Raw genomic sequence first — 57,671 nt, forward strand, 5'->3', positions numbered from 1 at the left:
CGACGAGCCGGCGCACGAGCTCGTCCCAGCTGGGCGGTGCGAGGAAGACGAAGAGCGCGTCGGGCCAGGTCTCGCGCACCTGTCGTGCGCCCTGCAGGTCGATCTCGAGGAGGGCGTCGCGGCCCTCCCGGATGACGCGCTCGACGGGTCCGCGCGGCGTGCCGTACTTGGCGGCCCCGTGCACGACGGCGTGCTCGAGGAACTGACCCGCCTCGACGAGTCGGTCGAACTCGTGGTCGTCGACGAAGTGGTAGTGCACGCCGTCGACCTCACCGGGGCGCGGGCGGCGGGTCGTCATGGACACCGAGAAGGCGACACCCGGGAAGTGGGTGCGCACGTACTCGGCGATGGTGCCCTTGCCGACGGCGGTCGGACCGGCCAGCACCGTGAGACGCCCGAGCGGGCGCTCGGGCTGCCCCGGCCTCTCGGTCTGCTCCGGCCGCTCGGCCGCGTCGTGGCGTGTGGTCCCCGGGGGCGTCGGCTCAGTCGACATCACGGCTTCTCGAAGCGGCGCAGCAGCGCAGCGACCTGGTTGGCGCCGAGGCCACGCACCCGGCGGGACTCGGCGATGCCCACCTCGGCCATGATCGCCCTCGCGCGCACCCGCCCGACGCCGGGCATGGACCCGAGCAGCTCGGTGACCTTCATCTTGCCGATGACCGCGTCGGCCTTGCCGTCCTCGAGCACCTCGGCGAGCGAGCCGCTGGAGTACTTGAGCCGGTTCTTGACCGCGGCCCGCTCCCGTCGTGCGGCGGCAGCCTTCTCGAGTGCTGCGGCCCGTTGCTCGGGGGTGAGCGGTGGTAGCGCCACGGTCTTCGGTCTCCTCGCTGCCTGCGGGGATGCCCTTGCGCCCCCGCCGTTCCTCACGTCTCGCGTGTTGTCTCCGCCCGAACCTAGCGATCTGCCGGTGCGGGCCGCAACGCGGGGGCGGGGCGACCCGCCGGGCTAGCTCCCGAGATCGACGCCGCACGTCTCGCGGGCGTGCGTCTCGATGCGTTTGGCGGAGCTCTCGAACCCCTCCAGCTGCTGGGTCAGCGCACCGAGGTCGGGGTTGGCGACGGTGAACTTCGCGAACAGGGTGTGCAGTGCCTGCCAGTCCTGGCGCACCTCGTCGGGCGCCTCCTGCTCGATGCTCGTCACGGTGCGCAGGAACCTCGTGGCGGCCGCGGGGTCGGCGAGCGAGGTGCCGGCGTCCTTCCACTCCACCTGGGCCGAGGCCAGCGCGTCGCAGTAGCGCCCGGTCGACGACGGCGAGCACGCCGCGAGCCCGGTCGACGCCACCAGCAGGGCAGCCACGAGCGGCCGTGCGGATCTGCTGCCGGTCGTTCGCATGGGCACCCCTGGGTTGTCTGGGCCTGACGAAGCGTGTCAGGGCCGCCGATCAGGACAGATCGATGTTGCAGGTCGACCTGGCGTGCGTCGCGATCTTCGTGCTCGCGGCCTGCATCTTCGCCATCGCTCCTGCTATCGCGCTCGTGTTGCCGGCGGCCGCCGTCTTCACGAACTCGACGAAGTCGCCCCAGGACGACTTCACCTCGGCGGGCGCTGCAGCCTGGAGCTTCTCGAGGACGCCGAGTCCCTGCTCGAGGGCCGCCTTGTCGGTGATCTTGGCCGACATGGACTCGAGCTCCTTCTGACCTCTCTTGAGGGCGTCGCAGTAGGACGCTGCCTCCGCCGGTGCTGCCGAGGCCGACGTGGCCGGTGGTGCCGACGTCGTGCTGGACGACGAACCACCGGTGGTGGCCGGCGGGGCGGTGCCGGAGCCGCAGGCGCCGACGAGCGCGGCCACCGCCGCCACGGCCGAGATGGCGACGGTTCGGCGAAGGGACGTCCTGGGGGTCATGCCCGTTTCCATACCCGAGCAGAGCGAGGCGGAGTCGTGGGGCGAGCCGACGTGGGTCACTCCCGCAACGTGTCGGCCACCCGGTTGGTCTGCGCCACGAGGTGACGTGGCTCCGGGCCGGCGCCGAGGATCTCCCGGCTCGAGGCCGCGAGCACCTGCCCGCGGGCAGCGCCGAAGGTCGAGCCGAGTGAGGCGACGGTGCCGCCCTGGGCACCGAAACCCGGGGCCAGCACGGGTGTGGCGGCACCGACGAGGTCGAGACCGAGGTCCTGCACCGCGGTGCCGACAGTGGCCCCGATGACGAGGCCGACGCTCCCGAGCTCGCCCCGGGCGCGGGCAGTGGCGTTGTCACCGGCGGCTCCACGCACGATCGATGCCGCGACGGACTCCCCGTCGCGCACGGCGTGCTGCACGCTCGCCCCCTCCGGGTTCGAGGTGAGCGCGAGCACGAAGAGGCCGCGGCCGGTCTCGGCGGCGAGGTCGAACGCGGGGCGCAGGGACTCGTAGCCGAGGTAGGGGCTGACCGTCAGGGCGTCGGGGGGCGCGACGGCGTGGGCGCCCAGGAAGGCCTCCGCGTATGCCGTCATCGTCGACCCGATGTCGCCGCGCTTCGCGTCGAGGATCGTGAGCGTGTCGGCCTCGCGCAGCTCGGTGAGCACGCGCTCGAGCACGGCCACCCCCCGGCTCCCGAACACCTCGAAGAACGCGGACTGGGGCTTGACCGCCGCGACACGGCCGGCAAAGGCCTCGACGCAGGTCAGGGAGAACCGCTCGAGCCCCGGCACGTCGTAGGTCAGCCCCCACGACTCCACGAGCCCGCGGTGCGGGTCGATGCCCGCACAGAGGGGCCCGTGGGCTCGCATGGCGTCGTGCAGGCGCGCTCCGAAGGGCTGCGTCATGGGTCGGTCTCCGCTCGGCGGTGGTGGAGGTGCAGGTGGGCAGCCGTCAGCGGTCGTGGGCGACGGCGACGGCGTCGGTGAACCGGTCGAAGCCCTTGGCCTCGAGCAGCTCGCACAGCTCGCGCAGCACCCGGACCGGCGCGGACGGGTCGTTGAAGACAACGGTGCCGACCTGGATCGCGCTCGCGCCGGCGGCCACGAGCTCGAGGGCGTCGCGGCCGGTGCGCACTCCCCCGACGCCGATGATCGGCACGGTGGGGATGCGGCCCTCGAACATCGCCTGGCGCACCTGCCAGATCGCGCGGACGGCGACCGGCCTGATGCCGGGTCCCGACAGGCCGCCGGTGACGCCACCGAGCTGAGGACGCATGCGGTCGGTGTCGATCACCATGCCCAGCAGGGTGTTGATCATCGTCAGGCCGTCGGCACCGGCCTTGACGCAGGCCGCGGCGATGGACGTGATGTCGGTGACGTCGGGGCTGAGCTTGGCGAAGACCGGGATGTCTCGCGGGAGCTGCTCGCGCACCAGGGCGATGACCTTGGCCGAGGCCATCGGGTCGCAGGCGAAGACGAGGCCGCGGTTGGCGACGTTGGGGCACGAGATGTTGACCTCGACGCCGACGACGGCGTCGAAGGCCCGACTCGCCCGCAGGGTCGCCGCCACGTGGGCGTACTCGGTGCTCGAGCTGCCCGCGATGGACGGCAGCACCCGGGCGCCGACGGACTGCAGCCAGGGCAGGTCCTCGTCGACGAAGGCCTCGATGCCAGGGCCCTGCAGGCCGATGGAGTTGAGCATGCCCGACGGGGTCTCGGCCATGCGCGGGGTGCCGCGCCCCGAGCGCGGGTCGGCCATCACCGACTTCGTGACGAACGCACCGAGGTCCGAGACGTCGAAGAACCGGTGCAGCTCCTTGCCGTTCGCAGCGCAGCCCGACGCGGTCATGACGGGGTTCGGAAGGCGGTGGCCGCCGCCGAGGTCCACGGAGAGGTCGACCATCAGTGGGCACTCACCTTCGGGGCGCCGACGGCATCGTCGGGGACTCGTGCGTGGCCGCCGTCGAAGGCGTCCCACCTGACGCGGTCACCCCGGAAGACCGGGCCCTCGACGCACGAGCGCACCATGCGCGTACGCCCGTCGGCGCCCACCACCGGCATGACGCACGTCATGCAGACACCGATGCCGCAGGCCATCGACTCCTCGACGGCCACCTGGGCCACGGCGTCGTGGGCCTCGGCGACCCGCGTGATCGACTCGAGCATCCCCATGGGGCCGCAGCCGTAGACGACGCCGGCCTTGGTGCGTTCGATGATCTCGGGCAGCACGTCGCTGACCCAGCCCTGCTGGCCGGCCGACCCGTCGTCGGTCGTCACGGTGACGCCGTCACAGCTGCGGCGGGCCTCGACCACACCGAAGAGGCGGTCCTCGCTCGCAGCGCCCAGCACCATCTCGACGTGGCAGCCGCGCTCGCGCAGCTCGCCGGCGAGCCAGAAGAGCGGGGCGCTGCCGTAGCCGCCTCCCACGAGCACGCAGGCGACCGGCGCGGTGGGCAGCGGGAACGGCTTGCCGAGGGGCCCGACCACGTCGATCGTGTCGTGCGGGGCCCGCTCGACGATCCACCTGGTGCCTGCGCCGACGGCGGAGACGACGATCTCGACGGTGCCCCCGTAGGTGCCGCTCGGGCTCACCTTGTGGATCGAGAACGAGCGGCGCAGCAGGGTGCCGGAGGACTCACCGCCGACGGCGAGCGCGACGAACTGTCCGGGACGGCCCAGCTCGGCGACGCCCGGGGCGACGAGCGTGATGTGCTGGTAGGCGCCCACCCGACGGGTCGCGATGACCTCCGCGACCTCTTGGGTCACGCGGGCGCGCAGCGTGCGGTCCGTCACGGGCTTGGTCACGGGGCCGGTCACGCGGTCGCCCCCGTCCCGACGAGTGCCTCGCGTCGTCCGTAGAGGTCGAGGTCACGGGCGTGGTCCTGCAGGGACTTGACCCGGATCTCCTCGGTCAGGCCGGCCTCGATGCCGAGCACGGCCGCAGCCAGGGTGGCGATCGTGGTGATGATCGGCTTGTCGGCGCTCGTGGTCGCGGCACGGATCGCGTAGCCGTCGGCGCGGGCGTCCTGCCCCGAGGGCGTGTTGACGACCATCTGCACGGTGCCGTCGAGGATGAGGTCGACGATCGACTTCTCCGCCGGGGCGTCGTGGTCACGCTCGGTGATCTTGCGGACCACCGTCGCCTCGATGCCGTTGCGCTTCAGCACCGCCGCGGTTCCGCGCGTGGCGAGGATGGTGAAGCCGAGGTCGACGAGCCGCTTCACCGGGAAGAGCATGGCCCGCTTGTCGCGGTTGGCCACCGACACGAAGATCGCGCCCGATCGGGGCAGGGCGGAGCCGCCGCCCTGCTGCGCCTTGGAGAAGGCCGAGCCGAAGTCGACGTCGATGCCCATGACCTCGCCGGTCGACCGCATCTCCGGGCCGAGGAGCGAGTCGACCGCGACGCCCTCCTTGGTGCGGAAGCGCTTGAACGGCAGGACGGCCTCCTTGCAGGACACGGGCGCGTGGTCGGGCATCCGTCCACCGTCACCGGTGGGGGGCAGCATCCCCTCCTCGCGCAGCTCCTTCACGGTCGCGCCGAGCATCACCCGGGCCGCCGCGCTCGCGAGCGGCACCCCGGTCGCCTTCGCGACGAATGGCACCGTGCGCGAGGCACGCGGGTTGGCTTCGATGACGTAGAGGATGTCCTGGGCCAGGGCGAACTGGACGTTCATCAGGCCGCGTACGCCGATGCCCTCGGCGAGCTTGCGCGTCGCGACTCGCACCCGCTCGAGCTCACCGTCGCCCAGGGTCGCCGGCGGCAGCGTGCAGGAGCTGTCGCCCGAGTGGATGCCGGCCTCCTCGACGTGCTCCATGATGCCGCCGAGGTACATGTCGTCGCCGTCGAAGAGCGCGTCGACGTCGATCTCGATCGCGTCGTCGAGGAACCGGTCGATGAGGATCGGGTGGTCCGGGCTCGCCTCGGTGGCCTTCTCGACGTAGGTGACGAGCGAGTCGTCGTCGTAGACGATGACCATGCCGCGGCCACCGAGCACGTAGGAGGGGCGCACGAGCACCGGGTAGCCGATCTCACGGGCGACCACGAGGGCCTCGTCGGAGCTGTACGCGGTGCCGTGCTTGGGGGCGATCAGGCCCGCCCTGGCGAGCACCTGCCCGAAGGCGCCGCGGTCCTCCGCGAGGTGGATGGCGGCCGGCGAGGTGCCGACGATGGGCACGCCCTCGTCCTCGAGCGCCTGCGCGAGGCCGAGGGGCGTCTGGCCGCCGAGCTGCACGATGACTCCCGCGATGGGACCCGCCTGGCTCTCGGCGTGGATGACCTCGAGCACGTCCTCGAGTGTCAGCGGCTCGAAGTAGAGCCGGCTGCTCGTGTCGTAGTCGGTGGAGACCGTCTCGGGGTTGCAGTTGACCATCACTGTGTCGAATCCCTTGTCGCGCAAGGAGAAAGACGCGTGCACGCAGGAGTAGTCGAACTCGACTCCCTGCCCGATGCGGTTGGGGCCCGACCCGAGGATGATGACCGCAGGCCGTTCGCGCGGCGCCACCTCGGTCTCCTCGTCGTACGAGCTGTAGTGGTAGGGGGTCGTCGCCGCGAACTCGGCCGCGCACGTGTCGACGGTCTTGTACACCGGGCGCACCCCGAGGGCGTGGCGGACACCGCGCACGACCGCCTGCGGCATACGCCGTACGCTCGCAATCTGGGCGTCGCTGAAGCCGTGCCGCTTCACGAGGCGCAACAGCTCTGGTGTCAGCTGGTCGGCGTCGGCCAGCATCGCCGCGACGTCGTTGATGAGCGCGATCTGGTCGAGGAACCACGGGTCGATCCCGGTGGCCTCGTGGACCTCCTCGACGGAGCAGCCGCCGCGAAGTGCCTGCTGCACCAGCACGATCCGGCCGTCGGTGGGCACCTTGGCCTCCTCGAGCGCGCGCTCGGCCGCGACCTTCGTGAGCTCGCCGTCCCAGTGGAAGCTCGCGCCCTTCTTCTCGAGCGAGCGCAGCGCCTTCTGGAGCGCCTCGGTGAAGTTGCGACCGATCGCCATCGCCTCACCGACCGACTTCATCGTCGTCGTCAGGGTCGGGTCGGCAGCCGGGAACTTCTCGAACGCGAACCGCGGCACCTTGACGACGACGTAGTCGAGCGACGGCTCGAAGCTCGCCGGCGTCTCGCGGGTGATGTCGTTGGGCACCTCGTCGAGGGTGTAGCCGATGGCCATCTTCGCCGCGATCTTGGCGATCGGGAAGCCGGTCGCCTTGGAGGCGAGGGCGCTCGAGCGCGAGACGCGGGGGTTCATCTCGATGACGATGATGCGGCCGTCGACCGGGTTGACGGCGAACTGGATGTTGCAGCCGCCGGTGTCGACGCCGACCTCGCGGATGACGGCGATGCCGATGTCGCGCAGCCGCTGGTACTCACGGTCGGTCAGCGTCAGGGCTGGTGCCACGGTGATCGAGTCGCCGGTGTGCACGCCCATCGGGTCGAGGTTCTCGATCGAGCACACGACCACGACGTTGTCGGCGTGGTCGCGCATCACCTCGAGCTCGTACTCCTTCCAACCGAGGATCGACTCCTCGAGGAGCACCTCGGTCGTCGGGGAGTACTGCAGACCCTGACCGCCGATGCGGCGGAGGTCGGCCTCGTCGTAGGCGAAGCCCGACCCGAGCCCACCCATCGTGAACGACGGGCGCACGACGACGGGGTACTTGAGGTCCTCGGCGCCGGCGAGCAGCTCGTCCATCGTGTGGCAGATGATCGACCGGGCCGACTCCGCGCCACAGCGCTCCACGACCCCCTTGAACTTCTCGCGGTCCTCACCGAGCTCGATGGCGTCGACGTTGGCGCCGATCAGCGGGCAGCCGTACTTCTCGAGGACTCCGCCGTAGTGCAGGGAGATGGCGCAGTTCAGGGCCGTCTGGCCACCGAGCGTCGCGAGCACGGCGTCGGGACGCTCCTTGGCGATGATCGCCTCGACGACCTCCGGGGTGATCGGCTCGACGTAGGTGGCGTCGGCGAACTCGGGGTCGGTCATGATCGTCGCCGGGTTGCTGTTGACGAGGATGACGCGGATGCCCTCCTCGCGCAGCACCCGGCAGGCCTGGGTGCCGGAGTAGTCGAACTCGCAGGCCTGGCCGATCACGATCGGCCCCGACCCGATGACCAGGACGCTCTTGATGTCATTGCGCTTGGGCATGTCAGTTGCTCCCGCCCTGCTCGTGGCTCGCTTCGCTCGCGTGTTCGGCGCTCTCGTGCGTCACGCCTTCCCTCCTCGGCTCGCTCGCTGCGCTCGCCTCGCTCGTCAGTCCAGGCGCGACGCGCGCCGAACCTGCTTGATGAGTGGTGTGTCGATTGGTCATGAGCTCCACGAAGCGGTCGAAGAGGTAGGCGGCGTCGTGGGGGCCGGCCGCGGCCTCCGGGTGGTACTGCACCGAGTAGGCAGGCAGGTCAAGGCATTCCAGCCCCTCGACGACGTCGTCGTTGAGGCACACGTGGGAGACGCGGACGCGGCCGTATGCCGTGTCGCTCTCCTTGTCGAGGGGGGCGTCCACCGCGAAGCCGTGGTTGTGCGCGGTGACCTCGACCTTGCCCGTCGTGCGGTCCATGACCGGCTGGTTGATGCCGCGGTGGCCGTACTTCAGCTTGTAGGTGCCGAACCCGAGCGCCCGGCCGAGCAGCTGGTTGCCGAAGCAGATGCCGAAGAACGGCAGCCCGCGGTCGAGCACCTCCCGCAGCAGCGCCACCTCGTGCTCGGCGCTGGCGGGGTCGCCCGGGCCGTTCGAGAAGAAGACGCCGTCCGGCCCCGAGTCCCCCACCGCGAGGACGTCGTCGATCGTCGCGGTCGCAGGCAGCACGTGCACCTCGATGCCGCGCTGGGCCATGAGCTGCGGCGTCATCGCCTTGATGCCGAGGTCGACGGCCGCGACCGTGAAGCGCCTCTCGCCGACGGCTGGGACGGCATACGGCTCGGCGGTGGTGACCTCGGCCGCCAGAGCGGCTCCGGACATCTGCGGGCTCGTGCGAACGGACTCGAGCAGCTCGTCCCCTGGCCGGTCTGCAGCCTCGCCGCTGAAGATGCCGACCCGCATGGCACCGCGCTCGCGCAGGTGGCGGGTCAGCGCGCGGGTGTCGATGTCGCAGATCCCGACGACTCCCTGGTCGACGAGCTCGTCCTCGAGGTCGCGGGTGGAGCGCCAGTTCGACGCCCGGATGGCAGGGTCACGCACGACGTAGCCGGCGACCCAGATGCGGGTGCTCTCGTCGTCCTCGGTGTTGACGCCGGTGTTGCCGACGTGCGGCGACGTCATGACGATGACCTGGCGGTGGTAGCTCGGGTCGGTGAGGGTCTCCTGGTAGCCGGTCATGCCGGTGGAGAAGACCGCCTCGCCGACGGTCTCGCCGAGGGCGCCGTAGGACGCGCCCCGGAAGGTGCGACCGTCCTCGAGGACGAGGGTCGCCCCCACTCGCGCACGCCGGGGCCGGCTGTCGCGGCTCGGCACGGTCAGGGGTGTCTGGGTGGTCACAGGTCAGCTCCCGTGGTCGTTGCGTTCGTCAGTTCTCGTCGGGTGCCCGCTGCGTTGCGGGTGGCGTGGGTCAGGCGCCCCGCGAAGACCGTCGCTTCGACGGCCCCGCGCAGCGTGCGCCCGTGCCACGGGTTGTTGCGCGAGCGGCTGCGGCTCGCGGCGGCGTCGACCGTCACCTCGCGGTCGGGGTCGACGAGGGTGATGTGGGCGGGGCTGCCGACGGCGAGTTCCCCTCCCTGGTGGGCGAGCCCACCGATTCGGGCCGGAGCCGTCGACATGACGCGGGCCACGTCGGCCCAGTCGAGCAACCCGCCGTGCACCATGACGTCGCTGACGACGGAGAGCGCCGTCTCGAGGCCCAGCATGCCGAACGCGGCGTCGACGAACGCGTGCTCCTTGTCGTGCCGGGCGTGCGGCGCGTGGTCGGTGGCGACCGCGTCGATCGTGCCGTCGGCCAGGGCCGCCCGGAGCGCCTCGACGTCCTCGGCGGGGCGCAGGGGCGGGTTCACCTTGTAGACCGGGTCGTAGCCGAGCAGCAGGTCGGTGGTGAGGGCCAGGTGGTGGGGCGTCACCTCGGCCGTGACGTCGATGCCCTGCGCCTTGGCCCAGCGGATCACCTCGACGGTGCCGGCCGTCGAGACGTGCGCGACGTGGACACGCGAGCCGGTGTGACGGGCCAGCATGACGTCGCGGGCGACGACCGACTCCTCGGCGATGCCGGGCCAGCCGGGCAGCCCGAGCCGGCCGGAGACCTCACCCTCGTGGCAGCACGCCTCGCCGTCGGCGAGGCGTGGGTCCTGCGCGTGCTGGCTGATGACACCCCCGAACGGCTTGATGTACTCGAGCGCACGTCGGATGATCCGCGCGTCGTGGACGCAGTGGCCGTCATCGCTGAAGACGCGGACCTTCGCGCGTGACCGAGCCATCAGGCCGAGCTCGGCCAGTTCGGCGCCCTCGAGGCCCTTCGTCACGGCGCCGACCGGCACCACCTCGGTGAGCCCGCAGGCGCGACCGAGGTCGAGCACGCGTTCGGCCGCTTCGGCGGTGTCGGTGACCGGGCTCGTGTTGGCCATGGCGAAGATCGCCGTGAACCCGCCCGCCGCAGCGGCCGCCGAGCCGGTGGCGATGGTCTCGGCGTCCTCGCGACCGGGTTCGCGCAGGTGCACGTGCAGGTCGACGAGACCGGGTAGTGCGACGAGGCCGTCGGCGTCGAGGATCTCGGCGTCGGACGGGACCGACACGGAGCCGACCTCGGTGATGACGCCGTCCTCGACCAGAAGGTCTGCGGCGTCGGCACCCAGCAGGCGCGCGCCGCGGATCACCAGGCGGGTCATCGGGCGGCTCCTTCGGTGGCAGGTGCGGTCACAGGTCGGGCGGTGGGTGCCGGCGCGGGTGTGTCGTCGCCGGCGAGAAGGTGGTAGAGCACGGCCATCCGGACCGCGACGCCGGCCGAGACCTGGTCGAGCACGACGGACTGCGGCGCGTCGGCCGCCTCGGGCGCGATCTCGAGCCCGCGGTTCATCGGTCCGGGGTGGAGCACGAGCACGTCGTCGTTGCGGGCGACGAGGCGGTCGAGGCGGTCACGCGTGAGGCCGTAGCCGACGGTGTACTCGCGCGGCGTCGGGAAGAAGCCGCCGCTCATCCGCTCGCGCTGGACCCGGAGCATCATGACGGCGTCGACCGGGCCGTGCTCGCTCTCACCGTCGAGCACCGCGTCGAGGTCCCAGCTCGTCGCGAAGCCGTCGGCCGCGCTCCAGGCCGCGATGCCGCTCGGCATGAGCGTCGGCGGCGCGACGACCGTGACCTTGGCACCGAGCGTCTTCAGCGTGATGACGTTGCTGCGGAAGACGCGTGAGTGGGTGAGGTCGCCGACGATGACGACGTGCTTGCCGTCGAGGTCACCCAACCGCGTACGCAGGGTGTACGCGTCGAGCAGCGCCTGCGTGGGGTGCTCGTGGGTGCCGTCGCCCGCGTTGATGACGCTGCAGCGCACCCACTGGGCCACCTGCTGGCAGGCGCCCGAGGCGTTGTGCCGGATGACGAGGGCGTCGACGGCCATCGCGTCGACCGTCATCGCGGTGTCGCGCAGGCTCTCGCCCTTGCTCGTCGACGAGCCCTTGGCCGAGAGGTTGATGGTGTCGGCCGACATCCACTTGCCCGCGATCTCGAACGAGCTGCGGGTGCGCGTCGAGTCCTCGAAGAAGAAGTTGATGACGGTGCGTCCGCGGAGCGTCGGCACCTTCTTGACCTCGCGACGCTGCAGGTCGTGCATCGACGCGGCGGTCTCGAGGATGTCCTCGACCTCCGGCCGGGTGAGGTCGGCCGAGGAGATGAGGTGCTTGGTCACCGGGCCTCCCCTCCGCTGATGCGCACGACGTCGAGCCCGTCCACCTCGGCGACCCGGACGTGCACCCGCTCCTCGCGCGACGTGGGGAGGTTCTTGCCGACGTGATCGGCGCGGATCGGCAGCTCACGGTGCCCGCGGTCGACGAGCACCGCGAGGCGCACGGCGCGGGGCCGTCCGAGCTCGGACAGCGCGTCGAGGGCGGCACGGATGGTGCGGCCGGAGTACAGCACGTCGTCGACGAGGACGACGACCTTGTCGTCGATGCCGCCGTCGGGGATGCGCGACCGGTGCGCGGTGCGCACCGGGTTGCGGCGCAGGTCGTCGCGGTGGAGCGTGATGTCGAGCTCACCGACGGGCACCGGGCGGCCCTCGACCTGCTCGATGCCGGCCGCGAGGCGACGGGCGAGCGGGACGCCGCGCGACGGGATGCCGAGGAGCACCAGGCCCTCGCTGCCCTTGTTGCGCTCGAGGATCTCGTGTCCGATGCGCCGCAGCGCCCGGGAGACGTCCCCTTCGGTCATCACGTCGCGAGCGTCGTCGGGGATGCTCGAGCGGTCGGTCGATGACTTTGCAGATGCACTCAGGTCAGGGCAGGCCATCGCCGCTGGACCTCCTTCCCCGCCTCACAGGACGGTGGTTAAAGGATGTCTTCGGGCAGCGAGTCTAGCCTGCCGCGGCACCGGTCCCGACACCGCGCCACTCCGTGAGAACGGAGGCAACGGCACGCGCCGTCGCTGCGGCGCACAGCGTCCACGTGCCGCAGAGCGCGACGAGCACGACGCCGCCCGCGACGACGACGGACGCGTGCCCGCTCGCGCCCCCGAGGTGGTGCAGCCCGAGCGACACGGTGCCGACCGGGAAGGTCAGGGCCCACCAGCCGGGGCCGAACGGCATCCGGCGGGCGAAGCCTCGGGTCGTCACGACGACGGCCCACGCCGCAGCTGGTACGCCGCAGGCGAGGACGACGAGGCCGTACCCGACGGCCAGCGCGCGAACGTGCGACGCGGCCGCGGGCGTGAGCCACGGCGCTGCCGCAGTCGCGAGCGACTGGGCCGCCGCGAGCGACTGTCCGACGATGCCGAGCGGGATCCACGCCGAGGCCGAGGCCGCGACCGGCACCGCGGCGACGCGCCAGTGGTGGTGGTAGCCGACCGCGAAGACGACGAGCCCGAGCCCGAGCGCCACGGGGAAGCACGCGGTCGACGCCGCGAGCAACGCGACGGCGGCGCCCGGGTGGCCGGGCAGCTGTGGCACGAGCGCGGCACCGGCCGTCGCGGAGACCATCGGCGGCACGACCGGCAGGCCCCACAGGAACGACGGCTCGCCCGCGACGCCCCGGACGAGCCCGGCCGTGAACCCGAGGGCCGTGACGAGCCCGAGCGCGGTGCCCAGCGACCACAGCACGAGCGCCAAGACGACGGAGCCGCGCCCGGGCAGGACCGCGAGCGTCGCCGACCCGACGGACAGGACGCCCATGGCCACGGTCCCCCACATCGCCCGATCGGACGAGGTCGCCACCGAGGCGCGCAGCCGCTCGGGACGGTTGACGGCCCGAGCTGCGAAGCCGCCGCCGAGACCGAGCAGGAGCAGCCAGGCCACGACGAGCAGCGACACAGCCGCCACGCGGAGAGCACCGGCACTGCTGTACGTCGCGAGCAGCGTCGAGAGGATGCCGGTACCCATGACCGACGGGAACCACACCGGGCCCACCGGGGGCAACGGTGCAGAGCCGACGCGCGGGTCGGGGGTCGTGGCTCCTCGGGTGGGGCGCGCGAGCAGAGGTGTCGTCACGGCTCCACCCTCGTGGAGGGCCGGCGTCGCTCGGAAGCGCCGTCGGCGCGTGTGGCCACAACGCTGACGTTGTGGCTGCGTACGCTGGTGGCGTGCACTCCGACCTGAGCCACGTGCCCGAGAACGGCCGGCTGCTCGCCCTGCTCGCCGTGGCGCGCTGCGGCAGCATCTCCGCCGCGGCCGACGAGCTCGGCGTCAGCCAGCAGGCGATGAGCACGCGGGTCCGCGCGGCCGAGCGGACGCTCGGCGTGGCCGTGTTCACCCGCACCTCGCGTGGTGTCGAGCTCACGGCCGCAGGGCAGCTCGTCGTCACGTGGGCCGGCGACGTCGTCGACTCGGCCCGTGCACTCGAGCACGGTGTCACCGGTCTGCGCAGCGCCGGCGAGAGCGTCCTACGGGTCGCCGCGAGCAACACCGTGTCCGAGTGCCTCCTGCCCGGCTGGGCCAGCGCGCTGCGCGCCGCCACGACCGGAGTGCGCGTCCAGGTGCTCCCGGGAAACTCCGAGCAGGTCGTCGCGGCGGTGACGGCCGGCGAAGCCGACCTCGGGTTCGTCGAGGGGCCGACCGTGCCGCGTGGCCTGGCCCGGCGCACCGTCGCCTCCGACGCGCTCGTCGTCGTCGTGCCGCGCGACCACCCGTGGGCGAGGCGCCGGCGAGGCATCACCGTCGCCGAGCTCGCCGCGACGCCGCTCGTCGTCCGGGAGGCGGGCTCCGGCACCCGGCGCACCTGGGAGCGTGCCGTGCCCAGCCACGCAGCGCCGGCGCTCGAGCTGTCCTCCACCGGGGCGGTCCGCGACGCGGTGGTCACCACCGGCACCCCGGCAGTGCTGTCGGCGCTCGCGGTGCGCGGCGACCTGCGCTCCGGACGGCTCGTCGCCGTCCCCGTCGTCGACCTGACGATGCCGCGCTCGATCCGGGCCGTGTGGAACCCGAGCCAGCGACCGAGCGAGGCGGCCACCGAGCTGCTCGCCATCGCCGCCGCCACCCGCGGGGCCTGAACGCTGGTCCCGACCCGAGGCGTCGACGGGCAGTGGCGTCAGCTGGTCCGGAGGGCCACGAGGGTGGCCATCCACTGGCCGCCACCGCTGCCGCTCGCGGCGTACGGCCCCGACGTCGAGGCGACACGGTAGGCCGTCGCGAGGTGGTCGGTGGACAGGCTGAGCCTGGGCAACGCCGTCCAGCCGGTCGCCCAGGCCGGCGCCGTCCCGCTCGACTCAAGGCCGGCCACCCCGAAGAGCACGTCGTTCGGCGCGGTCGTCGTGGCACTCCCCGAGCTGAAGGTCGCACCGGTGCCCGTCGCGAAGGCGCTGCCGTCGACGCTCGTCACCCCGGCCAGCTCGTCAACGGCCAGATGCGTCTCCGCGGCCGAGCCGTACGTCACCGTCACCGTCGCCCCGGCGGGCATCGCTCGCACCCCGACCGCCACCGCCGTCACGACCCGGTCCCCCGCGGAGCCGTCGTTGCCGTCGCGCCCCACGACGTACGCGTTGCCCACCGTGTCCTTGACGGACACGGCAGCGGTCAGGCTCGTCGTCGACAGCAGCACCGACACCACCACCGTGTGTCCGGCCTGGACCCCCGCCGGGCCGACCGTCACCGTGCTCGTCGTGCGGGCCGTCGAGGCCGTCAGCGAGCCGATCCGCCCCACGTAGCCGGCAGCCACCGGCGCCTGCGGCGTCGCCGACACCTCGGTGGACGGCGCCGACGTGCCGACTCCGTTGACCGCCGCGACACGGTAGAAGTAGGTCGTCCCGTTGACCAGACCCGTGTCGGTGAAGCTCGTCGCGGCCACGTTCGCCGCCACCGGCGTCGCGGCCTCACCTCCCGCGCTCGTCCCCCGGTACACGGCGTAGCCCGTCACCGCGGACCCGCCGTCGGACGCCGGCGCCGACCACGCCAGGCCCACTGTCGTGTTGCCGCCTGAAGCGACCAGCCCGGTCGGGGCCGTGGGCAGCGTGGCCTGCGGCCTCGCCGAGGCCTCGATCGAGGGGGTGGACGTACCGACTGCGTTGACGGCTGCGACCCGGTAGAAGTACGTCGTCCCGTTGACCAGACCCGTGTCGGTGAAGCTCGTCCCGGCCACGTTGGCCGCGATCGGCGTCGCCGCCTCAGCGCCTGCGCTCGTGCCCCGGTACACGGAGTAGCCGGTGACCGCGGACCCGCCGTCCGACGCCGGCCTCGACCACGTCAGGGCGACCGTCGTGTTGCTGCCGACCGCGGCCAGGGACTGCGGCGCCGAGGGCACGGTCGCGGCCGCCTGCGGCGTCGCCGACGCCTCGCCCGAGAGCGCCGACGCGCCGACCGCGTTCACCGCGGCCACCCGGTAGAAGTACGTCGTCCCGTCGACCAGCCCGGAGTCGGTGAAGGTCGTGATTGCGACGTTGGACGCGATCGGGGCGCTGCCCTCCGCGCCGGCGCTGGTGCCCCGGTACACGTTGTAGCCCGTGATGCCGGAGCCACCGTCGGAGGTCGGCATCTGCCACGACAGGGCCACCGTGCGGTCGCCCGCGGAGGCGATGAGCCCACCCGGCGCGGACGGCGCCGTGGCGCGCGGGGTCGCCGAGGCCTCGTTCGACTGTGGCGAGGTCCCCACGGCGTTGGTGGCGGCGACCTTGTAGTAGTAGGCCGTTCCGTTGACCTCGCCGGTGTCGGTGAACCGCGTGCCGGTGACGTTCGTCGCGATCGGCGTCGGGCTCTCTCCGCCCGGCGTCGACCCGCGGTACACGGCGTACCCCGTCAGGGCGGATCCGCCGTTGGACGCGGGCGCCGTCCAGGCCAGGGCCACGGACGCGTTGCCGGCCGTCGCGCTCAGCCCGGTCGGTGCGCCCGGTGCCGTCGGCTGGGTGGTCTGCGGGGTCGCGGACGCCTCGTTCGAGCGGGCCGACACGCCGACGGCGTTCACGGCGGAGACGGTGTAGTAGTACGTCGTCCCGTTGACGCGCCCGGCGTCGGTGAAGGTGGTCGTCGAGACGTTGGTGGCGACCGGGCTCGTCCCCTCGCCGCCTGGGGTCGTGCCGCGGTACACGTTGTAGCCGGTGACGGCCGAGCCGCCGTCGCTCGCGGGTGCCCGCCACGAGAGGTTCACCGACGCGTCACCGGCCACTGCGGCCAGGCTCTGCGGGGCCGACGGCGTGTTCGAGGCGGCCACGCCGATCTGGGCCCAGGGGTGCGACTCGTCGATGCGGCCCGACACGAAGGTGCCGTTGACGCAGTGCCCGCTGTCGACGCCGGCCCCGTTGAGCACCTGGCCGGAATCGAGGTAGCTCGTCGTCGTCGTGCCGACGGTGACCCGGACGTCCGGGACGGCGCCGGAGTTGACGCAGGAGGCGGTGTTGCCGCCGTTGTAGGAGTTCGGGGAGAAGTCGGAGCCGTCGAAGTTCGTCGAGTTCTGGGCGCCGGTCTCGGTGAGCACCAGCGTGCCGCCGGCCTTGACGGTCATCGACGCACCCCAGAGGTTGTACGTCTTGGACCCGATGGCCACGACCACGTGCACGCCGGTGACGTCGACGCTGCCCGGGTTGTCCAGGCGCAGGGCGGCCGCGTCCCAGCACGTCGTGCTCGTCGGGTAGCTGGGGCACGGCGAGCCGACGTAGCTCGTCGGGTCGGTGTAGGGCCAGGGCTTGGGCTGCTTGGAACTCGACGCCGCCGAGTGGGTGTCCATGTATCCCACGAAGACGTTGAGCGGTGTCGCGGCCAGCGCCGGCACGAGACCCGCGAGCGCCCACTGCAGTGCGAGGGCCGCGGCGGCGAGCACCGCCCCCAGTCCGCCCCGAAGACGCCAGCGGCGCCCGCAGGGAGCATCGGTCGGACGGCCGAGACGTGCAGTCCCGGTGGAGCGACGGTAGAAGCGCGCGAGCCGCATCGCGATCACCTTCTGCGAGATCCCCAAGCACCTGCTCGGAGGATCCCACCGATGCCGTAGCTGAAGCCTCGTGCAGATGCAGTAGGCGCGGTGCCGGTCAGTCTGCGAGACCGAGCATCCCGACGATCCGCGCATACGGCGAAGGGCACCCACCGGGTTGGTGGGTGTCCCTCGTGCAGGCGGTGACGGCGACGCGTCAGACGATCGTCGCCTTGACCTCGGCGAGACGGGCGAGAAGCCCGTTGACGAAGGCCGGCGACTCGTCGGTCGACAGCTCGGTCGCGAGCGCCACGGCCTCGGAGATCGCGACGGCATCGGGGATCTCGTCGTTCCACAGCACCTCCCACGCGCCCAGCCGCAGGATCGCGCGGTCGACGGCGGGCATGCGTTCGAGGGTCCAGCCCTGGCTGTAGTCCGTCAGGGCGCCGTTGATGTCGTTCCAGCGGCCCACCACACCTCGCACGAGGTCGGCGGTGTAGGGGTTGTTGGCCGCCCGCGACTCACGGTCGCCCAGGCGCTCGTCGAGGAGCGTCTCGGCGTTCATCCCGCGCTGGTCCGCCTCGAAGAGGATGTCGAGGGCCCGGGTGCGGGCCTTGCTGCGTGCTGCCAAGGGAGTTCGCGTCCGCTCAGTCGTTGACGCGGCCGAGGTACGACCCGTCGCGGGTGTCGACCTTGACCTTGGTGCCGCTCTCGAGGAAGAGGGGCACGTTGATCTGGGCGCCGGTCTCGAGCGTGGCGGGCTTGGTGCCGCCCGTCGAGCGGTCGCCCTGCAGGCCCGGCTCGGTGTGCGTGATCTCGAGGACGACCGACGCGGGCAGCTCGACGTAGAGCGGCAGGCCCTCGTTGGTGGCGACGATGGCGTTCTGGTTCTCGAGGAGGTAGTTCGCGGAGTCACCGACGACCGTCTCGGACACGTGCAGCTGGTCGTAGGTGTCGACGTCCATGAAGACGAAGTCGGTGCCGTCCTTGTAGAGGTACTGCATCGTGCGCTTGTCGACGTTGCTCGTCTCGACCTTGGTGCCGGCGTTGAACGTCTTGTCGACGACCTTGCCGGAGAGAACGGCCTTGAGCTTGGTGCGCACGAAGGCCGGGCCCTTGCCGGGCTTGACGTGCTGGAACTCGACGACGGACCAGAGCTGTCCCTCGATGTTGAGCACCATGCCGTTCTTCAGGTCGTTGGTCGTAGCCATCGTTGTGTGTCCACCTTCGTATGCCGGCCGGCTCGGCGCGCGCCGATGGCACACCGCAGCCCCGGGCGTTCTTGACTTGGGGAGTTGCCGCACGAGTCTAGCGGCGCGCCCGCCCGATCGCGGAATCGTCACGGCCGTCCCGTCGCGCCCGGGTGTAGGCTCGCTCGTCCCCCTCGAACCCCAGCCCACGAAAGGCGGCTTCGTCATGCCCCCGTCCCCGAGCGTCGAGCCGAGCACGGAGACCACGGAGACAACGGAGGCGCTGACCGGTGAGCTCGCGAGGGAGCAGGCCTACCTCGACGCTGCGAGGGCCCAGCTGACCCGGATGCGCGAGCTGGCCGAGTCGCTCGATGCCTCGAAGGCGAGCGACGCCATCTCCGGCGAGGTGCTGGGCCGGGTGCTGGCACGACGCATCGCCTCGCTGCAGGACGACCCGCGGACCGCCCTCTTCTTCGGCCGCATCGACGTGGACCCGCCGGGTGGCCCTGCCGAGCAGTTCCACATCGGTCGCCGACACGTCTCCGACGAGGCCGGCGACCCGGTCGTCGTCGACTGGCGCGCCCCGATCTCGACCGCCTTCTACCGCGCGTCGCCGCTGGAGCCCATGGACGTCGTGCTCCGGCGCCGGTTCGGCGTCGACCGCGGGCGCCTCACCGCGCTCGAGGACGAGCAGCTGCGCGAGCCGGCGCCGACCGACGGGGCCGCCGGCTCGATCCTCGCGGCCGAGATCGAGCGGCCCCGCACGGGTCCGATGCGCGACATCGTGTCGACGATCCAGCCCGAGCAGGACGAGATCGTCCGCAGCGACGTCGCCGTCAGCGTCTGCGTGCAGGGCGCCCCCGGCACCGGCAAGACGGCGGTGGGACTGCACCGCGCCGCGTGGCTGCTCTACTCGTTCCGCGAGCGTCTCGACCGGTCCGGCGTCCTCGTCGTCGGCCCCAACCGGGCCTTCCTGGACCACATCGGCGCCGTGCTTCCCTCTCTCGGCGAGGTGCGGGTGGGCCACGCGACCATCGAGACGCTGCTCGGCCACGGCCGGGTGCGCGCCGACGAGCCGGCCGACGTCGCGACCCTCAAGGGCGACGCCCGCCTCGCGGCGGTGCTGCACCGGGCGGTCTGGTCGCAGGTGGCCCGGCCGACCGAGGCGCTCGTGGTGCCGCGCGGCGTGCGCAAGTGGCGCGTGCCGGCATACGAGGTGCAGGAGATCCTCGACGAGCTGGCCGCGCGGGGCGTTCGCTACTCGGCCGCACGCGAGCTGCTCCCCCAGCGGCTCGCGCACCACGTCCTGCTCGAGATGGAGCGGTCCGGCGAGGCCCCCGACGACCGCGTGCAGGACGCTGTCGCCAAGTCGCCCGCCGTCAGGAAGTACGTCGCGACGACCTGGCCCGCGCTCGACCCGCAGGGCTTGCTGCATCGGCTCCTCTCCGACGCACAGGCGCTGCGCGCCGCCGCTCACGACGAGCTCACCGCCGAGGAGCAGGCGATGCTGCTCTGGGACAAGCCCGCCCGCACCAAGGGTGCCGCGCGATGGTCACGGGCCGACATGGCCCTGCTCGACGAGGTCGACGACGTGCTGCGCCGCGTGCCCAGCCTGGGGCACGTCGTGCTCGACGAGGCGCAGGACCTCTCGCCGATGCAGCTGCGGGCCGTCGGCCGACGCGCGTCGACCGGGTCGGTCACCGTGCTCGGCGACATCGCGCAGGGCACGACGCCGTGGGCGACCGGGTCGTGGGAGGAGGCCATGCGCCACCTCGGCAAGGACACGCACGACCTCGTGGTGCTCGACCGCGGCTTCCGCGTCCCGGCCGTCGTCATCGAGTACGCCGCCCGCCTGCTGCCGCACATGGCGCCCGGGCTCGGGGCCCCGGTGTCGGTGCGCGAGAACCCGGGCCGCCTCGAGCTGAGGCCGACCGCCGCGGACGAGCTCTACTCCGAGGTGGTGCGCGCCGTCGAGGCGGCAGCCGAGGCGCCGGGGTCGGTCGGGGTCATCGTCGCCGACGCCTCCGTCGACGCCGTGTCCTCGGCCCTCGCCGCAGCGTCCGTGCCACACGGGCGCCTCGACGTCGACCACGGCGACGACGAGGACCGGCAGGTCGAGGTCGTGCCCGCAAGCGTCGCCAAGGGTCTCGAGTTCGACCGGACCGTCGTCGTCGAGCCCCGTGCGATCGCGGCGGCGGAGCCCGACGAGCGCACCGGGCTGCGCCGGCTCTACGTCGTGCTGACCCGCGCCGTCTCCGGGCTGACGATCGTGCACGCCGAGCCGCTGCCCGCCGAGCTGACCTGAGTGGGCCGGGTCAGACCCCGATCGTGAGCGCTGCGATGTAGCCGACCGAGGTGCTCCCCGACATGGTCGCCAGCTGGTGCACTCCCCCGTCGTCGCCGAAGACGTTGTCGCGCGCGAGGCTCACCTGCGACAGGTTGCCGACGCTCGCCTCGTAGCCGCTCGTCGCGTACACCGCCTCGCAGGCCGTCTGGGGCAGCGCGATCTGCGAGGTCTTGACGATCGGCCCGCTCGAGGTGGCGTCCGCGACCTTCTCGTAGACCTCGAAGTGCACGTGCGGCCAGCGACCCGCGTAGCAGCCGGGGTAGACGGAGGTGAAGGTCGCGGTGCCGGAGTCGTCGGTGGCCTGCACGCCGCGCAGGTAGTTCTCCGCCTCCGCCCCCTGGCTGTACATCGAGTAGAGCCCGTCGCGGTCGCAGTGCCACACGTAGACGGCAGCGCCGACGAGGGCCGAACTGGTCGCGAGGTCCTTCACCGTGAGCCTGATGGTGAGGGGCACGCCCTCGGCCGTCGTGGTCGACGATCCGATGCTGCTTCGGATGTCCTGGCGCACGATGCCCGAGTCGTCGAGCACGTCCTGGCCGTTGGAGCCGTCACCCGGGAAGGGACCTGCCGTCTCGTCCGGCACCTCGACGAGGTTCGCCTGAGCGGTGCCGCCCGTGGCGGCTGCCGAGGAGGTCGCTGACGTCGCCGATCCGGAGGCCGCGGATGCCGATGGCGTCGTCGGCGTGGACGTGCTGCAGGCGGCGAGCGCGCCCGCGACGCCGAGTCCGCCGAACAGGGTCAGCGCCCGACGGCGGTCCACGAGGGTCCGCAGGTCGTACACGAGGCCGCGGTCGTGGTCCTCGATCTCGTTGCCGTCGTCGTCGAGCCAGTGCGGACCGGGCGTCGTGGGGGTCATCGGCGTGCCTTCCGTCGCGGGGCCGGACGAGCCCCTCCTCGAGCCAGTGTGTGCCGCGCGCCAAGGGCCGTGCGGTGCGAGGACTGTGCGTCCGCTGTGCGACGCCCCAGGTCAGACGAGGGCGCGCAGGGCGAGCAGGTACGACTGCAGGCCGAAGCCGGCGATGGTCCCGGTGGCGACCCCGGCCACGACCGACGTGTGCCTGAACTGCTCGCGCGTTGCCGGGTTGGACAGGTGCACCTCGACCAGGCTGCGCCCGCTCGTGGTCACGATCGCGCAGGCGTCGCGGACGGCATACGAGTAGTGCGTGAAGGCCCCGGGGTTGAGCACGACGTCGGCGCCGGCGTCGACGGCCTCGTGCAGCCAGTCGACGAGCTCGCCCTCGTGGTTCGTCTGGCGACAGTCGGCGACGAGCCCCAGGTCTCGGGCCTCGCGCTGGACGGCGGCGTGGACGTCGTCGAGCGTGTCGGACCCGTAGACCTCGGGCTCACGCGTGCCGAGACGGTTGAGGTTGGGGCCCGACAGGACGAAGACCGTGGGTGCCGTCATGGCGGCGAGTCTAGTGAGCGGGAGCTTGCCCGGCCCGCGACACGAGGCCGTATGCCGCCTGGAGCAGCACGTCGTCGGGGCCGACGAGACGGGTGGGCCGGGCCGGCCCGTCGAGCACGACGAACCGCAGCGTCGAACCCCGCGACTTCTTGTCGCGGCGCATCGCCGTGAGCAGCTCGTCCCAGCGCCCCGCGGCATACGTCGTGGGCAGCCCGAGCGACCCGAGCACCGACCGGTGTCGTGCGACGAGCGCGTCGCCCTCGGGTCCGGTGAGGTGGCCCGCGAGGCGCGCGAGCTCGGCGACGTAGACGAGGCCGACGCTGACCGCCTCGCCGTGCCGCCAGGTGTACTGCTCGACCTGCTCGATCGCGTGGCCGAAGGTGTGGCCGTAGTTGAGGATCTCGCGCAGCGAGCTCTCCTTGAGGTCGGCCGCGACGACGTCGGCCTTGACCCGGATCGCCCGCTCGATGAGCTCGCGCAGGTGGGGGTTAGCGGCGCTGCGGGCAACGTCGGGGTCGGCGGCCACGGCCGACTCGACGAGCTCGAGGATGACGGGGTCGGCGATGAAGCCGCACTTGACGACCTCGGCGAGACCGGCGACGAGGTCGGCCTCGGGCAGCGTCTCGAGCACGTCGAGGTCGCAGAGCACCCCGGCAGGTGGGTGGAAGGCCCCCACGAGGTTCTTGCCCTCGGCGGTGTTGATGCCGGTCTTGCCCCCGACGGCGGCGTCGACCATGCCGAGCAGCGTCGTGGGCACCTGCACCACGCGGACGCCGCGCAGCCAGGAGGCCGCGACGAAGCCGGCGAGGTCGGTGACCGTGCCGCCACCCACTCCGACGACGGCGTCGCTGCGGGTGAAGCCGGCTCGCCCGAGCTGTCCCCAGAGGTCGGCGACCACCGCAGCGGTCTTGGCGGCCTCGGCGTCCGGCACCTCGGCCACGTGGACGGTGAGACCCCGTGCCTCCAGGGCCGCGGTGACCCGCTGCGTCAGGTCAGGGAGCGTCGGCGGGTGCACGACGAGCACGCGTGCGACATCCGGGCCGAGCAGGTCGGCCACCCGGTCGAGCACGCCCGCGCCGATGACGACGTCGTAGTCGCTGCCGACGGCGATGGTCGTCGGCGTCACCTGAGCGGTCACGCGTTGGCCGCCTCGAGCGAGGCCACGATGGTGTCGACGACCTCGTCGGGCGTGCGACCTGCGGTGTCGACGCGCAGGGTCGAGACCCGCTCGTAGGTCGGCCGCCGGGTGTTCATCATGGCCACCCACGAGGCCCGCGGGTTGACCGACAGGAGCGGGCGTGAGCGGTCGAAGCCGATGCGCTTGCTCGCATCGGCGATGGCGACGTCGAGGAAGACGACGACGTGGTCGGCGAGGGCCGCCTCGGTGCGCGGGTCCATCACCGCTCCCCCGCCGACCGAGACGACACCGGGCTCCTCGGCGAGCGACCGTGCGACCTCGGCACGTTCGAGGTCGCGGAACACGGCCTCGCCGTCGTCGACGAAGATGTCGGAGATGGAGCGGCCCTGGGCCGCCTCGATGGCGGAGTCGACGTCGTGGAACGCGACGCCGAGCCGGGCCGCCAGGGCCTGGCCGACGGTCGTCTTGCCGGCCCCGGGCGGGCCGACCACGACGGCGACCGGGCGCGGCTTCGGGAGCGTCGTCGGGGGCGTCGTCGGGGGCTTCAGGTCGTTCACCACGTGCGCAGCCCTGCCCGGATGCCGGCGAGGTACGCCGTGTGGTTGCGTGCGGTCTCGGTGACCGAGTCGCCGCCGAACTTCTCGACGCAGGACTGCGCGAGCACGAGGGCGACCATGGCTTCGGCCACGACGCCGGCGGCCGGCACCGCGCACACGTCGGAGCGTTGGTGGATGGCGGTCGCGGCCTCGCCGGTGGCGACGTCGACCGTCGACAGCGCGCGTGGGACGGTGCTGATCGGCTTCATGGCAGCGCGGACCCGCAGCACCTGACCGGTGGACATGCCGCCCTCGGTGCCACCCGCACGACCCGTGCGCCGGGAGATCACCCCGTCGACGATCTCCATCTCGTCGTGCGCCTCGGACCCCCGACGCCGAGCGGTCTCGAAGCCGTCGCCGACCTCGACGCCCTTGATCGCCTGGATGCTCATCAGGGCCTGGGCGAGCTGGCCGTCGAGCTTGCGGTCCCAGTGCACGTGGGAGCCCAGACCCGGCGGGAGGCCATAGGCGAGGACCTCGACGACACCACCGAGGGTGTCGCCGTCCTTCTTGGCGGCATCGACCTCGGCGACCATCGCGGCAGACCCCGTGGGGTCGAACGCGCGGACGGGGTCGGCGTCGAGGCGCTCGACGTCGTCGGGGGTGGGCAGCGCGGCGTCGACGGGCACCGAGGCCGTGCCGATGGACACGGTGTGCGACACGAGACGGATGCCGTAGGACTGTTCGAGGAATCGGGCGGCGACCTCTCCCAGCGCGACCCGAGCAGCGGTCTCGCGGGCCGAGGCGCGCTCGAGGATGGGCCGGGCGTCGTCGTGGCCGTACTTCTGCATGCCGACGAGGTCGGCGTGGCCGGGCCGCGGGCGGGTGAGCGGCCGGTTGCGAGCGATCTCCTTCTCGGCGTTGACGTCGTCGGACGCCGCATACGCCTCGTCGGTCACGGCCTCGGGGCTCATGACGGTCGTCCACTTCGGCCACTCGCTGTTACCGATGCGGACCGCGATCGGAGAACCGAGCGTGACGCCGTGACGCAGGCCGCCGAGGAACTCCACCTCGTCCTGCTCGAACTTCATCCGGGCGCCGCGACCGTAGCCGAGCCGACGCCTCGACAGGGCAGCCTGGAGATCCTTGGCGCCGACCTCGACCCCCGCAGGGAGGCCCTCGATCATGGCGACGAGTGCGGGCCCGTGCGACTCACCGGCCGTCAACCAACGCAACATTCCTCGATCCTCCCACGCGGGGCGGGAGGGGTTGCGAGCCGCCCGCTCCGCGGGACCACCCGGCCGACGGGCGGCCGTGGAGGGTCAGACGAAGGGTCGCACCTGCACGACCAGGGCGACAACCAGGCCCACCAGCATCCACGGCCCGAACGCGATGTCGTCCTTGCGGGTGCCACGCCGCAGCACCAGCCTCACGACGCCGTAGAGCCCCGCGAGGAGGAAGGCGGCGTACGACGCCACCAGCGTGGTCGACACGCTGACGTAGCCGCTCGCCAGACCCACGAGCCCGGCGAGAGTGACGTCGCCGAAGCCGAAACCGCTGCCGAGCAGGGCGGCCACGAGGGCCAGGACGAAGTAGACGGCCCAGAGCACCACACCGGCGACGGCCGCCCGGCGCAGGGCGTCCCAGTCGCCCGAGGCGAGTGACGCCAGTGCCAGCTGGGCGACGAGCATCGGGTATGCCGGACGGGTCAGCCCCCGCGGCAGGCGGTGGACGTCGGCGTCGATCCACGCGAGCGCGACGGCGACGAAGGAGAACCCGAGGTATGCGGGAGCCAGGGCCCACTCGGAGAGCGCACCGAAGCGCCACGCGACCAGCGCCCACAGCAGCGCGAGCGCGACCGGGATCGCCACGGACGGGAGCCGAGGGGGGCGGCCGAGCTCGTCGTCGAGGCGGTAGCCGCCGGTCGCGAGTCGCCGGCGCAGCACCTCGCCGACGAGACCACCGGCGACCGCGAGCGCGAGGACGAACCACGGCGGCGCACCGGGAGCGTCCACCCACGTCATCGGGAAGGTCACCGAGCCGGGTCCGGCGTCTGCGACGGCCGGCGCCCGCCGGACGTGGGCTGGGACTCGGTCGTGAGCGCGGTCGGCCCCCGCTGCGCCAGGGCCTGCCCCAACGCGTCCGACATGGCGGCGAGCGGCGCCTGCCTGCCGGTCATCAGGCGTACCTGCTCGGTGGCCTGGTGCAGGAGCATGTCGGTGCCCTCGGCGACGGCCCAACCTCGCGCGGCGGCGGCCTGCTGCAACGGCGTGCGGCCCGCGCCGTAGACGACGTCGAGCACGACGGGACGCGGTGCCTCACCGCCGGCTGGAAGGCCCTCGACCAGCCCCTCGAGAGGCGGCACCGACGTCGGGGGCACGGTGCTCACGATCGCGTCGACGTCGCGCGCCGGCTCCCACCGACCCATGGGCACCACGTCGACGGCCATGCCGGCAACCTCCGCCTGCGCCAGCGTCTCGGGGCGCACCCGGTCGCGCACCATGAAGACCACGCGCCCCCCGGGCGACGCGACCGCGGCGAGCGCAGACCGGGCGGTGGCACCCGAGCCGATGACCAGCAGGCTGGACGGAGCCGGACACCCCGCGAGCTCGAGTGCCATCCGGATGCCGTGCACGTCGGTGTTGTGGGCGGTCCACGCCGACGGGTCGTCGGCGTCCCTGACGAGGGTGTTGGCCGCCCCCGTGGCCGCAGCCAGAGGGGTCACGGTGCGCGCGACCCGCAGGCCCACCTCCTTGAGCGGCATCGTCAGCGACAGGCCGCGCCACGAGGTGTCGAGCCCCCGGAAGGCGTCGGGGAAGGCCGCCTCGTCGACGTCACGGCGCGCGTACGCCCAGTCGGTCAGACCCAGCGCGAGGTAGGCCGCTCGGTGCAGGACCGGTGAGAGCGAGTGCGCGACGGGGCTGCCCCACACCGCGCAGCGGTGGACGGCGGACCCCTCCCTCAGCACTTGCCCTTGTTGTCGGTGCACCACTTCTGGAACTCCGCGACGTAGCGCTGGTGCTCGGCGTAGGTCGCGGCGAACTTCGTCTCACCCGTGTCGAGGTTGACCGTCACGAAGTAGAGCCACGGCCCGGCAGCAGGGTTGGCGGCTGCCTTGAGGGCGCCCACGCCGGGGTTGGAGATGGGGCCGGGCGGCAGCCCGGTGACGCGACGGGTGTTGTACGGGCTGCGGCTGTCAAGCATGTCCTGGGTGGGCACACCACGCTTGCGGAAGACGTAGTTGACGGTCGAGTCGAAGCCGAGCGACATGTTGGCGGCCAGGCGGTTCTCGACGACCCGGGCGACCTTGGCGCGGTCGGCATCGGTCTTCGCCTCGCCCTCGACGAGGCTGGCGACGGTGACGACCCGCTCCATCTGGTCGGGCGTGATGCCCAGCGCCTCGAGGCGCTTCGTCGACTCGGCGACCATCTCCTTGAGCTGTTCGAGCGCCGACGTCGACGGCGGGAACTCGTAGCTGGCCGGGAAGAGGTAGCCCTCGATGTTGCCGCGTGCCGACGGCGGGAGTCCGAGCTCGTCGACCTTCTTCGCCGCCGCGGTGTACTCGGCGACCGGGATGCCGGACGTCTTCGACAGGCGGGTGTAGATCTCGTCGGTCCACAGGCCCTCGGGGATGACGACGCGGGTGATCAGCCGGTTCTTCGGGTCGACGAGGATCGCGAGGGCGTCCGAGGCCTTCATCTGCTTCTTCAGCGTGTAGATGCCGGGCTGGATGCCGGCGCTCTTCGGGTTGTTGTTCGCGGCCTCGATGAACGCCTTGCTCGACTTGACGACGTCCTGGTCGGCCAGCGTCTTGGCGATGGCACTCCCCCGGGCACCCTCGTCGACGGTCACGTTGACCTCACCCGTGCCGGGGCCGGGATAGTCGTTGGACTCGAGGAAGCCCTCGACGACGGGCCGCAGGGCCTTGTAGGCGACGACAACACCGCCACCGATCACGGCGAGGGCCAGCACGATGACGAGCAGTCGGCGGAGGATCGAGGGGCGTCCGCGCCCGCTTGCACCGGAACTGGAGGCTGCTGCGGCGCGCTTGCGGCCCTTTCTGCCGCCCTTGCGCGCGGCCTCCTCGGCCTCTCGCATCTCGCGGCGGCTCATCGGCGCCGACACCGTGTGCGGCTCGTCGACGTGCTCGACGGCGTCAGGGTGCTCGAGGTGCTCCTCGTGGTCACCGAAGATGGAGGTCTCGAGGTGGTCCTTCATCGACGACGTTCCTTCTTCCGTTTGCCCCCTGGCGAGACGGTCTCCCCTGCTGGTCTTCCCGATCGTGCCTCGGTGTCCAGCGCAGACTGGAGAATGAGCACTGCTGCGGCCTGGTCGACGACGGCTCGCTGCCCGCGACCTGGCACACCACTGTCGCGAAGTCTGCGGTGCGCGTCGACGGTGGTCAAGCGTTCATCGACCATACGCACACCCACAGTACCCAGTCGAGCGGCGAGCCGGCCCGCATAGGTCCTGGCGATCCGCGCCGCCTCGCCCTCCTCGCCCGACAGCAGGCGAGGAAGGCCGACGACGACCTCGATGGCCTCGAGCTCCTCGACGAGGGCCATGATGGCCTCGACGTCGCTGTCGCCCTCGACATCTCGGGGCAGGGTCCGCACCGGGTGCGCGAGCATCCCCGACGGGTCGCACGCCGCCACGCCGACGCGGGCGTTGCCGACGTCGACCCCGAGGCGCACCCCGCGGCGGGGATGCTCGCCGGGCGGGGTCATGCGCCCCGCTGACGCAGCTGGTCCTCGACGGCGCCGAGCGCCGACGACACCATGCCGGCGTCGGTGCCGCCGCCCTGGGCCAGGTCGTCCTTGCCGCCGCCTCCGCCGCCGAGCGTCTGCGCCGCGACCTTCACGAAGGCCCCGGCCTTGAGACCCGCCTCGCGGGCCCGCTCGTTCGTCGCGACGATGACGACCGGCCGGTCGTTGTTCACCGCGGCCATCGACACGAGCACCGGACGGTCGTTGCCCAGCCGCCCGCGCACGTCCGTGACGAGCTTGCGCAGGTCGTCACCGGTCACGCCGGTGCCGGCGTCGTGGCTCACGAAGGTCACCCCGCCGATGTCGCGCGCCGACGACACGAGGCCACCAGCCGCGCCGAGCACCTGGCTCTGGCGCACCGCCGCGAACTCCTTCTCGGCGTCACGCAGGCGACCGATGATCGTGGCGACGCGGTCGGCGAGCTCGTCGCGCCGCACGCCGAGGGTGTCGGTCAGCTGGCTGACGATCGTGGCCTCGCGGGCGAGGTGGGAGTACGCGTCGGCGCCCACGAGCGCCTCGACGCGGCGCACGCCGGAGCCGATCGAGCTCTCGCCGAGCAGCTTGACGACGCCGATCTGACCGACGCGGGGGGTGTGCGTGCCGACGCACAGCTCGCGTGACCACTCGCCGATGGACACGACGCGGACGCGCTCGCCGTACTTCTCGCCGAAGAGCGCCATGGCACCGAGCTTCTTGGCGGCGTCGATGTTCATGATGTCGGCGGTCACCGGCAGGTCGTCGAGGAGCACGGCGTTGATGCGCCCCTCGATCTCGCCCATCGCAGCGGCGGGCACGGCCTGGAGCGACTTGAAGTCGAAGCGGAGCCGACCGGGCGAGTTCTCCGAACCGGCCTGGGTGGCCGTGTCGCCGAGCTCGTCGCGCAGGGCCTGGTGCACCATGTGGGTCGCGGTGTGAGCACGGGAGATCGAGCGGCGCCGGATGACGTCGACCTCGGCCTCGGCGTCCTCGCCGACACCCACCTCGCCCTCGAGCACGGTCGCGCGGTGCACGACGAGCCCGGTGATCGGGCGCTGGACGTCCGTCACCTCGATGAGGGCGCCGTTCGCCAGGCGGATGCGACCGTGGTCGGCCTGCTGGCCACCGGACTCGGCGTAGAGCGGGGTGCGGTCCAGCACGACCTCGATGTCGTCGCCCTGGCCCACCCGGTCCACGACCACGCCGTCGCGGATGAGCCCACGCACGCGGGTGTCGGTGAGGGTCTGGTCGTAGCCGGTGAACTCGACCTGGCGTCCGAGCGCGTCGGAGAGCTGACGGTAGACGCTGGTGTCGCCGTGCGCCGACTTCTTCGCGCGGGCGTCCGCCTTCGCGCGGTCGCGCTGCTCGCCCATGAGACGGCGGAAGCCCGCCTCGTCGACCTGGAGGCCCTGCTCCGCAGCCATCTCGAGGGTGAGGTCGATCGGGAAGCCGTAGGTGTCGTGCAGCGCGAACGCCTCGGAACCGCCGAGCGTGGTCGCGCCCGACGACTTCGCCCGCGCGACCGCGGTGTCGAGGATGGTCGTGCCCGAGCTCAGCGTGCGACGGAAGGCGTCCTCCTCGGCATACGCGACCTGGCTGATCCGCTGGAAGTCGGTCTCGAGCTCGGGGTAGGACGCCTTCATCCGCTCCATGCTGACCGGCAGCAGCTGCTCGAGCGTCGGCGCGTCGACGCCGAGCAGGCGCATCGAGCGCACCGCACGACGCAGCAGGCGGCGCAGCACGTAGCCGCGGCCCTCGTTGCCCGGCGTGACGCCGTCGCCGATGAGCATGAGCGAGCTGCGCACGTGGTCGGCCACGACGCGGAACCGCACGTCGTCGCCGTGGTCGGCGCCGTAGCGGCGACCACTGAGGTCCTCGGCCGCCGCGATGACCGGGAAGACCTCGTCGGTCTCGTAGATGTTGTCGACGCCCTGGAGCAGGAACGCGACGCGCTCGAGCCCCATGCCGGTGTCGATGTTGCGCTTGGGCAGGTCGCCCGCGATGTCGAAGTCCTCCTTGGACCTGACGTTCTCGAGCTCGTACTGCATGAACACGAGGTTCCAGAACTCCAGGTAGCGGTCGCCCGCCTCCCAGTCTCCGTCGGCGCCGAACTCGGGGCCGCGGTCGAGCAGGATCTCGGAGCACGGGCCGCCGGGGCCGGCGACACCCATGTTCCAGTAGTTGTCCTTGCGACCGAGGCGCACGATGCGGTCGTCGGACAGCCCCGCGACCTTCTTCCACAGCGCGATGGCCTCGTCGTCCTCGTGGTAGACGGACGCGTAGAGGTCCTTCTCGTCGAACCCGAGGCCGCCGTCGGCCTGGCTGCGCGTGATGAGCTCCCAGGCGAGCCCGATCGCGCCTTCCTTGAAGTAGTCGCCGAAGCTGAAGTTGCCGTTCATCTGGAAGAACGTGCCGTGACGGGTGGTCTTGCCGACCTCCTCGATGTCGAGGGTGCGCACGCACTTCTGCACGCTCGTGGCGCGGTCGAACGGTGGGGTCTCCTGGCCGAGGAAGTAGGGCTTGAACGGGACCATCCCGGCGTTGACGAACAGCAGGTTGGGGTCCTCGTGCACGAGCGGTGCGCTCGGGACGACCGTGTGGCCGTTGTTCTCGAAGTAGGAGAGCCAGCGGCGGCGGATCTCAGCGGTTTCCATGTGATGTCCTCGTGGTGGATCGCGGGTGATGGGGTCGGGGCGGGGTCGGCGCGCGCCTCAGCAGGGCCTGACCGACCCCCACCGGGCTCGTGCAGCCACGCTCGCCACTACCGCGCTTCTCGTGTCCATCACGCCGACAACCCTAACGGACCACGTGACGCGCGTCCCACACCGTTTGCGTGCGGCATCTCTGCACCGCCCCACGCGGTATGCCGCTGGGCCGGCCCCCGTGCGGGAGCCGGCCCAGCGGCATACGTGGTCGTGGTCGTGCGGAAGGACGGACCCTCAGGCCGGCACCTCGGCCACGAGGTCGGTCTTGACCTCCGGGAAGTGGCAGGCCTGGAGGTGCACGCCGCCCTCGCGGAAGGTGCGGGTCGACTCGTCCGCCGTCGCCGACAGGAGCGGCGGCTCCTGCTGGGCGCAGATGTCCTGGGCCTTCCAGCACCGGGTGCGGAACCGGCAGCCGCTCGGCGGGTCGATCGGGCTCGGCACGTCGCCGACGAGGCGGATGCGCTCCTTGGGGGCGATGCCGCGGGCGACGTTGATGTCGGGGGCCGCCGAGAGGAGCGCCTGGGTGTACGGGTGCTCCGGAGCCTCGTAGATCTTCTTCTTGTCGCCGTACTCGACGATCTTGCCGAGGTACATCACCGCGACCTGGTCGCAGAAGTGGCGCACCACGCCGAGGTCGTGGGCGACGAAGATGAAGGCCAGGTCGAGCTCGTTGCGCAGCTTGGCCAGCAGGTTCATCACCTGCGCCTGGATCGACACGTCGAGCGCCGACACCGGCTCGTCGGCGACGATCAGCTTCGGCTCGACCGCGAGGGCCCGGGCGATGCCGATGCGCTGCCGCTGGCCGCCGGAGAACTCCGACGGGTAGCGGTTGATGTGCTCGGGGTTGAGGCCCACGAGCTCGAGCAGCTCCTGGACCCGCGCCCTCTCCTTGCCCTTGTGCAGGCCGTGCACCTTCAGCGGCGTGCTGAGGATCGAGCCGACCGTGTGCCTCGGGTTCAGCGAGGAGTACGGGTCCTGGAAGATCATCTGCACGTCGCGCCGGATGCCGCGCAGCTCGTGCTCCTTGAGGTGCGTGATGTCGCGGCCCTCGAACTCGATCGACCCGGCTGTGGGCTCGTCGAGACGTGTCACGAGGCGTGACGTCGTCGACTTGCCGCAGCCGGACTCGCCGACGAGCCCCAGCGTCTGGCCCTGCTTGACCGAGAAGCTGATGCCGTCGACGGCCTTGACGTTCGCGCGCACCATCCTCAGGCCCTGCACCTCACGGAACGGGAAGTGGCGCTGGAGGTCGGTGACCTTGAGCAGCGTCTGGTCGCTCATCGGACTCCCTCGTCGTGCTGCAGCGTGGCCACGGGGTCGGCCAGGTGGCAGCGGATCTCACGGTTGCTGAGGCCCGGCGTCGGCCGCCACTCCGGCAGCACGGTGGTGCAGGCGTCGCCCTCGACCTGGACCTTGAAGGCGCAGCGGGGGTTGAACGAGCAGCCGGTGGGTAGGTTGAGCAGGCTCGGCGGCGTGCCCTTGATCGCCTTGAGTTCCTCCAGGTCCTCGGAGTGCGAGGGCAGTGACTGGAGCAGGCCGTAGGTGTAGGGGTGCGACGGCTGGGCCAGCACCTCCTTGGCGCTGCCCTTCTCGACGCCGCGGCCGGCGTACATCACGAGGATGTCGTCAGCGGTCTCGGCGACCACCGCGAGGTCGTGGGTGATCAGGATGACCGCCGAGCCGAACTCCTTCTGGAGGTCGTTGACGAGGTCGAGGATCTGCGCCTGCACCGTGACGTCGAGGGCCGTCGTCGGCTCGTCGGCGATGAGCAGCTTCGGGTTGTTGACCAGGCCGAGCGCGATCATGGCGCGCTGGCGCATACCGCCCGAGAACTCGTGGGGGTACTGGTTGGCCCGGCGCTGCGGGTTGGGGATGCCGACGAGGTCGAGCATCTCCACCGCGCGCTTGTGCGCGATCTGCTTGCTGACCTTGTTGTGCGCCTGGTACGCCTCGGCGATCTGCTTGCCGATCTTGTGGAACGGGTGCAGAGAGCTCTGGGGGTCCTGGAAGACCATCGCCGCCTTGGTGCTGCGGATCTTCTGGAAGGTCGAGGCCGAGGCCCCGACCAGCTCGAGGCCGTCGAGCTTGATGCTCCCCGTGATCTGGGTGCGCTTCGGGTTGTGCAGGCCGAGCACGGCCATGCTGCTGACGGACTTGCCCGAGCCGGACTCGCCGACGATGGCGAGCGTGCGGCCGAGACGAGCCTGGTAGGTCAGGTTCGAGACCGCCTTGACCACGCCCTCCTCGGTGGGGAAGGCGACCGAGAGGTCGCTGACGTCCAGGACCACGTCGCCGGCGTCATGCGCCTCGGCGGTCTGGGTCGAGATGGTGTTCGCGGTCGCGGTCACGAGAGCCTCACTCGCGGGTCGATGAAGGAGTACGCGATGTCGACGATGAGGTTCATGAGGACGACCACAACGGCCCCGATGAGCACCGTTCCCATGATGACGGGTAGGTCATCGGCCTTGAGGGCAGCGAGGCCGCGACGACCGATGCCGTCGACGCCGAAGATCTGCTCGGTGATGAGCGTGCCGGTCAGGAGGGCTGCGATGTCGAGACCGAGGATGGTGGCGATCGGGCTCATCGCGGCGCGGAAGCCGTGCTTGAACAGCACGGTGCGCTCGTTGATGCCCTTCGAGCGGGCGGTCCGGATGTAGTCCATCGACAACGTGTCGATCATCGAGTTGCGCGTGTAGCGCACGTACGAGGCGGACGTGACGAAACCGAGGATCAGTGCCGGTGCGAGCATCCCGACGAAGTAGGGACCGACGCCGGCCGAGATCGCGGAGTACTGCGGCAGCACGTGCCACAGGATCACGGGGTAGAGCGCGACCAGGAGCGCAAGAACGTAGTACGGGATGGCGCCGAGCACCTGTGAGGCGCCGACCAGCGCGCGGTCGGTCGCAGTGCCGCGCCGGACGGCGGCGAAGATGCCGACGGTGACGCCGATGACGAGGAACACGACGGCGGCCATGAGCGCGAGGACGACGGTGTTCGGGAAGCGTGAGAAGAGCTCGTCGTTGACCGACCGACGGGTCACGAACGAGAAGCCGAGGCAGGGCGCGCTGCAGTGGACGGTGTCGCCGGCGTAGACGAAGTCGCGCCCGACGAACAGACCGCCGAAGTAGTCGAAGAACTGGGACGTCAGGGGCTTGTCGAGCCCGAGGCTCTCAGTGATGGCCGCCAGGCGCTGGGGGGTGCACCGGGTCTCAGGGCACATCGCCTGCGCAGGGTCGGACGGGCCCGCGAAGAAGATCAGGAACGTCGACACGAGAGTGGCGAGGATGACGCTCAGGGCGAGACCCAGTCGCCTGAGGATGTAGGTGAGCACGATATGCCTTCCAGGACAAGGTGGGGCGCTGGTGGTGGGGGCCCGGGAAACTCCGGACCCCCACCACGGCGGTCAGTTCAGGTTCTACTCTCCCGCGGGAGCGTTGTCACTGATGACTTACTGGTCGAGCCACACGTCGGTCAGGTTGGGCATGCCCTTGTTCGGGTTGTTGTGGACGTTGTGGACCTTCGTGCCGAAGACCGAGTTGCCCTTGTCGTTGTAGTCAGGGATGGCCAGCAGGTACGTCTCGGTGAGCCACTTGTCCATCTTGCCCCACTCCGGCCCCTGCTCCGTGATGGAGAGCTGCTGGATGCGCTTGATCTCGGAGTCGATCTTGGCGTCGGAGAAGTTGCCGAAGGTCGTGCCTCCCTGCGACAGCGCGATGGTGCCGAAGGTGGGCGGGATGATCGAGTCGGCGGACGGCCAGTCGAAGCACCAGCCACGCGGGGACTGGAGCATGTTCATCTTGCCCTTGGGGTCGGTGACGAGCTTGCGACGCTCCTTGTTGGGGGCGCCGATGTCCTGGACCTTGAAGCCGGCCTGCTCGAGGGCCTGCTTGCGGACCTGGTTGACCTTCTGGGCGGTGTCGTCGTCGTTCGTGTAGTAGTAGATGAGCTCGAACGGCTTGTCGGGTCCGTAGCCGGCCGCGGCGAGCATGGCCTTGGCCTTGGCCGGGTCGCCGTCGCCCTGGCCGTTCATCTTGAAGCCCGGGGTGGCCTCGGCCGTGTAGTCGAGGTGGCCGGGGATCTGCGGCGGGATGATCGTGCTGGCGGGCGAGTACGAGTGGGACGTCTCACCGCCGGCCTTGTGGATCGAGTCGAACGGCCACGCCACGGCGATCGCCTTGCGGACGGGCAGCGGGATCTTGCGCGCGTCCATGTTGACCATGATCACGCAGGAGGACGGGCCCTCCTCGAACTGGGCCTTCTTGTCGCCCTCGATCTGCGGGATGAGCGAGGAGTCGATGGCGTCCCAGTTGAGGCTGGTGGCGTCGTCGCCGTTGGAGGCGAGGATGGCCGTCTGCGTCTTGATGGTGTCGACGCCCCACTTGAAGTGGAAGCCGTCCGGGTAGTTGTGACGCGCCGGGTCCGTGTTGGGGTCCCAGTTGGGGTTGCGCTTGAGCGTCAGCTCGGTGCCCGGGGTGTACTTGTCGAACATGTACGGGCCGGTGGCCAGCGGGTGCAGCTGGTAGTCGGCCTTCTTGTCCTTCGCCTCGGGGATCGGCGTGAACTGGTTGAAGGACACGAAGTAGGGAAGCGTCTCGAAGCGCTTCTCGAGGTGGAAGACGACGGTCTTGTCGTCCGGGGCCTCGACGCCCTTCCAGTTCTTGTCGCCCTTGTACGGGCCCTTGTAGTCGGCGCCGCCCTTGAAGAACTCGCGCTGGTAGGTCGGGCCGTTGGCGGCGAGGTCGGGGTCGAACGAGCGCTTCGCGGCGAAGACGATGTCGGCAGCCTTGACCGGCGTGCCGTCCTCGTACTTGATGCCGTCCTTGAGCGTGAAGGTCCACGTGAGGCCGTCCTCGGAGGCCTTGCCGAGGTCGGTGGCGAGGTCGGGAACGAGCACCTGCTTGCCGTCGCGCTCCGTGAACGTGGTCAGCGCACGGTGGGTCAGCGAGAAGATGACGGCCGTGTCCTGGAAGAACTGGTCGCTCGGGTCCATGTTGGCCGGGGTGCTGGCGTAGGGGACGGTGAGGATGCCGCCCTTCTTCGCACCGGGGACCGCCGGGGCCGGGCCCTTGGCGTCGGGCAGGAGGCCGGCCGAGGCACCCTCGACGGCGCCGCCGTTGCCGGCGCCGTTCGTGCCACCGGTACCGCCGTTGTTGGCAGTCGGCGCGCCGCAAGCTGCGACGAAGCCGAGGGAGGCCGCGGCCCCCACGGTCAGGACTTTGGTCCAGCGCATTGTGTTTTGCTCCCTTTGTGCGTGTCCCGGCGTTTTGCCGGGAACATCTGGTGGCCGAGAACCGGTGGGTTATCGGCGGCTGGTGGGGTCGAAGGCGTCGCGGATCGAGTCACCCAGCAGGCTGAGCGCGAGCACGAGCAACGACAGGCCGATCACCGAGGGCCATAGCCACAGCGGGTAGGAGGCGAAGAGGTTCTGCGCATCCGAGATGGTGCGGCCCCAGGAGGCCGTCGGTTCGACCAGGCCTGCGCCGAGATAGCTCAGCGTGGCTTCGTAGGTGATGTAGGCGGGTACGGCGATCGAGGCGGAGACGATGATGGGGCCCACGAGGTTGGGCAGCACCTCACGGAAGAGGATGCCTCGGGTCGGCACACCGATGGCGCGCGCCGCCTGGACGAACTCGCGCTCACGCAGGCTCTTGACCTCGCCTCGCACGAGGCGGGCCAGACCCATCCAGCCGAAGACGAAGAGGATGACGATGAGCACGATGAACCGGATCCGCGACGTCTCGTCGGCAGTGAGGTCGCCGTTGGACGCCAGGCTCTTCTGCATGATCGGGACGATGGCCAGCACCAGCAGCAGGATGGGCAGCGACAGGAAGAAGTCGATGATCCACGAGATGATCTTGTCGGCCAGGCCGCCCAGGTAGCCGGCGACGAGGCCGAGGGTCACACCGATGATCGTCGAGGCGGCCGCCGCCACGAACCCGATGATCAGGGACGGGCGAGCGCCGATCGCCCAGCGCGCGAAGAGGTCGCGGCCCAGTCGGGGCTCGACCCCGAGCCAGTGGGCCGCGCTCGTTCCCACGGTCGGCAGGCCGTTGATGTCCACCAGCTTGGTGTAGGCGGTGTAGGGGTCGGCCTTGCTCCCCGTCGTCGGGTCGACGGACTCGAGCGAGTAGAGGAGGGGGGCGAAGATCGCCACGACGATGAAGAAGACGATGATCGCGAAGCAGACGATGGCGACCTTGTCCTTCTTGAGCCGGGCCCAGGCGACCTGACCCGGCGAGCGGCCGGTGCGCACCTCCTGGTGCTCACGGACCGGCGTCGAACCCTTCTCGGCGGACTCCTCGGTCAGCACGTCGGCAGAGGGCTCCGGCATGGCGTTCAACGCGTTGTCTCCATCCTGATGGGATCACATCCAACTCGGGGTAATTCGACACCCGAGTCGCCCCGAGGAGGAGACCAGAGCTTCGCTGCTCCACCCCCAGCGGGACGACGTGAGCCTGCCACACAGAATCGCGCCGTCCAAGCATCGAGACGTGCATGGATGACAAATCGTTACCGAGCACGCGGTTGTGCCACACAATGTCCGCCCACATCCGGACCACCCGAAACAAACGCCCCTTGCGGCACCGGGGTGCCGGTGCGGCCCTGGGGTTCGGGGCACCCTGGGTTTACTGCCCGCGCGTGCGGCCCAGCCGTGTCGACAGCCACTCCCAGCGCGCCCTGAGCCGCTCCTCGAAGCCGCGGTCGGTCGGGCGGTAGTAGCTGACCGCGTCATGGAGGTCGTCGGGGAGGTACTGCTGGGCGGCGACGCCGTCGGGCTCGTCGTGGGCGTACACGTAGCCCTTGCCGTGGCCGAGCCGCTCCGCCCCGGCGTACCCGCTCCCCCGCAGGTGCGGCGGCACCACGCCGCCCCGCCCCGCGCGTACGTCGGCGATCGCCTCGTTGATGCCGAGGTATGCCGCATTGGACTTGGGCGCCATGGCGTTGTGCACGACCGCCTGGGCGAGGATGATCCGCGCCTCGGGCATCCCGATCTGGGCCACGGCATGCATCGCCGCGACGGCGGTCTGCAGGGCCGTGGGGTCACCCATCCCGACGTCCTCGCTGGCCGAGATGACGATGCGGCGGGCGATGAAGCGCGGGTCCTCCCCTGCCTCGAGCATCCGGGCCAGGTAGTGCAGCGCCGCGTCGACGTCGCTGCCGCGCATCGACTTGATGAGGGCGCTGGCGACGTCGTAGTGCTGGTCGCCGGCCCGGTCGTAGCGCACGGCCGCCTGCGCCACGGCCTGTTCCACGTGCGCGAGGGTGATCTCGACGGGGTCGTCGGACAGCCGACCGGCCGGCTGGGCGTCGAGGGCGACCCCGGCGGCCGCCTCGAGCGACGTGAGCGCACGGCGTGCGTCTCCACCTGCGATGCGCACGAGGTGCTCGGTCGCGTCAGCCGCGAGCGTGTGCGCACCGTCGAAGCCGCGCTCGTCGGTGAGGGCGGCACCCAGCAGGTCGGCGACCTCCTCGTCGGACAAGGACTCCAGCGTGACGAGGACCGAGCGCGAGAGCAGGGGCGAGATGATGCTGAACGACGGGTTCTCGGTCGTCGCAGCCACGAGGATGACCGTCCGGTTCTCGACACCGGGCAGCAGGGCATCCTGCTGGGCCTTGGTGAAGCGGTGGATCTCGTCGAGGAAGAGCACGGTCTGGCGCGTGTAGAGGTCGCGCTCGCGCACGGCCGACTCCATGACCGCCCGCACGTCCTTGACGCCGGCGGTGACGGCCGACAGCTCGACGAAGCGCCGGTCGGCCACCGTGGCGACGAGGTGCGCGAGCGTCGTCTTGCCGGTGCCCGGCGGACCCCAGAGGATCGCCGACAGGGGCCCGGCGGCCCCTCCGGACCCCTCGATGAGCCGCCGCAGCGGGCTGCCCGGGCGGAGCACCTTGCCCTGGCCGCGCACCTCGTCGAGCGTCCGCGGGCGCATCCGGACGGCGAGCGGGGCCACGCCGGCCGACGCCGGCTGGTCGCCGCGCTCGGCGGCGGAGGCGGCCCCGAACAGGTCCTCGGTGCTGTTGGACATCACTGTGGAAGGCTATCCGCGTGCTGAAACCCTCTCCCCCCGGCCCGGGCGCGACCACCCGACTGGGGCGCCTCGGAGCGCTTGTCGCCCGGCACCCACGATCGTGGGTGCTGGCGTGGGTCGTCGTCGCCGTCACGTGCTTCGCGGTGGCCGTGGGCGGCGTCACCGGCGAGTCCCTCTTCGAACGCCTCCACTCGGGCGCCCCGACCGTCGACTCCGAGGCCTCCCGTGCCCAGGACGTCATCGCCGAGAGCAGCCCGACGTTGCAGACCCTGACCATGCAGGTGTCGGGGGCGGATCTCGGCGACCCGAAGCTCGTCGCGGCCGGGGTCGAGCGCACCCGTGCGGTGGCCGGCGTCCGCGGGGTCAAGGACGTGCGCTCGCCGCTGCTCGCACCCGGCGGCCTCGCCGACCCGTCGGTGGCCCCGCTCCTCAAGGGCGGCTCCCCCGCCGCTGGAGGCTTCGTCACGGTCGTCGACTTCGAGCCGGGACTCGACCGTGCGGCCCAGGACACCGCCGAGTCCGCTGCCGAGAAGGCACTGCTGGCCGTGCCCGACGCCATGGGCGGCACCGGCCAGCTGGGCAGCTCGAACAAGGTGATCACCGCCATCACCAGCACGGTCGAGCGAGACCTGCTGCGGGGCGAGGGCATCGCCCTGCCCCTGACCTTCCTCGTGATGGTCTTCGTGTTCGGTGGCTTCGTCGCTGCCGGCATGCCGATCGTCGGGGCGGCCGTGGCGATCGGCGGAGGACTGCTCTCCCTCTTCGGCTTCTCCCACGCGGTCGAGCTCGACGCGACGGTCGTCAACATCGTGACGCTCCTCGGCCTCGGGCTCTCCATCGACTACGGGCTGCTCACCGTGAGCCGCTTCCGGGAGGAGCTCGCACACCGCGAGCACGACGAGCCGACGCGCGAGGAGGTGGCGCACGCCACCGAGCGCACCGTGGCGACGGCAGGTCGGACCGTCCTCTTCTCCGGCCTGACGGTCGCGATCGCCCTCGCCGGTCTGCTGACCTTCGAGGCGTCCATCATGCGCGCCATCGGCGTCGCCGGCGTCTCCATCGTGCTCGTCGCCATGGTCGTCGCGATCACGCTCGTCCCCGCCCTGTGCGTCATCGGGGCAAAACGCCTGTCGCGCAAGGCGATCGAGCGGCCCTCCGATGTCGGCCTCTTCTCCCGGCTCGCCCACGTGGTGCAGCGACGGCCCGTCCTCGTCATCGCTGCAGTCGTCGTCGTGCTGGTGACCCTGGCACTGCCGACACTGTCGATGCGCCTCACCTCCTCGGGAACGGAGCTGCTGCCGAAGGGCGCCGACCAGCGGGTGTTCTTCGAGGACCTCGCACGTGACTACCCCGCGCTCACCGCCCCGGAGGTCACCGTGGTCGCTGCGTCCTCGGACCGGAACGCGGTGTCGGCCTGGGCCGACGGGTTCCGCACGTCCCCCGGTGTCGAGAGCATCACCGTGCAGCCCCTCGGGAGCACCCACCAGCGCGTCGACGTGCGCTTGGCGGGCGGACCTACCTCCGACCAGGCGCAGCAGCTGGTCGCCGCGGTGCGCGACAGCCCGACCCCGTTCGAGACGTTGACGACGGGTCAGGCGGCTGGTCAGATCGACTTCCTCGAGTCCATGTCGGCCCGTGCCCCGTATGCCGTCGGCCTCGTCGCGCTCGGCACCTTCGTGCTGCTCTTCCTCATGACCGGCTCGGTCGTCGTGCCGGTCAAGGCCCTGCTCCTGAACGTCATCTCGCTCGGTGCCGCCCTCGGCGTCGTCGTGTGGATCTTCCAGGAGGGGCACCTCGAGGGCCTGCTCGGCTTCTCGTCGGTCGGGGCCGTCGAGTCGATGGTGCCCTTCCTCGTGCTGGCGTTCGGCTTCGGGCTGTCGATGGACTACGAGGTCTTCCTGCTGTCGCGCATCGTGGAGTTCCACCGGCACGGGGCCGGCAACGACCGGGCCGTGTCACTGGGGCTGCAACGCACCGGTCGGATCATCACCTCGGCAGCCCTGCTCATCGTCATCGTCTTCGCGGGCTTCGTGGCCGGCGACATCCTCATCATCAAGCAGATGGGTCTGGCCCTCGTCGCGGCGGTCGCCATCGACGCGACGCTCGTGCGGATGCTGCTGGTGCCTGCCACGATGACCCTCCTGGGTCGGTGGAACTGGTGGGCTCCTGTGCCCTTGCGTCGCCTGCACGACCGGTTCGGCATCACGGAGTGACCGCAGTGCTGACGGGGCACGGACTGGCGGACCTGCTGCGCCGGACCGGGAACCACCCCTTCGTCCGGTGGGAGGTCACCGAGGGGCTGGCCGAGACGTGGTGGACCACGCCGGGAGCGGTCGCCTTCCAGCGCACCCGCAAGACGTCTCGCCGGACCGTCAACGTGTTGGGCGACGAGCGTGGAGTCGCGGCCCTCCTCGATGCGCTCCCGCAGATCGCGCATGAGATCGACCCGCTGCGAAAAGCCTTCTCCGTCAGCGTTCCCCAGCATCTAGAGCCTCTCCTGCACGAGCGCTACCGGGTGCTCGATGGCGGCGACTGGGAGTGGTTCCGCACGACGACGTCCCCACCTGCCGACCCGTCGCACGACCTCGTGCAGCCGCTCGACGACGTCACCCGCGCCGACGAGGTGCGGGCCTTCCTCGAGGCGCACACGCCCACGGCCGACACGGGTCCGGGCGGCGGCGAGAGGTGGTTCGCCGTGGAGGAGGCTGTCGCGGGTGGGCCCGACCGGCTCGTCGCCGTGGCAGCGTGGGGCACCACCCTGGTCGGCGCCCCGCACCTCTCGTCCGTCGCGGTCGACGAGCGCGAGCGAGGGCGCGGGCTCGGCCGGACGATCGTCGGGGCTCTCACCCGTCGCGCGGTCGCCGAGGCCGGCGTGTGCACCCTGGCGATGTACTCCCACAACGACGTCGCCCGCCGCCTCTACCTCGCTCTCGGCTACCAGCAGGTCTGTGCCTGGTCGAGCCGCCCGGTGGTCGTCGACCCCTGAGCCCCCAGCGGCCTTGTGGCCGTCGACCCGCCCCGAGGATGCTGGGGAGATGACGATCGACCTGCGGACCCAGCAACGCCTGCAGCGCGACCAGCTGCGCTACGCCGCCACCGCCAAGCGGCTCCGGGCGAGCCGCGAGGGGGCACTCGTCTGCGACACGACCGACGCGCTGGTGGTGTGGCTTCCGCGGCATGTCGTCCCGCAGTACGCCGTCCCCCGAGACGCTCTCGGCGACGGGCTGCCGGAGGGGGCCGCGGTGCTCGAGGGCGACGGGGTCGACGGGCACGTGCTGCTGCCGTTCGGCGAGTTCGACTGGCTCGAGGAGGACGAGCCGGTCATCGGACACCCGCACGACCCCTTCGCCCGCATCGACGTGCTGCACAGCACGCGCGAGGTCAGGGTCGAGCTCGACGGTGTCGAGCTCGCCCGCTCTCGGCGTCCGGTGGCTCTCTTCGAGACCGGGCTGCCGACCCGGTGGTACCTGCCGACCCACGACGTGCGCACCGAGCTGCTGGCCCCGAGCGACACGAGGACGACCTGCGCCTACAAGGGACACGCGTCCTACCTCAGCGCCGAGGGTGAGAACGGCCGTGACATCGCCTGGTGCTACCGCAACCCGCTGCGCGAGGCAGAGCCGGTGCGCGACCTGCTGTGCTTCTGGGCGGAACGCACGGTCACCACCGTGGACGGGGTGCGCGAGCACGGCTACACCGGCCCGCGCCCCGACGACGCCTGAGACCCGGCCCCGAGGAGACGTGCCGCCCGCCGAGCGCGGCGGCGGCATACGCACGCTCTGGCCCGGTCGCGCTGCGCCGGTCAGCTGCCGGGCGCCGCAGCCTTCTCGGCGGCCTGTGCGTCGACCCCGGCCTCCTTGCGCTGGGCCGCGGTGATCGGGGCCGGCGCTGCGGTGAGCGGGTCGTAGCCCCCACCGGACTTGGGGAAGGCGATGACGTCGCGGATCGAGTCGGTACCGGCGAGCAGCGAGACGATGCGGTCCCAGCCGAAGGCGATGCCGCCGTGCGGCGGAGCACCGAACTGGAAGGCGTCGAGCAGGAAGCCGAACTTCTCCTGGGCCTCCTCCTCGGAGATGCCCATGACGCGGAAGACCCGCTCCTGCACGTCGCGTCTGTGGATTCGGATCGAGCCTCCGCCGATCTCGTTGCCGTTGCAGACCATGTCGTACGCATAGGCGAGCGCCGACCCGGGGTCGGTGTCGAAGGTGTCCTCGAACTCCTTCTTCGGTGACGTGAACGCGTGGTGCACGGCGGTCCAGGCGCTGTAGCCGAGGGCGACGTCACCAGAGGCCGTGGCGTCGGCGGCCGGCTCGAACAGCGGCGCGTCGAGCACCCAGAGGAAGCTCCAGGCCGACTCGTCGATGAGGTCGCAGCGCCGGCCGATCTCGAGTCGGGCAGCACCGAGCAGGGCCCGGCTCGCCTTGGTGGCGCCGGCCGCGAAGAAGATGCAGTCGCCGGGCTGGGCGCCGACGTGCGCCGCCAGGCCCGCGCGCTCGGCGTCGGTGAGGTTCTTCGCGACGGGACCGCCGAGCTCGCCGTCCTCCTGGACGAGGACGTACGCGAGACCGCGTGCGCCCCGCTGCTTGGCCCAGTCCTGCCACGCATCCAGCTGCTTGCGCGGCTGGCTCGCGCCGCCCGGCATGACGACCGCGCCGACGTAGTCGGCCTGGAACACGCGGAAGTCCGTGTCCTTGAAGTAGTCGGTGCACTCGACGAGCTCGTTGCCGAAGCGCAGGTCGGGCTTGTCGGAGCCGTAGCGGGCCATCGCCTCGGCGTAGGTCATCTGCAGGAACGGCGTGGTGAGCTCGACCCCGATCAGCGACCAGATCTCGCGGACGATGGCCTCGCCGAGCTCGATGACGTCGGACTGCTCGACGAAGCTCATCTCGATGTCGAGCTGGGTGAACTCGGGCTGGCGGTCGGCACGGAAGTCCTCGTCGCGGTAGCAGCGCGCGATCTGGTAGTAGCGCTCCATGCCGGCGACCATGAGCAGCTGCTTGAACAGCTGCGGGCTCTGCGGCAGGGCGTACCAGGAGCCCGGCGCGAGGCGCGCCGGCACGAGGAAGTCGCGAGCACCCTCGGGCGTGGAGCGCGTGAGGGTCGGAGTCTCGATCTCGACGAAGTCGCGCGCGCCCAGCACGGTGCGGGCGGCCGCGTTCACCTTGGAGCGCAGCCGGATCGCCGATCCGGCCGAGCTGGCTCCGGGGCGGCGCAGGTCGAGGTAGCGGTGCTTGAGGCGGGCCTCCTCGCCGACCGTGACGCGCTCGTCGATCTGGAACGGCAGCGGGGCCGCCGCGTTGAGCACCTCGAGCTCGCTGACGATCACCTCGACGTCACCCGTCGGCAGGTCGGGGTTGGCGTTGCCCTCGGGACGCTCGCGCACCTCCCCGGTCACCTTGACGCAGTACTCGTTGCGTACGTCATGGGCACCGCCCTCGGCGAGCACCTCGTCGCGCGCGACGACCTGGACCACGCCCGAGGCGTCCCGGAGGTCCATGAAGGCGACCCCACCGTGGTCGCGGCGTCGGGCCACCCACCCGGTCAAGACAACTGACTGGCCGACATGACCATGGTTGCCGGCACGGAGCGTGCCGGCCTCGTGAGTGCGGAGCACGGAGGATCCTTCCGAGGACGGGTGGGAGGTGCGACGCGTGGGGCCGCTGGTGTTCTGGTGGCCTCGCACGCGATCGGCGTGCGGCACCGAGGTTTCATCCTAGACCGGGTCCACCCCTAGCCTTGTCCGCGTGCAGCACAGCCGAAGCCGCGACCTCGACGGCGTCCGAGGGCTCGCGATCCTCCTCGTCGTCGCAGCGCACTCGGGCCTGCCGGTGCGCTGGGGTGGCCTGTCGGGCGTGACGCTCTTCTTCGTGCTGTCCGGCTACCTCATCACCAGCCTCCTGCTGCGCGAATGGGACCGCTGGGGGTCGATCAGCCTCTGGCGCTTCTGGGGGCGTCGCGCGCTGCGACTGCTGCCGGCCCTCCTGCTGCTGCTCCTGCTCGTGCCGCCGCTGCTGCTGGCCACAGGTGACGACCGCCTCACCGACTACCCCGTCGCAGCGCTCGCGTCGCTCTTCTACGTCGGCAACTGGGTGCGCATCGCGGGCACCGACCTCGGGGTCCTCAACCACCTGTGGTCGCTCTCGGTCGAGGAGCAGTTCTACGTCGTGTGGCCCGCCGTCTTCATCGCCCTGATGACCTGGCTGCGCTCGCGAGCGCTCGCCGTCGTGCTCTCCCTCGCCGCAGTCGCGACGTTCTACTCGGTGTGGACTCAGGGCACCGAGGCCCGTCTCGACATCTCGACCGAGACGAACGCGTTCGCGCTGCTGCTCGGGGTCGCCCTCGCCTTCGCGCTCGCGGGGGTGCGACGCCGCGGTTGGCAGCTGCCCACGACGAGCCCCGCGGTCCCCTTTTTGGTGATGGTCGCGGTGTCGTCGTTCCCGGGTCGCAGCCTCGAGGTCGACCACCCGCTCTTCCGGCCCCTCGGCGCGGTGTACGCCCTCATCGGGGTGTGGCTCGTGTATGCCGCAGCGACAGGTCGGTCCCGGCTCGTGGGCTCACGGGTCATGGTCTTTTTCGGCACGGTCAGCTACGCGCTCTACCTCTGGCACCAGACCTTCATCAACAGCCGGCTGCTCGGTGAGCACTCGACGCCCCGCAACCTGGTGCTCATCGCCGCGGCGGTGCTCGTGTCGTGGCTGTCCTGGGTGCTCGTCGAACGGCCCGTCGGCCGGCTGCGTGGTCGTCTCCGCCTCGACCGGCCCTCGGCCCGGCAGGAGGCATATGCCGCATCACGCGCCGAGGACACCGCAGGCATGGAGAAGGACGGACCACGTCCCTCCACTTCCAACGTATAGCGCACAGGGGGACTTGCGGCAAGGTCCCGGTCGTGGCCGAGAATCACGGTCCACCTTGGTCGCGACACCCGAGCGGAGCCCACGTGAGACCAGACGTGACAGCACTGTCCACCGACGCCTTCCACCTGCCTGCACGCCTCTCCCACAAGTCCGCCCCCGCCCTCATAGCCGGCGACGAGGAGCACTTCGCCGCCATCGCCCGGAGTCTGGACCGCACGATCACCGAGCTCGCCGACCGGCTCGACGCCGTGCGCCGTGCGCCGGCGGGACACGGCCAGACCGCCCTCGAGCGCGACCAGGAGGTGCACCGGCTGACCGCGCGCCTCCGGGCCCTGCGCCGCTACGGGATCGACCTCACCCTGGGTCGCATGGTCACTGCGCACGACCCTGAGCCGGTCTACGTGGGCCGGTTCGGCCTGACCGACGAGAACGGTCGGCGACTGCTCGTCGACTGGCGCTCCCCCGCCGCCGAGCCGTTCTTCGGCGCCACGCACGGCAACCCGATGGGTCTGGCCAACCGGCGGCGCTACCGGTGGTCCCGGGGACGCGTCGGCGACTACTGGGACGAGGTGTTCGTGGAGGACGGCATCGACCACCACGCTGCCCTGGACGACCAGTCCGCGTTCATCGCCAGCCTCGGCGCCAACCGGTCCGCCCGGATGCGGGACGTGCTCGGCACCATCCAGGCCGACCAGGACGCCATCGTGCGCGCCGGCTCCCGCGGCCCCCTCGTCGTCGACGGTGGCCCCGGCACCGGCAAGACGGTCGTGGCGCTGCACCGGACGGCATACCTGCTGTACTCCGACCCTCGTCTCGGGCACCGGCGCGGCGGGGTGCTCTTCGTCGGCCCCCACCAGCCGTACCTCGCATACGTCTCCGACGTGCTGCCGAGCCTCGGCGAGGAGGGCGTGCAGACCTGCACGCTTCGCGACCTCGTGCCCGAGGGTGCCTCGGCAGCCGACGAGGCGGACCCCGAGGTCGCCCGGCTCAAGGCCTCGGTCGAGCTGGTCCGGGCCATCGACCTCGCTGTCAGGCTCTACGAGGAGCCGCCGACCGAGCGCCTCGAGGTCTCGACCCCGTGGGACGACGTGTGGATCGGACCCGACGACTGGGCCGTCGCGTTCGAGGCGCCCTCCCCCGGCACCCCGCACAACGAGGCGCGCGACGTGATCTGGGACGAGCTCGTGTCGATCGTCGTCGACCGCCACGACGACGAGGAGGCCACGCCCGAGATGGTCCGGGCGGCGGTCGAGCGCGACCGCGAACTCCGCACAGCCCTGGCCCGCGCGTGGCCGATGCTCGAAGCCACCGACATCGTCGGCGACCTGTGGTCGGTCCCGGCCTACCTGCGCCGGAGCGCCCCGTCGCTCACGGTGCAGCAGGTCCGGGCACTCCAGCGGGCAGACCCCGCGGCGTGGACGGTCTCCGACCTGCCCCTGATCGACGCGGCCCGCCAGCGGCTCGGCGACCCCGAGGTCTCGGACCGGCGCCGGCGCCACCAGGCGGCCGTCGCAGCCGACCGCGAGGAGATGGCCAAGGTCGTCGAGCACCTCATCGCGACCGACGACTCGGAGATGCACCTCATGTCGATGCTCCGGGGCGCCGACCTGCAGGGTGCGCTCGACGACGCAGATGACAGCGGCGCCGACGTCGACCTGCTCGCCGGCCCGTTCGCGCACGTGGTCGTCGACGAGGCCCAGGAGCTGACCGACGCCGAGTGGCAGATGCTCCTCGCGCGGTGCCCGTCACGCAGCCTGACCATCGTCGGGGACCGGGCGCAGGCACGTCACGGCTTCACCGAGTCGTGGGAACAGCGGCTCGCGCGCATCGGGCTCGACCGCGTCGCGATGCGCTCGCTCAGCATCAACTACCGCACCCCCGCGGAGGTCATGGTCGAGGCCGAGCCGGTCATCCGGGCGGCCCTGCCCGACGCGAACGTCCCCACCTCGATTCGCCGGAGCGGCGTGCCCGTCGTGCACGGGTCGCGCTCCGACCTCGAGGCCGTCGTCGACCGCTGGCTCGCCGAGCACGACGACGGCGTGGCGTGCGTCATCGGCGACCCGTCGTTCGCACCGCGGCCACGGGTGCAGTCCCTCACCCCCGAGCTGTGCAAGGGCCTCGAGTTCGACCTGGTCGTGCTCGTCGAGCCCGAGCTGTTCGGGTCGGGAACCGAGGGCGCGGTCGACCGCTACGTCGCGATGACGCGCGCCACCCAGCAGCTCGTGGTCCTGGGCGGTGACGCGGCCCCGGCCGCCTAGGGTCAGTGGGGCAGGGGGGCCTCGTCGGGGAGGACCCGGGTGGGGCAGCCCTCCGCCGCGTCGGTCTCACGTGCGGCGTCGGCCTCGGCCCCGTGCTCGTCGACGGTATGGCTGTCGGTGAGCGTGAGCGCGCCCCAGGCGGACACGACGCCCACGACGACGGCCAGGACGGCATACGTGATCCGCTCGCCGTGGAAGAACGACTCGACGAGGGCCTGGCTCCAGGTGCCGCTCGGCAGCTGCGTCGTCACGAGCACCGCGATGAGGGTCCCGACGACGGCCGTGCCGACGCTCGTGCCAACCTCCTGGGCGGTGTCGTTGAGCGCGGCCCCGATGGACGTGCGGTTCTGCGGCATCGCCTCGACCAGGGCCACGGCACAGATCGTCATCACGGTGCGCAGGCCGAGGGTCATCACGACCATGGAGGCGGCGATCGCCGGGTAGCCGTGGTCGACGCCCCAGGCGAGACCGGCCAGCGAGAGCGCGAGGAGGGCGGCACCGACCAGGCAGGCGATCCGGTGTCCGAAGCGACGGCCCAGCCACTGGGAGACGGGGGTGGCGAGGACCATCGTCACGATCAGCGGGAGGTTCGCCAGGCCCGCGCGCACCGGGCTCCAGTCGTACGCGTACTGGAAGTGCAGGATCAGGCCGAACATCACCCCGGCCATGGCGATCGACGTGCCGACCTGCGCGAGCGCCGCACCCCGCACGGTGCCCCGGGCGAAGAGCCGGAGGTCGAGCATGGGCGAGGTGGAGCGCCGCTCGTGGCCGACGAACGCGAGGACGGCCAGACCGGCTCCGACCACCGAGGCGATGGTCCAGGCCGACAGCCAGCCGTGCTCGACGCCGCTCGTCAGGGCGTAGCAGCCGAGGCCGATCGCGACGATGCTGAGCGCGGCGCCCGGCAGGTCGAGCCGGTCGTGCGTGAGGTCCTCCGACCGGTCCGCCGGGACGCCGAGACGCACTCCCACCCACGCCAGGAGGGCGATCGGAGCGTTGACGAGCAGCAGCCACTCCCATCGCACGTGGGCGAGGGCCGTGCCGCCGAGCAGCGGGCCGAGGACGAATCCGGCCATGCCGAAGACGATCATGACGGTCATCGCGCGCATGCGCAGGGCCTGGTCGTCGAAGAGCCGGAAGACGAGTGAGTTGGTGATCGGCGCCATTGCCGCCGCGGCGACCCCCAGGGCGGCACGGAGTGTGACGAGCTCGCCCGTGGTGCTGACGACGGCGACCGCGAGGCTGGTGACACCGAAGGCGGCGAGCCCCCACAGCAGGACCCGTCGCCGGCCGAGGCGGTCGGCCGCGGAGCCAGCGGTGAGCAGCAGGCCGCCGAAGGTGAGCGAGTAGGCGCCCGTGACCCATTGCAGGGCGGTCGTGCTGCCGCCGAGGTCGCGTCCGATCGTGGGCAGCGCGATCGTGAGCAGCGTGTTGTCGACCATCTCGACGAAGAAGGCGAGGCACAAGGCGGCGAGGGGCACCCAGGCTGCGCGGAGAGAGCGGTAGGTGCGTGGCGGGGTGGAAGTCGTGGTGGTCATGCTGCCTCCGATCATCGAACGGCGTTCGATGCTCGAACACAGTTCGATACGATAGAACGGTGTTCGATCAGATGCAAGGCGACAGCGTGCCCGTGTGGTGGGATGGGCGCATGGCCCCCCAACGACAGCGCGACGTGCACCGACCACGCGAGCGCCGCCGGGCGTCCCACTCCCTCGACGCCGTGCTCTCCGAGGCAGTGGCGCTGCTCGACACGTCCGGCGAACAGGCCCTCACCTTCCGCGCCCTCGCGGCTCGCCTCGGGGGTGGCGTCGCCAGCATCTACTGGTACGTCTCCGGTAAGGACGAGCTGCTCGACCGGGCGGCCGACCACGTGCTGCGGGGCGTCCTCGCCGACGTGGCAGGTGTGGGCGACGGCGACCCGGTCGACGACCTGCGCACCATCGCGACGACGCTGTTCGACGCGATCGTCGAACGGCCGTGGCTCGGCGCCTACTTCATGCGCGACACCGACGTGCAGCCCAACGCCCTCCACCTCTACGAGAAGCTCGGCCAGCAGGTGCTGCGACTGGACCTGACCCCGCGCCAGAGCTTCCACGCCGTCTCCGCCGTCGTCGGCTTCGTGGTCGGCACCGCAGCCGACATGGGGCAGCAGGCCCCCGAGGTGGTGCGGTCCGGTGAGGTCGGCCGCGACGAGTACCTCAGCCGCTACGCCGACACGTGGCGCGCCCTGCCGGCCGACGAGTTCCCGTTCGTGCACCGCATCGTCGAGGAGTTCTCGGGGCACGACGACGCCGACCAGTTCCGCGCCGGGCTCGACCTCATCCTCGATGGCCTGCGACTTCAGGCCGAACGGCCCGCTAGATCGGAGTGAGGTCCCGGGCCCTCTCTGCTGCAAGGGATTCCGTGACGGCGGCCAGTGCAGGACTAGCGGTCATGGTCCGTCGCCAGACCAGGCTGACCGTCCGCTCCGAGACGGGGTCGACGATCGGCACCGCGACGACCCCCTCCGGGAGGGGTCCGCGCCCCAGCCGGGGCACGAGCGCGATCGCCTCACCGCCGGCGACGAGGGCCACGTGCGTCGCGAACTCCAGCGCGACGTGGCCGATGCGTGGGGCGCGTCCCACGTCGAAGTACATCTTCTGCAGCCACTGGTGGCAGATCGAGCCCGGCGCCACGCTCGCCCACTGCTCGTCGAGCACGTCACCGACGCCGATGCTCCCCGCGCCGGCGAGCCGGTGCGCGGCGGACACCAGGACGTCGGCCCGGTCGCGACCGAGGTGTCGCACCTCGAGGTGGTCGGGGATCGCGAGCGGCAAGGGCTCCCAGTTGTGCACGAGCGCGAGGTCGTGCGAGCCGGAGGCCACCGCGTCGACGGCGTCCCACGGGTCGATCTCGTCTGGTCGCAGGGTGACACCGGGGGCCCGCTCGCGCAGTCGCGCGAGCGCGCCGACGACGATGCCGCGGTATGCCGTCGCGAAGGTCGCGAGCCGCACCGTGCCCACGGCCTCGCCGCTGACCCCGTGCAACCGCGACTCGAGGCGTTCCATGTGCGAGAGCAGGTCGCGGGCCGACTCGGTGAGGGTGCGGCCCGCCTCGGTGAGCAGCACCCCTCGACCCTGCCGCTCGAGCAGCTGCACGCCGGTCTGGCCCTCGAGCCGCTTGATCTGCTGGGAGACCGCGCTCGGTGTGTAGTCGAGGGCGGCCGCGGCCGCCCCCACCGACCCGTGGGCCTCGACGGCGACGAGGGAACGCAGGGCGACCGGGTCGATCATGCAGCAATGCTACACAGTAGGCCCGACAACTGTTTGATGGACGTGAACGGTCAGGGTGCCGGACGATGGAGCCCATGCGCCGCCGTGACACCGCCCTCGCCGTCCTCGTCGCCCTCATCTGGGGCACGAACTTCGTCGCGATCCGAACCGGCCTCGACTCGGTACCGCCCCTGCTCTTCCTCGCGGTGCGGTTCGTCGTCGTCTGCATCCCCGCGGTGTTCTTCGTGCGGCGGCCGGGGCTCCCCTGGCGCGACCTCGCCCTCATCGGGCTCTTCACGAGCCTCGGCCAGTTCGCCCTCATGTACCTCGCCCTCGAGCTCGGCATGCCGCCTGGCCTGGCGTCGCTCGTCCTCCAGGCCCAGGTCCTGCTCACCGTCGTCATCGCCGCCGCGTGGCTCCGTGAGCGGCCGACGACGACCCAGCGCATCGGTGTCGCGCTGGGCGGCGCCGGGCTCCTGACCATCGCGGCAGGCCGGGGGCTCTCCGCCCCGCTGCTCCCCCTCGTCGTGCTGGTCCTGGCGGCCGTCTCCTGGGCCGTCGGCAACGTGCTGACCCGCCGCGCCGGCTCGCTGTCCGGCCCGGGCTCCGGACTCGGCGTCACCGTCTGGTCCGGCCTCGTCGTGCCCCTTCCAGCGTTCGCCCTCTCCCTGCTCTTCGAGGGTCCGGCAGCCATCAGCGCTGCGATCGGCCACCTGCAGTGGTCGGCCGTTCTCTCGACCGCCTACACGGCCTACCTCTCGTCACTGGTCGGCTACGGCATCTGGAACACACTGCTCAGCCGTCACCCCGTCGCAAAGGTCACACCCTTCGCCATGCTCGTGCCGGTGTTCGGCATGGCAGCCGCCGGGCTCGTCTACGACGAGCGACCGAACGCCCTCGAGCTCGCCGGGGGCCTCGTGCTGCTCGCCGGTGTGGCAGTCACGGTGCTGCGGCGGGGGCCTCGGGCCTCCGTCACCCTCCGGCTCGACGACAGGTCAGCGCTGGTCACCGTCGACGTAGACCCAGCGGCCGGCCCGCCTGACGAACCGGCTGACCTCGTGCAGGCAACCCGCGGTCGCCCCGCGGCCGGGACCGGCTGACGACTCGTCGAACGCCGCGACGAACTCGACCACCCCGTCGCTGTCGTCGCCCGCGCCCCGCTCGGTCCTGACGACGGTGAGCCCGATCCACCGTGTGCCCGGGTCGAGGGTCAGGTCGTCGGGACGGGTCCGCGGGTGCCAGGTGCGCACGAGGTGGTCGACGTCACCGGTTGCGAACGCGGTGTAGCGCGACCGCATCAGCTCCTCGGCCGTCGAGGCATCGCGCTCCCCCGTGAGCAATGGACCGCAGCAGCCGGCGTAGGCCGTCCCGCTGCCGCACGGGCAGGCGCCGGTGGCAGTCGTGCCACCGCCGAAAGACGTACCGCCGGCGGACGGACCGCTCACGGCCGGGCCGTGGAGGTGGCCGCCTCCTGGGCCTCGCGCGCGGGCCACGGCGCGTCGTGAGGTCGCAGGGTCGACCAGTCGCGGGCCCGCGAGAGACCGGCGCTGAGCAGCCCGACCAGCGTGGCCGAGTTGCTGATGCGGCCGGTCAGGGCGGCGTCCACCGCGTCGTCGAACGGCACCCAGAGCGGTCGCAGCGTGAGCTCCTCCGCGGTCCGCTGGTGGGCGTCCGCCTCGGGAACGTCGCTGAGGCCGCGGGCGAGGAAGATGCGTACGGTCTCGGGGAACGCGCCGGGCGACGTGACGTCGTCGGCGAGCACGTGCCACTCGTCGGCCACGAGGTCGACCTCCTCGGCCAGCTCGCGAGCAGCCGCGTCTCGCGGTGGCTCGCCCGCGACGTCGAGCAGCCCCGCCGGGAGCTCCCAGACGTGCCCGCCGCTCGCGTGGCGGTACTGCCGGATGAGCAGCACGTGGTCGACGCCGCCGACCACGCGCAGGGCGAGCACCGCGACCGCGCCGGGGTGCGTCACGAAGTCACGCGTGACCACACCACCGGCGCCGAGGTCGACGCGCTCGCGCACGACGTCGAAGATCATCCCCTCGAAGGGCGTCGAGGACTCGAGGACGGGCTCTGCGGCCCACTCCTCGACGATGTCGGCGCCGGTGCCGACTGGCGCGTCGAGACTCACGTGCTGGCCCGGACGTCAGTCGGCGTCGGTCGGGCCGGCGGCCACCGACGCGAGCTCGTCGCGGTCGCTGCCGTGGTCACCCGAGCCGGCCGAGTCGGCGGCCTCAGAGGCGCGGTGCCGCTCGACCTCGACGAGGCGCTCGCTGCGCTGGCGCTCGAGCGCCGCGCCGACGAGGCCCGCGAAGAGCGGGTGCGCGCGGTTCGGGCGCGAGAGGAACTCCGGGTGCGCCTGCGTCGACACGTAGTAGGGGTGCACGTCGCGAGGCAGCTCGACGAACTCCACCAGCGTGCCGTCGGGCGAGGTGCCGGAGAAGACGAGCCCGGCCGCCTCGAGGTCGGTGCGGTAGGCGTTGTTGACCTCGTAGCGGTGGCGGTGACGCTCCTTGACCTCGGCCTGGCCGTAGGTCTCGCGGATGACGCTGCCCTCCTTGAGGGCCGCCGGGTAGAGGCCGAGGCGCATGGTGCCGCCGAGGTCGCCGGCACCCTCGACGAACGCCTTCTGCTCCTCCATCGTCGCGATGACGGGGTGGGTGGTCTGCGGGTCGAACTCGGTCGAGCTCGCACCGTCCGTGCCGAGGACCGTGCGGGCGTACTCGATCACCATGCACTGGAGGCCGAGGCAGATGCCGAGCGTCGGAACCTGCTTCTCTCGCGCCCAGCGCAGGGCGCCGAGCTTGCCCTCGATGCCGCGTACGCCGAAGCCGCCGGGGACGAGCACGGCGTCCACCCCGCCGAGGGCGCGCTGGGCACCGGCCTCGGTCTGGCACTCGTCGCTGGCGACCCAACGGATGTTGACCTTCGCGTCGTGGTGGAAGCCTCCGGCGCGCAGCGCCTCGGTGACGGAGAGGTAGGCGTCGGGCAGGTCGATGTACTTGCCCACGAGGGCGACCTCGACGGCGTGCTCGGGGTCGTGGACCCGCTCGAGCAGCTGGTCCCACTCGGTCCAGTCGACGTCGCGGAAGTTGAGCCCCAAGCGACGGATGACGTACGCGTCGAGGCCCTCGCGGTGCAGCACCTTCGGAATGTCGTAGATGCTCGGCGCGTCCACGCAGGCCGCGACCGCGGTCACGTCGACGTCGCACATGAGCGAGATCTTGCGCTTGATCGGCTCGGGGATGTCGCGGTCGGCGCGGAGCACGAGGCCGTCGGGCTGGATGCCGACCTGGCGCAGCGCGGCGACGGAGTGCTGGGTCGGCTTTGTCTTGAGCTCGCCGCTCGGCGCGAGGTAGGGCACGAGCGAGACGTGGAGGAAGAAGCTGTTGTCGCGGCCGATGAGGTGGCGCACCTGGCGCGCCGCCTCGAGGAAGGGCAGCGACTCGATGTCGCCGACGGTGCCGCCGATCTCGGTGATGATGACGTCCGGAGCGTCCGGACCTCCGGTGGCGAGGGCGCGCATGCGGGCGACGATCTCGTTGGTGATGTGCGGGATCACCTGCACCGTGTCGCCGAGGTACTCGCCGCGGCGCTCTTTGGCGATGACGTTGTTGTAGACCTGGCCGGTCGTCACGTTGGCGCTGCCGACGAGGTTCACGTCGAGGAACCGCTCGTAGTGCCCGATGTCGAGGTCGGTCTCGGCCCCGTCGTCGGTCACGAAGACCTCGCCGTGCTGGAACGGGTTCATCGTCCCGGGGTCGACGTTGATGTAAGGGTCGAGCTTCTGCATGGTGACCCTGAGGCCACGCGATCTGAGAAGTCGTCCGAGGCTGGAGGCCGTCAGGCCCTTGCCGAGCGAGGAGGCCACGCCCCCGGTCACAAAGATGTGCTTCGTCGTTTCCACCACGGGCTTTAAGTCTACGTCATCGCGCGGGGGTCTCGGGCATACCGGTCCACCCATCGGCGCGCCTCGTCCCTCGGCGACTCCCAGGAGGCCGCGAGCGCACGGCCCGCAGCACCCGTCCTGGCCCTCTGGGCAGGATCAGCAAGGAGGCTGTCGACCCCTGCAGCAGTGGCTGCCGGATCGCCAACGGGCACAAGCACTCCCGTCCCCTCGACGAGACCCGGCAGGCCGCCGGTGCGGGTCGCGACGACGGGCACGCCGGCGGCCATGGCCTCCTGCACGACCAGGGCCCGCGCCTCCCAGCGGCTCGTGAGGACGAACACGTCGGCCACCCGCAGCCAGCTCGGCACGTCGTTCCGGGCACCGACGAAGTGGACGCGGGCACGTGCCTCGGCCCCTGCGGCGCCGCCCTGCTCGCGTATGCCGTCTGCCTCCTCCTCGAGGCGCCTCAGGAGGGCCTTGTCGCCGTCACCGACGACGACCCACGAGGCTGCGGCTGCGGAGAGCTCGCAGGCGGCGACGAGGGTCGCGAGGTCCTTCTGCGGGGCGATGCGCGAGACGGTGAGCACGACGGGCCGGTCCGGCGGCACCCCTGCGTCGGTGAGGAGTCGTGCCCTCTCGTCGGGCGCGAGACGCTCGGCGGCGACCAGGCCGGAGACGTTCGCAGCGGCGACGTGGGCGAGCACCGCGCGGCGCGCACCGAGCGACTCGGCGAGCACGACGAGGTCGTCGCTGGCGCCCGTGGCGAGGTCGGCGCGACGAAGTGCCCAGCGGATGACGCCGCGCGCGACTCCGGCCTTGAGGCGGGACCCGATGGTGCCAGTGGCGGGGGGCAGGTCGTTGTGCAGCGACACCACGAGTCGCGGGCGCGGACGCGCACGGGCCACGGCGAGTGCTGCCACGACCGCGGCCTGGTGCCCGTGGGCGTGGACGACGTCCACCGTGCCTGCCAGCCGCATGATGCGGTGCCAGTCAAGGAGTCCCAGCGGCGCGCGCACGCCGGAACGGACCGGCCAGAGGCGGTGCGCGTCGTCCCAGCCGAAGGTGTCCGCCGTGGACGGGGCTGTCACCACCTGGACGTCCTGGCCCTCGGCCCGCAGGCCGGCGACGAGGTCGTCGACGTGGGCGCCGACCCCTCCCGCAGCTCGGCCGACGACCATGAGCACCCTCACGACGCCACCTCCTCGGGGACGGCGCCGGCGCGGGAGCGTCGGACCCGCTGCACGAGGCCCGGGTCGACGGCCAGGGCCACCCCGGCCATGGCGACGAGCGCCAGCACTCCGACACCGGCACCGACCGCGAGGCTCGACCCGAGTGTGTGGCCGATCCCCCGGGCTGACAGCCACGAGCTCACCGCACGGCCGATGCCGGCCGCGACGACCGAACCGGTGACCGCCGCGGTGAGGGGTCGCACCGGCAGCCGCAGCGACGACCAGCCCCAGCTTCGGGCCACCAGGCCGACGAGCGACAGGGCGCCGAGCGCCAGGCCCAGGCTCGACCCCACTGCAAGCGCACGGAGCGTCGCGGGTCCGCCCGCACCCTGTGGGTCGAGGACCAGCAGCGGCAGGACGACGGTGGCGAGCCAGCCGAGGGCCGCCAGCCCGCCGGCGAGGACGGCGCGGCCCCGAACGTAGGACGCGCGGGTGAGCAGCCCGATGACGCCGAGCGCCAGGACCGAGGGGGCGAACGCACTCACCGCATCGCCCATCGCGGAGAGCGTCTCGCGCGAGGCGTCCGAGGTCGAGCCGGCGTCGAGGGCGCTGAAGAAGGCGCCCACCGGCAGGGCCACCGCGACGAGGGCGGCCGCGCCGAACAACGAGACGACGACCGTGGCGAGCCAGGCCCGGCGCAAGGTGGCGGATGCGTCACGCACGTCGCCGCTCTCGACTCCGGTCTGTGGTCCGGCCTGCGGTGTGGAAGGCGGTCCGGGCTGCTCTCGGGCCTGCCCTCCGGTCTCCTGGCGCGCAGCGTGAGAGCCGGCCAGGGACGGGAACGCCGCCGTTGCGAGCGGCACGGCGAG

General features: G+C 71.6%; 49 protein-coding genes (2 of these 49 running past the window's edge). 9 read left to right on the forward strand and 40 right to left on the reverse strand.

The annotated features are described in order from the left end of the window. The 13 genes from gmk to AB4091_RS13485 all read right to left on the reverse strand — a co-directional run. On the reverse strand, positions 1-493 hold the 5' portion of the coding sequence (gene gmk / locus AB4091_RS13425) for a guanylate kinase (RefSeq protein ID WP_442292240.1). Its footprint begins 164 nt before the window's first position; 493 of the gene's 657 nt are visible here — the first part of the coding sequence; it begins with the start codon at positions 491-493; its stop codon lies beyond the left edge, outside the window. Next, positions 493-810 (reverse strand): integration host factor, actinobacterial type, encoded by a 318-nt coding sequence (gene mihF / locus AB4091_RS13430; protein WP_442292241.1) that lies wholly within the window; start codon positions 808-810, stop codon positions 493-495. Before mihF ends, gmk begins: the two co-directional genes overlap by 1 nt. Positions 811-945: 135 nt before the next feature. After that, positions 946-1,332 carry a hypothetical protein gene (locus tag AB4091_RS13435; RefSeq protein ID WP_442292242.1) on the reverse strand — a complete coding sequence of 129 codons (387 nt, stop codon included), beginning with the start codon at positions 1,330-1,332 and terminating at the stop codon, positions 946-948. A 49-nt stretch (positions 1,333-1,381) separates the two neighbouring features. Next, complete coding sequence (locus tag AB4091_RS13440) at positions 1,382-1,843, reverse strand: hypothetical protein (protein WP_442292243.1); 462 nt, start codon at positions 1,841-1,843, stop codon at positions 1,382-1,384. Positions 1,844-1,899: 56 nt separating this feature from the next. After that, the gene (gene pyrF / locus AB4091_RS13445; RefSeq protein WP_442292244.1) at positions 1,900-2,742 is read right to left on the reverse strand and encodes an orotidine-5'-phosphate decarboxylase; all 843 of its coding nucleotides are present in this window, start codon (positions 2,740-2,742) and stop codon (positions 1,900-1,902) included. Between the two features lie 46 nt (positions 2,743-2,788). After that, positions 2,789-3,739: a dihydroorotate dehydrogenase gene (locus tag AB4091_RS13450; RefSeq protein ID WP_442292245.1), complete on the reverse strand. Its 951-nt coding sequence runs from the start codon at positions 3,737-3,739 to the stop codon at positions 2,789-2,791. Continuing rightward, positions 3,739-4,629 (reverse strand): dihydroorotate dehydrogenase electron transfer subunit, encoded by an 891-nt coding sequence (locus tag AB4091_RS13455; protein ID WP_442292309.1) that lies wholly within the window; start codon positions 4,627-4,629, stop codon positions 3,739-3,741. Before AB4091_RS13455 ends, AB4091_RS13450 begins: the two co-directional genes overlap by 1 nt. 20 nt (positions 4,630-4,649) lie before the next feature. Continuing rightward, positions 4,650-7,982, reverse strand: coding sequence for a carbamoyl-phosphate synthase large subunit (gene carB, locus AB4091_RS13460; protein ID WP_442292246.1), 3,333 nt, complete (start codon positions 7,980-7,982; stop codon positions 4,650-4,652). A 1-nt stretch (position 7,983) separates the two neighbouring features. Then, positions 7,984-9,285, reverse strand: coding sequence for a glutamine-hydrolyzing carbamoyl-phosphate synthase small subunit (carA, locus tag AB4091_RS13465; RefSeq protein ID WP_442292310.1), 1,302 nt, complete (start codon positions 9,283-9,285; stop codon positions 7,984-7,986). Positions 9,286-9,305: 20 nt separating this feature from the next. After that, a complete protein-coding gene (locus AB4091_RS13470; protein ID WP_442292247.1) occupies positions 9,306-10,643 on the reverse strand; it encodes a dihydroorotase in 1,338 nt (445 codons plus the stop codon). Further along, entirely contained in the window at positions 10,640-11,656 is a 1,017-nt protein-coding gene (locus tag AB4091_RS13475) for an aspartate carbamoyltransferase catalytic subunit (RefSeq protein ID WP_442292248.1), read from the reverse strand. Before AB4091_RS13475 ends, AB4091_RS13470 begins: the two co-directional genes overlap by 4 nt. Beyond that, entirely contained in the window at positions 11,653-12,255 is a 603-nt protein-coding gene (gene pyrR / locus AB4091_RS13480; protein WP_442292249.1) for a bifunctional pyr operon transcriptional regulator/uracil phosphoribosyltransferase PyrR, read from the reverse strand. Before pyrR ends, AB4091_RS13475 begins: the two co-directional genes overlap by 4 nt. Positions 12,256-12,319: 64 nt before the next feature. Then, positions 12,320-13,447: a TDT family transporter gene (locus AB4091_RS13485; RefSeq protein WP_442292250.1), complete on the reverse strand. Its 1,128-nt coding sequence runs from the start codon at positions 13,445-13,447 to the stop codon at positions 12,320-12,322. A gap of 92 nt (positions 13,448-13,539) precedes the next feature. On the opposite strand from AB4091_RS13485, the gene AB4091_RS13490 reads away from it, so the two are divergent. Continuing rightward, entirely contained in the window at positions 13,540-14,445 is a 906-nt protein-coding gene (locus tag AB4091_RS13490; protein WP_442292251.1) for a LysR family transcriptional regulator, read from the forward strand. Between the two features lie 38 nt (positions 14,446-14,483). Here the strand turns inward: AB4091_RS13490 and AB4091_RS13495 are convergent, their stop codons facing one another. The 3 genes from AB4091_RS13495 to efp all read right to left on the reverse strand — a co-directional run bounded on the left by AB4091_RS13495 (position 14,484) and on the right by efp (position 18,499). Continuing rightward, the gene (locus AB4091_RS13495; protein WP_442292252.1) at positions 14,484-17,309 is read right to left on the reverse strand and encodes a fibronectin type III domain-containing protein; all 2,826 of its coding nucleotides are present in this window, start codon (positions 17,307-17,309) and stop codon (positions 14,484-14,486) included. A 196-nt stretch (positions 17,310-17,505) separates the two neighbouring features. Next, positions 17,506-17,919: a transcription antitermination factor NusB gene (nusB, locus tag AB4091_RS13500; protein ID WP_442292253.1), complete on the reverse strand. Its 414-nt coding sequence runs from the start codon at positions 17,917-17,919 to the stop codon at positions 17,506-17,508. Positions 17,920-17,935: 16 nt separating this feature from the next. Continuing rightward, on the reverse strand, positions 17,936-18,499 hold the full coding sequence (gene efp, locus AB4091_RS13505; protein WP_442292254.1) for an elongation factor P: 564 nt from the start codon (positions 18,497-18,499) through the stop codon (positions 17,936-17,938). 205 nt (positions 18,500-18,704) lie between these two features. On the opposite strand from efp, the gene AB4091_RS13510 reads away from it, so the two are divergent. Then, positions 18,705-20,783: a HelD family protein gene (locus AB4091_RS13510; protein WP_442292255.1), complete on the forward strand. Its 2,079-nt coding sequence runs from the start codon at positions 18,705-18,707 to the stop codon at positions 20,781-20,783. A gap of 10 nt (positions 20,784-20,793) precedes the next feature. Here the strand turns inward: AB4091_RS13510 and AB4091_RS13515 are convergent, their stop codons facing one another. From AB4091_RS13515 to AB4091_RS13590, 16 genes are all read right to left on the reverse strand, one after another. Further along, positions 20,794-21,681, reverse strand: a complete 888-nt coding sequence (locus AB4091_RS13515) for an intradiol ring-cleavage dioxygenase (RefSeq protein ID WP_442292256.1) — start codon at positions 21,679-21,681, stop codon at positions 20,794-20,796. Between the two features lie 111 nt (positions 21,682-21,792). Beyond that, a complete protein-coding gene (aroQ, locus tag AB4091_RS13520) occupies positions 21,793-22,230 on the reverse strand; it encodes a type II 3-dehydroquinate dehydratase (RefSeq protein WP_442292257.1) in 438 nt (145 codons plus the stop codon). Positions 22,231-22,240: 10 nt separating this feature from the next. Continuing rightward, positions 22,241-23,368 (reverse strand): 3-dehydroquinate synthase, encoded by a 1,128-nt coding sequence (gene aroB, locus AB4091_RS13525; RefSeq protein WP_442292258.1) that lies wholly within the window; start codon positions 23,366-23,368, stop codon positions 22,241-22,243. Next, positions 23,365-23,928, reverse strand: coding sequence for a shikimate kinase (locus AB4091_RS13530; RefSeq protein ID WP_442292259.1), 564 nt, complete (start codon positions 23,926-23,928; stop codon positions 23,365-23,367). The genes aroB and AB4091_RS13530 overlap by 4 nt, the downstream gene beginning before the upstream one ends. Continuing rightward, on the reverse strand, positions 23,922-25,142 hold the full coding sequence (gene aroC, locus AB4091_RS13535; protein WP_442292260.1) for a chorismate synthase: 1,221 nt from the start codon (positions 25,140-25,142) through the stop codon (positions 23,922-23,924). Before aroC ends, AB4091_RS13530 begins: the two co-directional genes overlap by 7 nt. Before the next feature lie 84 nt (positions 25,143-25,226). Beyond that, positions 25,227-25,928, reverse strand: a complete 702-nt coding sequence (locus AB4091_RS13540) for a prepilin peptidase (RefSeq protein WP_442292261.1) — start codon at positions 25,926-25,928, stop codon at positions 25,227-25,229. Between the two features lie 8 nt (positions 25,929-25,936). Beyond that, positions 25,937-26,872, reverse strand: a complete 936-nt coding sequence (locus tag AB4091_RS13545; protein WP_442292262.1) for a shikimate dehydrogenase — start codon at positions 26,870-26,872, stop codon at positions 25,937-25,939. Next, positions 26,866-28,122, reverse strand: coding sequence for an endolytic transglycosylase MltG (gene mltG / locus AB4091_RS13550; protein ID WP_442292263.1), 1,257 nt, complete (start codon positions 28,120-28,122; stop codon positions 26,866-26,868). Before mltG ends, AB4091_RS13545 begins: the two co-directional genes overlap by 7 nt. Continuing rightward, on the reverse strand, positions 28,119-28,631 hold the full coding sequence (gene ruvX, locus AB4091_RS13555; RefSeq protein WP_442292264.1) for a Holliday junction resolvase RuvX: 513 nt from the start codon (positions 28,629-28,631) through the stop codon (positions 28,119-28,121). The genes mltG and ruvX overlap by 4 nt, the downstream gene beginning before the upstream one ends. Continuing rightward, positions 28,628-31,300 carry an alanine--tRNA ligase gene (gene alaS, locus AB4091_RS13560; protein WP_442292265.1) on the reverse strand — a complete coding sequence of 891 codons (2,673 nt, stop codon included), beginning with the start codon at positions 31,298-31,300 and terminating at the stop codon, positions 28,628-28,630. Before alaS ends, ruvX begins: the two co-directional genes overlap by 4 nt. 285 nt (positions 31,301-31,585) lie before the next feature. Beyond that, complete coding sequence (locus tag AB4091_RS13565) at positions 31,586-32,632, reverse strand: ABC transporter ATP-binding protein (RefSeq protein ID WP_442292266.1); 1,047 nt, start codon at positions 32,630-32,632, stop codon at positions 31,586-31,588. After that, entirely contained in the window at positions 32,629-33,699 is a 1,071-nt protein-coding gene (locus tag AB4091_RS13570) for an ABC transporter ATP-binding protein (RefSeq protein ID WP_442292267.1), read from the reverse strand. The genes AB4091_RS13565 and AB4091_RS13570 overlap by 4 nt, the downstream gene beginning before the upstream one ends. After that, the gene (locus AB4091_RS13575; RefSeq protein ID WP_442292268.1) at positions 33,696-34,682 is read right to left on the reverse strand and encodes an ABC transporter permease; all 987 of its coding nucleotides are present in this window, start codon (positions 34,680-34,682) and stop codon (positions 33,696-33,698) included. Before AB4091_RS13575 ends, AB4091_RS13570 begins: the two co-directional genes overlap by 4 nt. 117 nt (positions 34,683-34,799) lie before the next feature. Further along, complete coding sequence (locus AB4091_RS13580; protein WP_442292269.1) at positions 34,800-36,581, reverse strand: ABC transporter substrate-binding protein; 1,782 nt, start codon at positions 36,579-36,581, stop codon at positions 34,800-34,802. 69 nt (positions 36,582-36,650) lie between these two features. Beyond that, positions 36,651-37,682: an ABC transporter permease gene (locus AB4091_RS13585; protein WP_442292311.1), complete on the reverse strand. Its 1,032-nt coding sequence runs from the start codon at positions 37,680-37,682 to the stop codon at positions 36,651-36,653. A gap of 295 nt (positions 37,683-37,977) precedes the next feature. Next, positions 37,978-39,378: a replication-associated recombination protein A gene (locus AB4091_RS13590; RefSeq protein WP_442292270.1), complete on the reverse strand. Its 1,401-nt coding sequence runs from the start codon at positions 39,376-39,378 to the stop codon at positions 37,978-37,980. Positions 39,379-39,485: 107 nt separating this feature from the next. On the opposite strand from AB4091_RS13590, the gene AB4091_RS13595 reads away from it, so the two are divergent. Genes AB4091_RS13595 through AB4091_RS13605 form a run of 3 tightly spaced genes read left to right on the forward strand, consistent with a single transcriptional unit; the run spans position 39,486 to position 43,103 of the window. Next, positions 39,486-41,594, forward strand: coding sequence for an MMPL family transporter (locus tag AB4091_RS13595; protein ID WP_442292271.1), 2,109 nt, complete (start codon positions 39,486-39,488; stop codon positions 41,592-41,594). Next, positions 41,591-42,367: a GNAT family N-acetyltransferase gene (locus AB4091_RS13600; protein WP_442292272.1), complete on the forward strand. Its 777-nt coding sequence runs from the start codon at positions 41,591-41,593 to the stop codon at positions 42,365-42,367. Before AB4091_RS13595 ends, AB4091_RS13600 begins: the two co-directional genes overlap by 4 nt. 49 nt (positions 42,368-42,416) lie before the next feature. Beyond that, positions 42,417-43,103: a DUF427 domain-containing protein gene (locus tag AB4091_RS13605; protein ID WP_442292273.1), complete on the forward strand. Its 687-nt coding sequence runs from the start codon at positions 42,417-42,419 to the stop codon at positions 43,101-43,103. An 80-nt stretch (positions 43,104-43,183) separates the two neighbouring features. Here AB4091_RS13605 and aspS read toward each other — a convergent pair whose 3' ends face one another. Continuing rightward, complete coding sequence (gene aspS, locus AB4091_RS13610; protein WP_442292274.1) at positions 43,184-44,995, reverse strand: aspartate--tRNA ligase; 1,812 nt, start codon at positions 44,993-44,995, stop codon at positions 43,184-43,186. A gap of 130 nt (positions 44,996-45,125) precedes the next feature. Here aspS and AB4091_RS13615 point away from each other — a divergent pair, with 130 nt between their 5' ends. Further along, complete coding sequence (locus AB4091_RS13615) at positions 45,126-46,235, forward strand: acyltransferase family protein (protein ID WP_442292275.1); 1,110 nt, start codon at positions 45,126-45,128, stop codon at positions 46,233-46,235. A gap of 83 nt (positions 46,236-46,318) precedes the next feature. Then, on the forward strand, positions 46,319-48,493 hold the full coding sequence (gene helR / locus AB4091_RS13620) for an RNA polymerase recycling motor ATPase HelR (protein WP_442292276.1): 2,175 nt from the start codon (positions 46,319-46,321) through the stop codon (positions 48,491-48,493). 2 nt (positions 48,494-48,495) lie between these two features. Here the strand turns inward: helR and AB4091_RS13625 are convergent, their stop codons facing one another. Further along, complete coding sequence (locus tag AB4091_RS13625) at positions 48,496-50,031, reverse strand: MFS transporter (protein ID WP_442292277.1); 1,536 nt, start codon at positions 50,029-50,031, stop codon at positions 48,496-48,498. A 59-nt stretch (positions 50,032-50,090) separates the two neighbouring features. On the opposite strand from AB4091_RS13625, the gene AB4091_RS13630 reads away from it, so the two are divergent. Then, positions 50,091-50,864 carry a TetR/AcrR family transcriptional regulator gene (locus tag AB4091_RS13630; RefSeq protein ID WP_442292278.1) on the forward strand — a complete coding sequence of 258 codons (774 nt, stop codon included), beginning with the start codon at positions 50,091-50,093 and terminating at the stop codon, positions 50,862-50,864. On the opposite strand, the gene AB4091_RS13635 is transcribed toward AB4091_RS13630, so the two are convergent. Further along, the gene (locus AB4091_RS13635) at positions 50,851-51,765 is read right to left on the reverse strand and encodes a LysR family transcriptional regulator (RefSeq protein WP_442292279.1); all 915 of its coding nucleotides are present in this window, start codon (positions 51,763-51,765) and stop codon (positions 50,851-50,853) included. The two genes, AB4091_RS13630 and AB4091_RS13635, sit on opposite strands and share 14 nt — an antisense overlap. Positions 51,766-51,839: 74 nt before the next feature. Between AB4091_RS13635 and AB4091_RS13640 the strand changes: the two genes are divergently transcribed. Then, positions 51,840-52,844, forward strand: a complete 1,005-nt coding sequence (locus AB4091_RS13640; RefSeq protein WP_442292312.1) for an EamA family transporter — start codon at positions 51,840-51,842, stop codon at positions 52,842-52,844. Here AB4091_RS13640 and AB4091_RS13645 read toward each other — a convergent pair. The 5 genes in view from AB4091_RS13645 to murJ are tightly spaced (at most 15 nt apart) and all read right to left on the reverse strand, a layout consistent with a single transcriptional unit that may run on beyond the window. Beyond that, positions 52,740-53,189 (reverse strand): YchJ family protein, encoded by a 450-nt coding sequence (locus AB4091_RS13645; RefSeq protein WP_442292280.1) that lies wholly within the window; start codon positions 53,187-53,189, stop codon positions 52,740-52,742. The two genes, AB4091_RS13640 and AB4091_RS13645, sit on opposite strands and share 105 nt — an antisense overlap. Then, entirely contained in the window at positions 53,186-53,875 is a 690-nt protein-coding gene (locus tag AB4091_RS13650; protein ID WP_442292281.1) for an NUDIX domain-containing protein, read from the reverse strand. The genes AB4091_RS13645 and AB4091_RS13650 overlap by 4 nt, the downstream gene beginning before the upstream one ends. A 15-nt stretch (positions 53,876-53,890) precedes the next feature. Continuing rightward, the gene (locus AB4091_RS13655) at positions 53,891-55,708 is read right to left on the reverse strand and encodes a CTP synthase (protein ID WP_442292282.1); all 1,818 of its coding nucleotides are present in this window, start codon (positions 55,706-55,708) and stop codon (positions 53,891-53,893) included. Next, a complete protein-coding gene (locus AB4091_RS13660) occupies positions 55,666-56,823 on the reverse strand; it encodes a glycosyltransferase family 4 protein (RefSeq protein WP_442292283.1) in 1,158 nt (385 codons plus the stop codon). The genes AB4091_RS13655 and AB4091_RS13660 overlap by 43 nt, the downstream gene beginning before the upstream one ends. Beyond that, positions 56,820-57,671, reverse strand: partial view of a murein biosynthesis integral membrane protein MurJ gene (gene murJ, locus AB4091_RS13665; protein WP_442292284.1) — the 3' end only. Its footprint extends 903 nt past the window's final position; 852 of the gene's 1,755 nt are visible here — the last part of the coding sequence; its start codon lies off the right edge, out of view; it ends in the stop codon at positions 56,820-56,822. Before murJ ends, AB4091_RS13660 begins: the two co-directional genes overlap by 4 nt.

Origin of the sequence: Terrabacter sp. 2RAF25 (assembly GCF_052115265.1) — a bacterium.
Taxonomy (GTDB): Bacteria; Actinomycetota; Actinomycetes; order Actinomycetales; family Dermatophilaceae; genus Terrabacter.

What these genes read in the sequence shown, in the direction of transcription:
- AB4091_RS13435 (WP_442292242.1), bottom strand. Translation starts at nt 1,332, where the DNA reads ATGCGAACGACCGGCAGCAGATCCGCACGGCCGCTCGTGGCTGCCCTG.
- AB4091_RS13440 (WP_442292243.1), bottom strand. Translation starts at nt 1,843, where the DNA reads ATGACCCCCAGGACGTCCCTTCGCCGAACCGTCGCCATCTCGGCCGTG.
- pyrF (WP_442292244.1), bottom strand. Translation starts at nt 2,742, where the DNA reads ATGACGCAGCCCTTCGGAGCGCGCCTGCACGACGCCATGCGAGCCCAC.
- AB4091_RS13450 (WP_442292245.1), bottom strand. Translation starts at nt 3,739, where the DNA reads ATGGTCGACCTCTCCGTGGACCTCGGCGGCGGCCACCGCCTTCCGAAC.
- carB (WP_442292246.1), bottom strand. Translation starts at nt 7,982, where the DNA reads ATGCCCAAGCGCAATGACATCAAGAGCGTCCTGGTCATCGGGTCGGGG.
- AB4091_RS13470 (WP_442292247.1), bottom strand. Translation starts at nt 10,643, where the DNA reads ATGACCCGCCTGGTGATCCGCGGCGCGCGCCTGCTGGGTGCCGACGCC.
- pyrR (WP_442292249.1), bottom strand. Translation starts at nt 12,255, where the DNA reads ATGGCCTGCCCTGACCTGAGTGCATCTGCAAAGTCATCGACCGACCGC.
- AB4091_RS13495 (WP_442292252.1), bottom strand. Translation starts at nt 17,309, where the DNA reads ATGCGGCTCGCGCGCTTCTACCGTCGCTCCACCGGGACTGCACGTCTC.
- efp (WP_442292254.1), bottom strand. Translation starts at nt 18,499, where the DNA reads ATGGCTACGACCAACGACCTGAAGAACGGCATGGTGCTCAACATCGAG.
- AB4091_RS13510 (WP_442292255.1), top strand. Translation starts at nt 18,705, where the DNA reads ATGCCCCCGTCCCCGAGCGTCGAGCCGAGCACGGAGACCACGGAGACA.
- AB4091_RS13515 (WP_442292256.1), bottom strand. Translation starts at nt 21,681, where the DNA reads ATGACCCCCACGACGCCCGGTCCGCACTGGCTCGACGACGACGGCAAC.
- aroQ (WP_442292257.1), bottom strand. Translation starts at nt 22,230, where the DNA reads ATGACGGCACCCACGGTCTTCGTCCTGTCGGGCCCCAACCTCAACCGT.
- aroC (WP_442292260.1), bottom strand. Translation starts at nt 25,142, where the DNA reads ATGTTGCGTTGGTTGACGGCCGGTGAGTCGCACGGGCCCGCACTCGTC.
- AB4091_RS13540 (WP_442292261.1), bottom strand. Translation starts at nt 25,928, where the DNA reads ATGACGTGGGTGGACGCTCCCGGTGCGCCGCCGTGGTTCGTCCTCGCG.
- mltG (WP_442292263.1), bottom strand. Translation starts at nt 28,122, where the DNA reads ATGAAGGACCACCTCGAGACCTCCATCTTCGGTGACCACGAGGAGCAC.
- ruvX (WP_442292264.1), bottom strand. Translation starts at nt 28,631, where the DNA reads ATGACCCCGCCCGGCGAGCATCCCCGCCGCGGGGTGCGCCTCGGGGTC.
- alaS (WP_442292265.1), bottom strand. Translation starts at nt 31,300, where the DNA reads ATGGAAACCGCTGAGATCCGCCGCCGCTGGCTCTCCTACTTCGAGAAC.
- AB4091_RS13565 (WP_442292266.1), bottom strand. Translation starts at nt 32,632, where the DNA reads ATGAGCGACCAGACGCTGCTCAAGGTCACCGACCTCCAGCGCCACTTC.
- AB4091_RS13580 (WP_442292269.1), bottom strand. Translation starts at nt 36,581, where the DNA reads ATGCGCTGGACCAAAGTCCTGACCGTGGGGGCCGCGGCCTCCCTCGGC.
- AB4091_RS13585 (WP_442292311.1), bottom strand. Translation starts at nt 37,682, where the DNA reads ATGCCGGAGCCCTCTGCCGACGTGCTGACCGAGGAGTCCGCCGAGAAG.
- AB4091_RS13590 (WP_442292270.1), bottom strand. Translation starts at nt 39,378, where the DNA reads ATGTCCAACAGCACCGAGGACCTGTTCGGGGCCGCCTCCGCCGCCGAG.
- AB4091_RS13605 (WP_442292273.1), top strand. Translation starts at nt 42,417, where the DNA reads ATGACGATCGACCTGCGGACCCAGCAACGCCTGCAGCGCGACCAGCTG.
- AB4091_RS13625 (WP_442292277.1), bottom strand. Translation starts at nt 50,031, where the DNA reads ATGACCACCACGACTTCCACCCCGCCACGCACCTACCGCTCTCTCCGC.
- AB4091_RS13635 (WP_442292279.1), bottom strand. Translation starts at nt 51,765, where the DNA reads ATGATCGACCCGGTCGCCCTGCGTTCCCTCGTCGCCGTCGAGGCCCAC.
- AB4091_RS13640 (WP_442292312.1), top strand. Translation starts at nt 51,840, where the DNA reads ATGCGCCGCCGTGACACCGCCCTCGCCGTCCTCGTCGCCCTCATCTGG.
- AB4091_RS13655 (WP_442292282.1), bottom strand. Translation starts at nt 55,708, where the DNA reads ATGGGTGGACCGGTATGCCCGAGACCCCCGCGCGATGACGTAGACTTA.